The following is a 54382-nucleotide window of genomic DNA, read 5'->3' as shown; positions in this document are numbered from 1 at the left end:
TGGGCCGATGTCGTCGCCGTGCCTATGCACGCGGCCACGACGAGCGTCGCGAGAACGAGCGTAGCCAGACGCCTGATCGGGCGTGCGCGCAGGGGGGAGTGCAAGGAACGCAACATGGTCGTACTCAAGCTGCAGGGTGTGCCGGGGCCGGCGCGGCGGTTGGCACGCCGAGCGGAAGGGGAGGCGTCGAGCCTGTCGAACCAGTTGGCAATCCTGATGAATCGGTGCCGAACGAATCCGATTGCTTGGAGCCGCGATAAACGACGACGGGCCGTGAGCCGGCGCCGGCATGCAGGTGCTTCGTGCTCGGCTCCGTTGCGGCAGGAGCGGCGCGCAGGGCACGTGACACATCACCGGCCCAGACGGGCGGTGTGTGCGGCTCGGCCGCGGTCATGGGCTCCGGCATGGTGCGATCGCGCGTAGCGAAGCTGCGCAGCGCGAGCGACAGCGAGCCCAGGTGCGCAGCGACCGTCACGACTTCGGCGCCGTGCGGCGTCACTTCGAACGTCACGGTGCGCGCGCGCGTGTTCGGCGCGGCCGCGTCGTCCTTGGGCCGATGAAACGCGGAGCCGACGGCCAGTACGCGGACATGCTCGACGATCGTCTCCGATTCGACGGCGCGCTCGGGCGCTGGCGGCAGCCCGGCTTGTGAGCGAAGCTGCTGGGTCAGCAGCACGTCGACGAAGTCGCCGGGCTCGATCAGGCCCGCGTTGCCCGACACGTCGTCGATCGCGACGGAAATCGCGCGCATGCCCGGTTGCAACGCCGCGGCCAAAAAGCCCGGTGAGTTGGGCGAGATGACGTCGGACGCGCCCAGCGGCGAGCCGGCACGTACGGCGTGGCGCAACAGGTCGCCCTTCAGATCGAGATCGGCGCTGGCAAGGACCTGACGCTCGGTCAGCGCGCCGGGCGGCACCTGGCTGCGCGGCATGCTTTTCCAGACGAGGTCGCTATCGCGCAGCAGCAGGCCGTCGGGCAGATTCGCGCTAGCCGCCCGCACACGCTCCATCGCCGGCGGTATCGCAGGGCCCGGCCGCGAGGCGGCGACGAACAGCGCACGCAGCACGAATGCGCCGATCGCGGCGATGACGACGAGGGCAGCGAGTTTCAGCGTGTTTTGCATGGATGCAGCCTCGGGTTAGGCCAGCCGCGCGAACAGCTCGAGCGCGAGTGAGGCGTGAAGGGCGAGGGGGCTCGCTGGTATGAGCGGTAGCCAGACAGCTGCTGCGCCTCCTGCCGCCAGCGCGATGCCATAAGGCACGCCGCGTGCGGGCGCGAGCCAGGCGAGCCGGTCGGCAGTGGGGGCGTGGTGTCGCGCAAGCACGCCGCAGGCGATCACGGCGAGCCCGATGGCGAGCCCGGACACCGAGACGATGAAGAAGACTTGCGTCGCGAGCGTGGGCCCGGACCAGAGAAAGACGGCAGCAGCGAGTTTGGCGTCGCCGCCGCCGAGCCAGCCCAAGCGAAACAGCAGCGCAGCGAGTGCGAGCGACAGGCCGCCCGTGAGCGTATGGACGGTGAGGGAAAATGGGGCGCTGCCTGTAAGCAGCGCGTCGACGAAATACAGCGCGGCGAAGCTCGCTACACCGAAATTGGAAAGCCGGCGAGAACGCAGATCGGAGACTGCGAGCATGACGAGAACCCAGCAAGCAGCGACTCTCACCCAGTCCATCGTGTGTGCCTCATCGAACATCGAAACGCGCCGGAAGCAACGTGAGCATGACGCGGGCCGCTCTCATGCCTCGCAATCGAGCGGACCCAAGCGTGGCGGTCAATGACCGTTCGTCTGAACGCTCGTGACCTTCGTGATCATGTTCTGGAACAGGTTCGGCAGACCGTCGGTGCCGCCGAAGATCGCGCCGGCAGCGGCCACGGCAACCACGACGATGCCTGCCAGCACCGAATATTCGAGCGCGCTGACACCGCGCTCGTCACGCGACAAAGATTGAATGAAACGCAGCATGGATGACTCCTGAAGGTATTGACCGAGATCGGCCGCTTCATCACGTTCGCAACATCGGGAGGTTGGCGCTCCCGAAACTGTTTACGGCAATCGTTTGCGGCGATTTAGAGGGATAGGTAGGAATCCCTACTAATCAGAAATCGAGATGGAATTGATAAGACGAATAATTAGGTTGCCGAATTAAAGTGTGCGGAGGTAGTAAGAGGTAGGAAAATTGAAAGCCCGACTTTCATCGGATGATTAGGCGAGGGTGTGGGGACGGGCTGTGCGAATCGAGGTGACAGGCGCGCGGGCCTTGTCGGCCGGCGCGCGCCAGGGAAGGGACGGTCAGCGCAGATCGGCTGCGCTGCGCGCGAGTTCGCTGGGAAGTGTGTCGTGCGTGTGCAAGGCCGATTCGGCACCGTGGCCCGTACCGTTGAAAACGATGTTGAGCAGTACCGCCGAGGCCGATGCGAGCAGGATGCCGCTATGCAACAGCGGGGTCAGCGCTGCAGGAAACAGTGCGAAGAAGCGTGGCGATACGACGGGCACGAGGCCGAGCCCGATGCTGACGGCTACGATGAACAGGTTGTGCGGATGGGTGTTGAAGTCGACGCGCGAGAGCGCCTTGATGCCGTTTGCCGCGACCATGCCGAACATCACGATACCCGCGCCACCGAGCACGAATGGCGGGACGGACGCGACGACCTGCGCCATCTTCGGAAAGAGCCCCAGCAGGACGAGGATCACGCCGCCCGTTGCGCAGACGAAGCGGCTCTTGACGCCGGTCACGCCGATCAGTCCGACGTTCTGCGAGAACGACGTATGCGGGAACGAGTTGAAGATGCCGCCGATCAGTGTGCCGAGTCCGTCCACGCGCAGGCCACGCACGAGCGTTTCCCGATCGACAGGCCGCTCGACCATGTCGCCGATGGCCAGAAACATACCGGTCGATTCGATGAACGTGACGAACATCACGGTCACCATCGTCGCGATCGCGAGCGGATCGAAGTGGGGCAGGCCAAAGTGGAATGGCATCACGAAGCCGACCCACGGTGCGCTGCGCACGCCATCGAACGATACGTGTCCGGTCATCGCCGCGATCGCGAAGCCGGTGGCGATGCCGAGCAGCACCGAGATGTTGGCGACGAAGCCACGGCAGAATTTGTTGATGCCGAGGATCAACGCGAGCACGGCCAGTGCCAGGCCCAGATAGCTCGGGTTGCCGTAAGCGGGGTTGCCCACGCCGCCCGCGGCCCAGTTGATGCCGACTTCCATGAGCGACAGCCCGATGACCGAAATGACGGTCCCCACGACGACAGGCGGGAAGAAGCGCAGCAGACGGCCGATGGCGGGCGCGAGCACGATGCCGATCGCGCCAGAGGCGATCGTCGCCCCGAATACATCGAGGAGGCCGAGCTGCGGGTTGGTGCCGATCGCGACCATCGGGCCGACCGCCGCGAACGTGCAGCCCATGATGACGGGCAGGCGGATGCCGAAGATCCAAAGGCCGAGCGTCTGGATCAGCGTGGCGATGCCGCAGGAAAACAGGTCGGCGCTGATCAGGAAGGCGATCTGATCCTTGGGCAGCTTCAACGCGCCGCCGACGATGAGGGGCACGGCCACCGCGCCGGCGTACATGACGAGGACGTGCTGAATGCCGAGCGTAAGCAACCGGCCCGCAGGCAGTCGCTCGTCGCACGGATGAACCGTGGTCGAATGCATGTGTCTCGCTCCTGAAGATTGTTGTCGGTCAGTGGCTCCAAGTTAGGCGTGCACTTGCAGGCGAACAAGTGGGCGCGCGGCTATTTCGGCCTTTTGCGGCTCGATATGGTCAGCCGGTTGTTGCACCGCGTTATGCGGCATCGAGAGCGGGGGGCGTATCGCAGCCGCTATGATGTGTATTTCGCATCGCATATGGCGATGAGCGGCCGCGTTCGAGCGTGCGCCGCAAGCCTTTCGGCGACGATGGTCGCCTGACAGAATACGAACAACGCGAAACTGACGAAACAGGAGCGAAGCCACGATGAAGACGAAAGCCGCAATCGCATGGAAGGCCGGTGAACCGCTGACGGTCGAGGAAGTCGATCTCGAGGGGCCGCGCGCGGGCGAAGTGCTGATCGAGGTAAAGGCCACGGGCATTTGCCACACCGATTACTACACGCTGTCGGGCGCGGACCCCGAGGGCCTCTTCCCGGCGATCCTGGGCCACGAGGGCGCGGGCGTCGTCGTCGACGTCGGGCCCGGCGTGGGCACGGTGAGGAAGGGCGACCACGTGATTCCGCTTTACACGCCCGAATGCCGCGAGTGCAAGTTCTGCCTGTCGCGCAAGACGAACCTGTGTCAGAAGATTCGCGCGACGCAAGGCAAGGGCCTCATGCCCGATGCCACGTCACGCTTCTCGATCGACGGCAAGCCGTTGTTCCACTACATGGGCACGTCGACGTTCTCGAACTACATCGTCGTGCCCGAGATCGCCGTGGCGAAGATCCGCGAGGACGCCCCGTTCGACAAGGTCTGCTACATCGGCTGCGGCGTGACGACGGGCGTGGGTGCCGTCGTGTTCACGGCGAAGGTGGAGGCGGGCGCGAACGTGGTCGTGTTCGGGCTCGGCGGCATTGGGCTCAACGTGATTCAGGGCGCGAAGATGGTCGGTGCGAACAAGATCATCGGCGTCGACATCAATCCGGGCCGCGTGGCGCTCGCGAAGCAATTCGGCATGACGCACTTCGTCAATCCGAACGAGGTCGAGAACGTGGTCGACCACATCGTGCAGTTGACCGATGGCGGGGCCGATTACTCGTTCGAGTGCATCGGCAACGTGAAGACGATGCGTCAGGCGCTCGAATGCTGTCACAAGGGTTGGGGCCAGTCGATCATCATCGGCGTGGCGGCGGCCGGCGAAGAGATCAGCACGCGGCCGTTCCAGCTCGTGACCGGGCGCGAATGGAAGGGCTCGGCGTTCGGCGGCGCGCGCGGACGCACCGACGTGCCGAAGATCGTCGACTGGTACATGGACGGCAAGCTCAACATCGACGACCTCATCACGCACACGCTGCCGCTCGATCGCATCAACGAGGGGTTCGAGCTCATGAAGAAGGGCGAATCGATCCGCTCGGTCGTGCTGTACTGAACGGGAGCGCACGATGCTCGAACTCATTGAGGAGCACGCCTGCCACGGCGGCGTGCAACGGCTCTACCGGCACGCGTCGACGACGATCGGCCTGCCGATGCGCTTCTCCGTGTATCTGCCGCCGCATGCGCAGCACGCTCGCGTGCCGGCGTTGTTTTATCTGGCGGGCCTGACGTCCACCGAAGAGACGTTTCCGATCAAGGCTGGCGCTCAGCGTTTTGCGGCCACACACGGTATCGCGCTGATCTCGCCCGACACGAGCCCGCGCGGGGCCGGCATCGCCGGCGAAACCGATGCGTGGGATTTTGGCGTCGGGGCCGGCTTTTATGTCGATGCGACGCGCGAGCCTTGGTCGAAGCACTATCGCATGTACTCGTACGTGCGCGACGAGCTGCGCGAGACCGTGCTGGCCGAACTGCCGATCGACGGCGCGCGGCTCGGCATCTTCGGGCACTCGATGGGCGGACACGGCGCGCTCGTGCTCGCGCTGCGCAACCCCGGGCTCTATCGGTCGGTCTCTGCGTTCGCGCCGATTGCGGCACCGATGCGCTGCCCGTGGGGGCAAAAGGCGTTCGGCGGCTATCTGGGCGAGGACCGCGAGGCCTGGCGGCAATACGACGCGAGCGAGCTGGTCGCACGCGCCGATGCCGCGCGATTCGACGAGGGTATCCTGATCGATCAGGGCCTGGCGGATCGCTTCCGCGTCGAGCAACTGCACCCCGACGTGTTCGAAGCGGCGTGTCTCGCGGCCGGACAGCCTTTGATGCTGCGCCGCCACGAAGCGTATGACCACGGCTACTACTTCATCGAGACGTTCATCGAGGATCACCTCGCGCATCATGCGCGCGTGCTGACGTAGAACATGCCGATTCAATACCTGCGCGGATTCACGACGCCAGAGCGCACGGACGAAGCCAACCGTCGCCTCGGGCGTTCGCTCGCCTTCGTCGCCGGTGCGGCCAACGCAGGTGGATTTCTGGCGGTCGGGCAGTACACGTCGCATATGTCCGGCATCGTCTCGTCGCTGGCCGACAGCCTGGCACTTGGCGAAATCAGTCTCGCGGCGGCAGGTCTCGCGTCGTTTATGTCATTTGTCTGCGGTGCGGCTACGTCGGCAATCCTCATTAACTGGGGACGCCGCCGTGGACTGCGCAGCTTCTACGCGATGCCTTTGATGCTCGAGGCCGCGCTGCTGCTTTGCTTTGGCTTGCTGGGCTCGAACCTCGAAGCGCATCGCGTGCTGTTCGTGCCCGCGACGGTCGCGCTGCTGTGCTTCGTGATGGGCTTGCAGAACGCGATGATCACGAAGATCTCGAAGGCCGAGATTCGTACGACGCACGTGACGGGGCTCGTGACCGACATCGGCATCGAGCTCGGCAAGCTGTTCTACTGGAACGGGCCACCCGACAATCCGATGCGCGATCGCATGCCGCTCGTGCGTAGCGACCGGCAGCGGCTCGCACTGCTTGCATCACTGCTGCTGGCGTTCTTTTGCGGCGGACTGGCAGGGGCGGTCGGATTCAAGCATATGGGGTTCGTTTCCACTGTGCCGCTCGCGACGCTGCTTGTCGCATTGGCCGCCGTACCGCTCGTCGATGATGTGATGGGGGCGGGGCGGTAGACCGTGACGTCCACGGCTTTGGAGATCGGATTGTGGCGCGAATGGAGCGGCAATGCGCTGGGAGAGGCAGGGATGGCGGGGCGCCGGCGTTGCGCCCCTTGCAAGCTTCGAGTCGCCCGCTCAGCGTCGCGGCAACAAGCTGGCACCGTACACGATCGCGGCCAGCGCCGTGATCCAGAAGCTCGTGGGCCAGTCGGTATAGAACGCGAGCGTGACGCCGAGCCACGCCTGGGCGAGCGCGAAGACCGCCGCCAGCGCGACGCCGCTGCCGAGCCGTGTCGTGAGGTTCTGCGCGGCGGCGGCGGGGCCGACCATCAGCGTGAACACGAGCAGGACGCCGACGATCTGCGTGCAGGCCGCCACCGACAGCGCGGCGATGGCCAGAAACAGCATCGACACGAGACGCAGCGAGACGCCCTTCGCTTCGGCCAGCTCAGGCTGCACGGTCGCGAACAGTAGCGGCCGCATGATGGCGGCGAGCGCAAGCAGACACGCGACGCCGATGCCGGCCAGCACGATCAGTGTCGAGGTCGTCACCCCCAGCACGTTGCCGAACAGCAGCGCCGTCACCTGTGTCGCGTACGCAGTGAAGAAGTGCAGGAACAACAGCCCGCAGCCCAGCGACAGCGACAGCACGACGCCGATCGCCACGTCGCGTCCGGCCAGCCGTTCGCCGAGCGCGCCCATCGAGAGCCCGGCCGCGAGCGTGAAGCCGATCATCCCCCACAGCGGCGAGATGCCGACGAGCACCGCACCCGTCGCGCCGGTGAAGCCGACGTGTGACAGCGCGTGGCCCGCGAAGGTCTGGCCGCGCATGACGAGAAAGTAGCCGACGATGCCCGCGAGCACCGCGACGATGCCCGACGCGGCAAACGCGTTGACCATGAAGTCGTATTCAAACATCGTGGGTATGTCCGTGAGGATGGTCGCTGCCGCCGTGTGCGTGACCCTGTCCGTGTGCATGGCCGTGCGCGTCACCGCCGTCGTCTTCGTGTTCGTGATCGTGCTTTTCGACTTCGACATCGCCCGACATCACGAAGATGCGCCCATTCACGCGCATGACGTCGATCGCTGAGCCGTACAAACGCGACAGCACGGGGCGCGTGATGACTTCGTCGACGGTGCCGAGCGCGGCCGCGCCATTGCCGAGATAGAGCACGCGGTCGAGCGCGCCCAGCAGCGGATTCAGTTCGTGTGCCGAGAACAGCACCGTGATGCCGAGTTCGCGCTGCACGCGGCGCACGAGTTCGACGACACCGCGCTGATGGTGCGGATCGAGGCTGATCAGCGGCTCGTCGAGCAGCAGCAGCCGCGGCTTGCCGAGCAGGCATTGCGCGATCAGCAGCCGCTGCCGTTCGCCGCCCGAGAGCTCGGATAGCGGACGCGCCGCGAGCGCGCTGCCGCCGACGAGCTCGAGCACGCGATCGACGTCCGCACGCGTAGTCGCGTCGGCATGCGGTAAGCCCCAGCGATGGCCTTCGGCCGCCATCGCGATGAAGTCGCGCCCGCGCAGCCGACGGCCCGCGAGCGCACTGCGCGTCTGCGGCATGTAGCCGACCGCCGGATTGCCGCGCGTGACCGGCTCGCCCGCGACGCGGATCGTACCGCTTGTCGCCGGCACGAGGCCGAGCACGGCGCGCATCAGCGTGGTCTTACCTGCGCCGTTCGGGCCGAGCACGCCGATGAACTCGCCGTTTTCGATGGTGAGGCTCGTGTCGGCGAGGATCGTGCGCTCGCCGAGCTTCAACGTGACATTAGACAGCTCGAGCGCGTAGCCGCGGGCGGGATCGATTCGTTCGGTCATTGCTTCGCGTTGCCGAGCGCTGCCGCGAGCGCGTCGAGCTGGCTCAGCATCCATTGTTGAAACGTCTTGCCGGGCGGCTGCGTCTCGGTGACGCTCGCGGTGGGGACGTGCGAATCCTGCGCGAGCTTGAGCATGCGCCGCGTCAGGGCTTCGGTCGCCTGGCTGTTGTAGATGAGCACGCGGACCTGCTTTTTGCGCAAATCCTGCTCGAAGGCCGCGATGTCCGAGGCACTCGGCTCCGTATCGTTCATGACGGCCAGCTGAAACCGCTCGTTGCGCATAGCAAGACCGATGGCGTCGGCCATGTAGCCGAACACGGGCTCAGTGGCCGTAACCGGCACGCCCGCATAGCGCGCGTGCAACTGCGCGACCTTGGCGTCGATCGGCTTCAGCGAGGCGACGAACGTGGCGAGGTTCGCGTCATAGTCCGCACTATGTGCGGGATCGGCGGCCTTCAGCGCGTCGGTGAGCGCGTGGGCGACCTTGGGCATCGTTGCCGGGTCGTACCACAGGTGCGGGTTGTCGCCGGCATGCTTGCCGACGAGCGCAGCCGCGACGATCGTCTTGCGCTTGTCGTTCTTCGCAACCGCGAGCAGCTTGTCCATCCACGGATCGTAATCGGCGCCGTTGTAGACGACGATGTCCGCGTGCTGCAACGCGCGCGCCGTCTTCGGGCTCGCCTCGAACAAATGCGGGTCTTGGTCGGGACTGTTGAGAATGCTCTCGACGTTGACGTGCGTGCCGCCGAGCTGACGCGCGACATCGCCGTAGAAGTTCTCGGCCGCGACGATGCCTACCGTGGCCGCCTGCGCGAGTGCGGCGCCGGCCAGAGCAAACGCGGTAAGCCCTGCGGCCGCCAAGCGCCATGCGAGCGTGTGCCTGGCCTTTGCCGCCGGTTGCGGCAGATCGACTGCTTTCATGAGTTCTCCTTGGAATTGAATGGCGGCTTGTCGCTGAGTTCGTTGCTGAGTGAAGTGACGGGCGCCGCGGACGAGGGTAGCGTTCAGCGCGTGCGCGAGGCGCCGGTACGCTTGGTCTTGCAATCACCGCACAGGCCGCTGAGCTCGACGACCTGCTTGTGTACTTCGAAACCGTGCGCGGGCGGCGTGGCGGAGAGCCGTTCGGCGAGCTCCTCGCCCGGAATTTCGAGCGTGTCGCCACATTTTTCGCAGATCAGGAACTGGCTTTGATGTGGACGGCCGATCTCGCAGCAGGCGACGAATGCATTGCGCGACTCGATGCGATGCACGAAGCCGTGCTCGACGAGAAACTCGAGCGCGCGATAGACGGTGGTGGGCGGCACGCGGCCGCGCTGCGGCTCGAGCGCGGCCAGCAGGTCGTAAGCGCCGATGGGCCGCTCGGCGGCGGCGACGAGCTCATACACCTGCCGGCGCAGCGGCGTCAGCATGAGCCCGTGTTCGGCTGCGAACGTATCGGCGCGCGCAAGGCGCTCGGCAAGCGGATGGTGATGAGCGGCGGCAGACATGGCAGCGAACCGAAATGATGTTGTCAGAATGATATGTTATATCATCTCGGTATGCCAGTACTTGGTGCCGCCGCTGCGAGTCAGGCAGCGACCCGGCCGCTGGTGCCGGGCGCAATGTTGAAGTCGATGGCCGACGTCTCAGGTCGTGAACGCGAGAAATGCCGCAACGGCGATCATGCAAGCGCCGAACGCATACCCCTGAATGCGCATCGACCTTTCGCTCTTGATGCGGTTGAAGGCGACTTGCCCGCCGTAGATCCACGGAAAGTGGCACGCGAAGCCCAGCATCGTGAACACGATCGAAATCTGCATGACCTGCTGGTAGAGCGGCAGTGCCGGGCTCAGAAACTGCGAGAACAGCACGAAGATCATCGAATGAATTTTCGGGTTCAGCGAGACCGACACGAAGCCGTCGAGCATCTTGAGCCGACGCGTATCTTCACCTTCCTTCAGCGCCCCCGATTTGAAGAAGCCATAGGCCAGGTACAGCGTATAGAGGATGCCGGCCCATTTGAGCGCGTGGCCGAGCGACGGATAGCTGTGCAGCAGTCGGCTCAGACCGAGGCCATACACGAAACACCAGAACAGATTGGCGGCTTCGAAGCCGAGCCAGAACGGTGTCGCGCCGCGCACGCCGAACCTGCCGCCGACCGCGGCCAGAACTGTGTTGCCGGGTCCGGGGCTGATGATCATCGGCACGGAAAAGCCGACGATGAGTGCCCACATCTGCAACGGAATCATGCAACGCTCCCTTTACCGAAGTCACGATTCGCGTCATTAGACCCGTGCCGCATGCCTGAGCAAAACGAAGATTTTTCATGGGTTCGATAACGTGAGATGATCGAGCGCATGCGCCGATTGCCTCCACTTAGCGCGCTGCGAGCCTTCGAGGCCGCGGCGCGTCAATTGAGTTTCACCCAGGCTGCCGCCGAATTGTGTGTGACGCAGGCCGCCATCAGTCATCAAGTCCGTCAACTCGAGGATTGGCTCGGCTTCCGCCTGTTCGAGCGGCGTGGTCACGCGTTGTCGCTGACCGATAAGGGGCGCATCTATCTGGCGGAGCTCACCCCTGCGTTCGATTTGCTTGCGCGCGCCACGATGCGCGTGAGGGAAAAGGAGGACGGGCCGCTGCGCATCACCGCGCTGCCGTCCTTCGCATCGCGCTGGCTCGTGCCGCGGCTGCATGGCTTCCAGGCACAACATCCCGATATCGAGCTCAAGCTCACGAGCTCGGCCGAGCTGTGGAACGGGATGGACGACCGGTTCGACGTCGCGATCCGCTCGGGCATCGGCCGCTGGCCCGGCATGAAGTCGGAATTGATCGCACGCGAGATGCTGAGCCCGGTGTGTGCACCGCAGGTTGCAGCTGGCCCGCCCGCACTTCGTTGTCCCGATGATCTGCGTTACGCGCGCTTGCTGCACGATACGCCGAAGCACGGCTGGAAGACATGGAGCGAGCAGGCGGGCGTGCCTGGGCTCGACGGGAAGACGGGGCTTGCGTTCGACGATGCGGCGCTTGCGCTGCAAGCCGCCGTGCAAGGGCAGGGCGTCGCGCTGGGCCGCTTGATGCTGGCGGCCGACGACTTGCGCAGCGGCTTGCTCGTGCAGCCGTTCGATCTCGCGATCGCCAACGATTACAGCTACTGGCTCATCTACCCGTCCGCGAAGGCAGAGCGGCCCGACGTGGCCGCGTTTCGCCTGTGGCTGCTCGGGCAGGCGCGTGAAGCGAGGCGGCACCTGCCCGCAGCATAAGGCTGGTGCGCGGTACCGGCCTTACGTCAGGTGCGTCACAACACCGTGCGCACGTGCCACAACTCGGGAAACAACACGACGTCGAGCATCTTGCGCAGATAGGGCGCGCCGCTCGTACCCCCAGTCCCCTGCTTGTAGCCGATGATGCGCTCGACCGTCGTGACGTGACGAAAGCGCCATTGGCGGAACGCATCCTCGAGGTCGACGAGCTCCTCGGCCATCTCGTAGAGCTCCCAATGCTGCGACGGATTGCGGTAGACCTCGAGCCAGGCGGCTTCGACGGTCGCATCGTGCACGGTCGGCTGCGACCAGTCGCGCTCGAGCCGTTCGGGCGCGATCGCGAAGCCGCGCCGCGCGAGCAATCGAATGACTTCATCGTAGAACGACGGCGCTTCGAGCGCGGCCTGCACTTGTGCGAGGATATCGGGCCGATGCGCATGGGGCTTGAGCATCTGCTCGTTCTTGTTGCCGAGGATGAACTCGATCTGACGGTACTGATACGACTGGAATCCCGAGGACGAGCCCAGGTACGGCCGCATGGCCGTGTACTCGGACGGCGTCAGCGTGGCCAGCACGTTCCACGCTTGCACGAGCTGTTCGAGAATGCGCGAGACGCGCGCCAGCATCTTGAACGCGGGCGGCAACTGATCGCGCCGGACGGACTCGAGCGCTGCGCGCAGTTCGTACAGGGCGAGCTTCATCCATAGCTCGCTCGTCTGATGCTGGATGATGAACAGCATCTCGTTGTGATCGGGCGAGAGCGGATGCTGAGCCTCGAGGATCTGCGTGAGCGACAGGTAATCGCCGTAGCTCATCGACTTCGAGAAGTCGAGCTGCGCATCGTGCCAACCTTCGCCCGGGGTGGGCTCCCCGCTGCCGTGCCCGAACGGGCAGCCTTGCGCGCGTGCGGCATCGGTAGGGCTGGCGGAAGGCGCGTCGGTATCGGGCAGCTCGGGTACTTGCATAGGGTCGGTCATGTCGAAATCCTTAGGTCACCGAATGACGGGCCGCGAACTCGGGGGCCCGCCAGGCTTCGGTATCGAGTATGTCGCGCAGTGTCTCCACCGCGTCCCACACATCGACGAAACGCGTGTACAGCGGAGTGAAGCCGAAGCGCAGCACATGCGGTTCGCGATAATCGCCGATCACGCCGCGTGCGATGAGCGCCTGCATGATCTCGTAGCCGTGCGGATGCTCGAAGCTGGCATGCGAGCCACGCTGCGCATGCGCGCGCGGCGTGACGAGCGTCAGCGCGTGGCCTGCGCAGCGCGCCTCGACGAGCTCAATGAAGCGGTCGGTCAGCGCGAGCGACTTGCGGCGGATCGCGGCCATGTCGGTCTCGAGAAACACGTCGAGCCCCGCTTCGACGAGCGACATCGACACGATCGGCTGCGTGCCGCACAGAAAGCGGCCGATGCCTTCGTCGGGCGCATAGCGCGGGTCCATCGCGAACGGCTTGCGGTGTCCCCACCAACCCGAGAGCGGCTGGGCGAGCGTGTTCTGGTGACGCTTGGCGACCCATGCGAACGCGGGCGAGCCGGGGCCGCCGTTCAGATACTTGTACGTGCAGCCCACCGCGAAATCGGCGCCGACGCCGTTCAGATCGACGGGCACCGCGCCGGCCGAATGTGCGAGATCCCACAGCGCGAGCGCGCCCGCCTGATGGATCAGATGCGTGAGCGACGCCATGTCGTGCATGTAGCCCGTGCGGTAATTCACGTGCGTGATCATCGCGACGGCGGTTTCGTCGTCGATGGCGTCCGGCAGGTCAGCCGGATCGTCGACGAGACGCAGCGTGTAGCCGCGATCGAGCTGCTCGATGAGGCCTTGCGCGATGTACAGGTCAGTCGGGAAGTTCGCGCGCTCGGAGACGATCACGCGGCGGCGCGGATCGCGCTCGGCCATCATGCGCAGCGCGGCCGACAACAGCTTGAACAGATTGACCGAGATCGTGTCGGTGACGACGACTTCATCGCGGCCCGCGCCGATCAGCGGTGCGAGCTTGTCGCCGAGCCGGCGCGGCAGGGCGAACCAGCCTGCCGTATTCCAGCTGCGGATCAGGCCTTCGCCCCATTCCTGGCCGATGACGGCCTGGGCGCGGGCGCTGGCGGCCACGGGCGGCACGCCGAGCGAATTGCCATCCAGATAAATGACACCGGGGGCCAGCGCGAATCGGTTACGTAAGGGGGCAAGCGGGTCGTCGCGGTCGAGCGCGAGTGCTTCGTCACGGGTTTTCATGGTCGGGTCGATAGACGCGGAAAGAAAGTCGATGAACGGAACGAATCAGGTGAACGGCAAGCATGGCGTCGCAGCGGTAATCGCAGCGTCATGCGCGTCGGGCAGGCTTTACGCGCCCATGCTGGTGGGCAGCGCGCGCAACACCGCCCGTACCGGGCTGGCGTCGAGCGTCGCGAACTTCAGCGGCAGCGCGATCAGCTCGTAGTCGCCGGGTGCGACGGCATCGAGCACGAGCCCTTCGAGGATCGCCATGCCGTGTGCGCGCACACGCCCATGCGCCTGCATCGTCTTCGAGTCCTGCGGGTCGAGCGACGGCGTGTCGATGCCGATCAGCTTGACCCCATGCTCGGCGAGCAGATCGAGTGTTTGCGGCGCGACGGCGCAAAAGGCGCTGTCCCAGCGCTCGAGCGGGGCGCGCTCGTAGGTGCGCAACAGCACGCGCGGCGGCACATCATCGAGATGGGCACGCACGTGCTCGGGCATCACGAGCGGCGCTGCGCCGATGCAGTGGATCACGCGGCAGCGGCCCAGGTACGCGTCGAGCGGCACGGTGCCGATCGGCATGCCGCCCGCGTCGTAGTGCAGCGGCGCATCGGCATGCGCGCCCGTGTGCGGCGAGAGCGTGGCACGCGCCACGTTCACGGGCGAACCGGCCTCCATCCGCCAGACGCGCTCGATCGTGACGGGCGTGTCGCCGGGCCAGACCGGCGTGGCGGTGTCGATGGCGGGAGAGATGTCCCAGAGCGTCTCCATGTCGTCTCGTCTCTTCTGTGGGGCGATGGCTCGATGATAGGCAACTTGCCGTGCAAAGTGCTTGCGAAATCGTCGCCCAAAACGAGCCCGACTAGAACATAATTCGAGACAAGAGAAGAAAGGGGACCAAAAATGAATGCGATCTCACTCGACGCCACCGATTGCCGCATTCTGACTGTGCTGCAGAACGAGGGGCGCATCAGTAATCTGGATCTGGCGGAACGGATCTCGTTGTCGCCGTCGGCGTGCCTGCGCCGCTTGCGCCTGCTCGAGGAGCAGGGCGTGATCGAGCGGTATCGGGCGTGTCTGAACCGTGAAGCGCTCGGCTTCGAACTCGAGGCGTTCGTGCAGGTATCGATGCGCAACGACCAGGAGAACTGGCACGAGCGTTTTGCCGAAGCCGTACGGGAATGGCCGGAAGTGATGGGGGCGTTCGTCGTGACGGGCGAGAGCCACTACATCCTGCGTGTGCTCGCGCATAACCTGAAGCACTACTCCGACTTCGTGCTGACGAAGCTGTACAAGGCGCCGGGCGTCATCGACATCCGCTCGAACATCGTGCTGCAGACGCTCAAAGAGGATTCGGGCGTGCCCGTCACGCTGACGCCCGCCGCGGCCGGCGCGGCGCGTTAGGACAGTTACGGCCGTTTGGGTTAGCGACGTCAGCGTCGCTTGCGGCCCATCTTCGGCGCGCTGGCCGGCGTGGTATGGCCGGTTGCGAGCCGGGTCTCGAGGTAGTCGACGAACGTCCTCACCTTGGGACGCGGCCGTGCATCGGGCAGATAGACGAGATAGACGGGGCGCGGCACTGGGGCGAATTCCTCGAGCACGCGTACGAGCCGCCCGCAAGCGAGGTCTTCTGCCACGAGCACTTCCGGTTGCAGCAGCAGCCCGGCGCCACCCACCGCGGCCGCCCGCAGCGCGTGACCGTCGTTGGACAGGAAGCGGCCGTTCACGGGCCACACGAATTCCGCTTCGTCATCGCGCAGTCGCCAGGCCGTACGATGGTTCCAGACCGTATGGCCGAGGCAGCGATGTTGGGCGAGATCGGTCGGCGAGCGCGGCGTACCGTGCTCGCGCAGGTAGCCCGGTGCCGCGCAGATCGTCATGCGATAGGGCGGCAGTGGCTTGGCGACGAGGTCTGGATCGACGTTCTCGCCGATGCGAAATGCAACGTCGTAGCCGTCCGCGATCAGATCGACGAGTGCATTGTTGAGTACGAGCTCGACCTTCACGTGCGGATACTGCGCCAGATAGTCGGCCACGAGCGGTGCGACGACCGACGTGCCGAGCGTGACGGGCGCGCTCACGCGCAGCGTGCCCTGTGGCACCGTATTGAGCGCCTGCACCGATTGTTCTGCGGCGCGTACTTGCTCGAGCGCCGCCTTGCAGTTTTCGTAGAACGCGGCGCCGGCTTCGGTCAGGCCTTGCTTGCGCGTCGTGCGATGGATAAGCCGTGTATCGAGGCGCTCTTCGAGATGCCGCACGTACTTGCCGACCATCACCGACGACATCTCGAGCGCGTCGGCTGCCGCGCTGAAGTTGCCCGTGTCGACGACGGCGACGAACACTTCCATCGAGCGCAGCTTGTCCATGCCATTCCGAACCGTGAGTTAGCAAAGCTCGAATGATAGTGCCGTTTATCGCTGTATGCGTTCGTTCGAGAATGGGCACCTGTAAAACGAATGCGTGGAGCGGAACATGAAGACGAAGAAGGTACTGGTGGTCGGTGCCACGGGCACGGTGGGGACGGCGGTGGCCGAGCGGCTGACGGCCGTCGGTCATGAGGTGATCCGGGTGGGGCGGCGCGGCGGCGATTTGCAAGTCGACATCGCCGACGAGCGCAGCGTGGCCGCGCTGTTCGAGCGCGTTGGCCGTATCGATGCGCTCGTGTCGACGACGGGCGAGCTGCACTTCGGCGCGCTCGGCGAGATGACGAGCGCGCAGTTCGAGGTCGGCCTGCAGAGCAAGCTGCTCGGGCAGGTGCGTCTTGCGCTCGTGGGGCAGGCGTATTTGAACGACGGCGGCTCGATCACGCTGACGAGCGGCATCGTCGGCGAAGAGCCGATTCTTTATGGCGCCAACGCGACCGCGGTCAACGCGGCGATCGACGGCTTCGTGCGCGCGGCCGCGACGGAGCTCGCGCGCGGCGTGCGCATCAACTCGGTCAACCCGACGCTGCTGACCGAGTCCGAGGGCGTGTTCGGCCCTTACTTCCCGGGCTTCGAGTCGGTGCCGGCCGCACGCGTGGCACTCGCGTATCAGCGCAGCATCGACGGCGTGCAGACGGGGCGTGTGTATCGCGTCTGGTGATGCGCGCCCCGGCCGCGGGCTGCGCTCAGAACCGGCACGCGGCCGTGCTCGTGAGCGTCGCGAATGCGCCGTCCAACGTCGCGTTGTGATGGTCGATGATCGCGCGCGCCGGCAAGGCAGGCGTGTCCATGCACGTGTGCGCGTCGGTCACGAGATGCGCGCGATAGCCGAGATCGCCCGCGGCGCGGCAGGTCGCGTCGACGCAGTATTGCGTCTTCATGCCGACGATGACGACTTCGCCGATCCCTGCGTCGCCGAGCCATTGCGCGAGCGGCGTGTCGTGAAAGCAGTTGGGGCGGGTCTTGTCGAACGCCGCATCGACATGAAGCTGAGGCAGCAGTTGCGTGAGCGCGCTGCCCGGTGCGATCGGCGAGCCCGGCGGGCCGGTATGCCGGGCGGCATAGACGGGGGCGCGCGCTTCGCGTGCCCGGCGGATCAATTCGACGATGCGCTCGAGTACGCGCTCGCCTTCGTAGGGCCGTTCGGGGCCGTGAAACAGGCCGACTTGCATGTCGACGATCAACAGGGCGCGTTGCGCGCCGTTTGCCGCTTGCATGGCTTCTCCTTCTTGAGTGTGCCGGGCGTGACGCGGGCAAACAAAAGGCCCCGTCCGTTACCGGCGGGGCCTTGGGTCATCGATGAAATGCGTTGTATCGCGCTGCTCGCAAACACCGACGTCACGGCCCGCCGAAGGCGGTCGTGACGGTTGTCGTCGAAAGGGGGCGAGCGGTGAAATTCATGGCTGCATCATGCATGCTGCTCATGTCGGATGTCAACGAATCGGGTTCTATCACTGCCGCGCACGGTGCGAGGGGCACCTTCGCTTCGACGCTCAAAGCGACTTCAACCCATGGAATGCGCCGCCATGGAAAATCAGCGGCGCGATGTTTTCCGCTTCAGGATGCACGCCGCAACGCTCGACTTCTCCCACGAAGATGACGTGGTCGCCTTCCTCGTAGCGGCTGCGGTTGTGGCATTCGAACCAGGCCAACGCGCCGTCGAGCACGGGCATGCCCGTATCCCCGGCCGCATGCGAGACGCCTTCGAAGCGGTCGCCCTTGACCGTGGCAAAGCGTTTGCACAGATCGAGCTGCGACTGTGCCAGCACGTTCACGACGTAATGGCTGTTGGTCTGGAACACGGGCATCGACGCCGACCTCGTCGCCAGGCTCCAGAGCACGAGCGGCGGCGTCAGCGAGACGGAGTTGAACGAGCTGGCCGTGATGCCGATCAGTTGTCCTGACGGGGCGCGCGTCGTGATGACGGTCACGCCGGTCGCGAACTGCCCGAGGGCGCAGCGAAATGCTGCGGAATCGAAATTCGGAGGGCTCGCGCGTTTCATCGGCTCGGCGCTCCGGCTGGTGGCAACGCGTACGAGGCGGGCGCCGCGAACGAGAAAGGGGAATAGAAGGTCATATCGATAGTCGCGATCAGCCGAGATTCTAAATGAATACGTACGCGCTGCCCGACGATCTGCCGGCGCAGCCCCCGGCGGAGGCAAAACGCACTAAGCTTCTGGTGACGCACGGCGCCTGGGCGCCGCCGCAGTGCTAGGTACGCAATCGAAAGGAGCAGCCATGAGTCAGGCAAGCGAGACCGCTACGCTGGGTGGCGGGTGTTTCTGGTGTCTCGAAGCGGTCTACGTCGATGTCGACGGCGTGCAGTCCGTCGAGTCGGGCTACGCCGGCGGGAAGGTCGAGCACCCCACCTACGAGCAGGTCTGCGACGGTGACACGGGGCACGCCGAGGTCGTGAACATCGTCTTCGATCCTACGAAAATCAGCTATCGGGAGATCCTGCAGATTTTCTTTTCGATCCACGATCCGACGCAGCTCAATCGGCAGGGCAACGACGTGGGCACGCAGTACCGCTCGGTCGTCTTCACGCATTCGGACGCGCAGCGCGATAGCGCGTTCGAGGTGATCCGCGAGCTCGAACACGACAGCGTGTTCAGTGCGCCGATCGTGACCGAAGTCTTGCCGCTCGACGGCAATTACTGGCCGGCCGAGGCCTATCATCAGAACTATTTCGCACAGCATCCCGAGCAAGGGTATTGCGCGTTCGTCGTCGCGCCGAAGGTGGCGAAGTTTCGTGCGAAGTTCTCGAGCTGGATGCGGTCGGGGGTGTGAGGGTTTTCTTGGGCGGGTTTGACCTCTTGATGACGCGTCGTTGCGCAGGTCTTTGCGCGGCGGCGCACCGTCCGAGGGTGCCGTCAAGCGACGCAGACTAGATCGATAGCAAAGTTATCCCGGTTTATTCACTGGTCGAATAACTTTGATAAACCGCAGTAACTTCCCTATCGATGCGGCTCTTCGCGCATCCGCGCGCAGGCCGCAGCGATCTCCCCTGCCAGCGCAATACAAGTGAGCGGCGCAGACCCTTCCGCCTTGTTGTTCGCCACGATCAGCACCGGCTGTCCCGCAATCGCATAACGCGCCGCCAGCTCGGCCAGCGCGGCTCGCGTAGCCAGATCCTCGTCGACGAGGCGATTGAATGGCTCGTACTTCGCCTTGGCCTGCTCGTACTTGAACCCGCCGTGCAGACTCCAACGCACGATCAGCGGCCCCGCTGGCTGCTCACCGTCGAGCAGGGCAAGCGCCGCCGCTTGCCGCAACGGATCGGGCATACGCGCATGCAGTCCTACGCAGTACCGCACGCCATGTTCGCGCAGCATGCGGATCAGGCGCGGTGTCAGCAGGCACGCGTCGCGAATTTCGACGGCATAGCAGGGGCCTTCGGGGAGCGGAGGCAGGGCAGCAAGAAACGCCGACAACCGCTCCATGAACACCGCGGGCTCACCCAGCATGCGTTCGGGCAACGGCGGAAACTGGAACACGAGCGCACCGGCTTTTTCGCCGAGGCCGGCGAGACACGGCTGCACGAACTCGTTGGCTGCGAGCCTCGCATCGAGAAAGCAAGGATTCGCGGCAACGGGCTCGCCACGCTCGGCCCGTACGGTCGCATCGGTGACCGAGGCCGGCGCTTTGACGATGAAGCGAAAGCCGTCGGGCACCTGCTGCGCATAACGCAGATAATCGGCGACCGAGAGCGGTGCGTAAAACGACCGGTCGATGCTGACGGTGCCGAGCAGCGGATGCGCACCGTAAGCCGCGAGTCCGTCGCGCGCGAGCTTCGAATCGCTGTAGGCCTCGCCATAGACGATGCCCTCCCAGCCCGGAAACGACCACGACGACGTGCCCAGGTGTACCGTCGGCGGCAGCGTGCCGGCCAGCTCGCGCAATTCATCGGTGGGTTGAGCCGGGAGCACTTCGCGCGCGCGGCGGGCGCGCTTTGCCGGCTTGGCACTGCGGGTGTCGGCCGTATCGATGGGAGTGCCCGGCGCCGCTTCGGGCGCCGGCATGCCGAAAAGATCGTACTGCGGGTCTTCTTCTCTTTCTTCCATCGAAGAGCGGCGCTCGGGCGGTCAGGTCAAAGCGGCCGATCGTACATGTAGCGGCGCGACCACGGCAACGTTTTTGCACTGCGCCCTGCCTTGCGGCAGACGACTTGATAGAGCGACACGTCGTCGTGCTCGAACGCGTACGCGCAGCCGGCCAGATAGACGCGCCAGATGCGGAACTTCTCGTCCTCGACGAGCTTCTTTGCCTCCTCGGCCTTCGCCTCGAAATTCTCGGCCCAGATGTCGAGCGTATGCGCATAGTGCCGGCGCAGGCTTTCGACGTCGGAGGCCTCGAGCCCGCCGCGCTGCAGCGATTCGAGCACGAGACCGATGTGGGGCAGTTCGCCGTCGGGGAACACGTAACGATCGATGAACTCACCGCCGCCGAGTGCGGTTTCGCCGCTGTCGTAATCGGTCGACGTGATGCCGTGGTTCATCGCGATGCCGTCGTCGGTCAGCAGCTCGCGGATCTTGCCGAAGTAATCCGGCAGATTCTTGCGGCCCACATGCTCGAACATGCCCACGCTCGTGATGCGGTCGAACTGGCCTTGCACGTCGCGGTAGTCCTGCAGGCGAATCTCGATGCGATCGGCGAGCCCGGCGGCCTTCACGCGCTCGGTCGCGAGATCGAACTGGTTCTGTGACAGCGTCACGCCCACGCACTGCGCGCCAAATTTCTGCGCGGCGCGCAGCACGAGCGCGCCCCAGCCGCACCCGATGTCGAGCAGGCGCTGTCCCGGCTGCAGTTGGATCTTCGTGAGGATGTGGTCGATCTTCTTGAGCTGGGCCGTCGCGAGATCTTCGTTGCCGTTCTCGAAGTACGCGCACGAATAGACCATGTTCTCGTCGAGCCACAGCTTGTAGAACTCGTTCGAGACGTCGTAGTGATACTGGATGGCCTTTTTGTCCGACGTTTTCGTGTGACTGAAATAGCGACGCACGCGGGCGAGCTTGCTGGCGTTCGTGACGGTGCTCTTCGCCAGCGAGTAGCCGATATCGATAATGTCGGACAGCTTGCCTTCGATATCGATCTTGCCCTTCACGTAGGCCTCGCCGAGATTGTCGAGGCTCGGATCGAGCAAGAGCGGCAGTGCCGATGCGTGATTGACCTTCAGCGTGACCTGCGGCGCCGCGAATTGACCGAAGTCGAGCTGCTGCCCGTCCCAGAGGACGAGGCGCGCGGGCAGGTTCGTTTTCTTCCGCACTTCTTCTACCCACTGCGCCAGCTTTTTCTCCCAGAACATGCGATTCTCCGTGTCCGTTGAAAATGAAAGCAGAGCAAAGCTTGCCGTGGCGGCCCGCGCGGGGCGATGCCGGACGGCAGGGACTGCGAAAACGGTCAAACGTCGGGCCGTGCGGCCTCTTGTGGCGATGGCTGCCCGTGTGCGGGCAGCCGGGCCGGTCGCGTCACGGCGATAACCGTCCGATTCGCCAGCGGCCGTCGGCTTCGCGCGTGTACACGATGCGATCGTGCAGGCGCGACGGACGGCCCTGCCAGAATTCGATGGCTTCGGGCACGAGCCGGTAGCCGCCCCAATGCGGCGGGCGCGGCGGGTGCTCGCCGAAGCGCTCGGCAAACTCCTTCTCGCGGGCATCGAGCACCGCGCGGTTCGCAATGACGCGGCTTTGCTCGGAGGCCCATGCGCCGATGCGCGAGCCGACCGGGCGCGAGGCAAAGTACGCGTCGCTTTCCTCGGGGCTCGTCTTCACGACGGTGCCTTCGATGCGCACCTGGCGCTCGAGCTCGATCCAGTAAAAGAGCAGGCTCGCATGCGGATTGGCTGCGAGATCCTGGCCCTTGCGGCTTTCGTAGTTAGTAAAGAAGACAAAGCCGCGTTCGTCGACCCCTTTGATGAGCACGATGCGTGCAGAGGGACAGCCGCGCGCATCGACGGTCGCGAGCGTCATCGTGTTCGGCTCGGGCAGCTGCGCGTCGAGCGCCTGCTTGAACCAGATATCGAACTGGCGGATCGGATCGGCCTCGACGCTCGTTTCGTCGAGCGAGCCGCGTGCGTAGTCTTTGCGAAGTTCGGCAAGTTTCGTCATGTTTCTTATGCGACCGCTTCAATCAGGGCCAGTATAGCCAAGGCAGGAAAAACGTGCGTCGGGCTGCGCAGGCGTCTTTCCGAATGAAAGGCGCTGGGCGCCATTCAGGCACAATACGGGCTTCGAACGCCAGCCAATCCGCACGCATCATGTCCGTCCATCGCGCCCAAGCGACGAGCCCCGATATTACCTCCGCCGACTTGCCCGGCAATGACCTGGCGCAAGCCGATCGCGCGCGACGCTTTGGCGGCGTGGCGCGACTTTACGGCACGCGCGCACTTGCAGCATTCGAGCGCGCGCACGTGGCCGTGATCGGCATCGGCGGGGTCGGCTCGTGGGTGGCCGAGGCGCTCGCGCGCAGCGCGGTCGGCACGCTGACGCTGATCGATCTCGACAACGTCGCCGAAAGCAATACGAACCGTCAGGTGCACGCGCTCGACGGCAACTACGGCAAGCCAAAGGTCGAGGCGATGGCCGAACGCATCGCGCTGATCGATCCTGCCTGTGACGTGCGTCTCGTCGAGGATTTCGTGGAGCCCGACAATTTCGATGCGCTGCTCGGTGGCGGCTTCGATTACATCGTCGACGCGATCGACAGTGTGCGCACGAAGACGGCGCTGATCGCATGGTGCGTCGAGCGGGGGCTGCCGCTGATCACGGTAGGCGGGGCGGGCGGCCAGCTCGATCCGACGCGTATCCGCATCGACGATCTGGCGCTGACGATTCAAGACCCGCTACTGTCGAAGGTGCGCGCGCAGCTGCGCAAGCAGTACGGTTTTCCGCGCGGGCCGAAAGCGAAATTCAAGGTCGGCGCGGTGTATTCCGACGAGCCGCTCATCTATCCCGAGACGGCTGTCTGCGACGTGGACGAGGGCGCGCAGCACGTGGCGACCTCGCCGGGCCACGCGGGGCCGATCGGACTGAACTGCGCGGGTTTCGGCTCGAGCGTTTGCGTGACCGCCAGCTTCGGGTTCGCCGCGGCCGCGCACGTGCTGCGCGCGCTCGCGCGGGCAGCCGGCTGAGGTCGAAGCTGCCGCGCGCGCCGCGTGAAGAAAGGAATCGGCTGATTAATCGGCTGACTACTCGCGGCTGACTAATCGGATGACTAATCGGCCGACGATCAGTGCAGCACCGCGCTGAGCTTGCGGCGCCAGGTCGACACGATGTCCGGCCGGTGTGCGGCGAGATCGAACACCGACAGCATCGTCTTGCGTCCGACGTCGTCGCCGAACGAGCGGTCGTGTTGCACGATCTTCAGCAGGTGCTCGAGCGCGCCTTCGTAATTGCGCCGCGCGATCAAGGCATTGGCCAGATCGAGGCGGGCTTCGAGATCGACCGGATTCTCCGCCACACGCGCTTCGAGCGCGTCGGTTGGGGGCAGGTCGGTCGCGATGTCGAGCGCATCGAGCCGTGCCTTCAGCGCGTTGTAGCGCGCGTCGATTCCCTGCGTGACCTTCGGCGACAGCAGTTGCACTTCACTACGGGCGTCCTCGACGCGTTCCTGGTCGAGCAGCAGCTCGATCAGATCGAGACGCGCCTCGTCCAACCCGGGATCGAGCGCGAGCGCCGCTTGCAGATGATCGAGCGCTGCGGCCAGATCGCCGCTCTCGAGCGCCACGAGCGCCTCGCGGTGCTCGAGCTGCGCCGGATTGGGTACGAGCCGGTCGAGGAAGGCACGCAGCTGGCCTTCGGGCAATACGCCGGTAAATTGATCGACGGGACGCCCCTCGACGAAGGCCACCACGTGCGGAATGCTGCGCACCTGAAAGTGTGCGGCGAGCGGCTGGTTTTCGTCGACATTGACTTTGACGAGCCGCCATTTGCCTGCGTACTCGGTCTCGAGCCGCTCGAGCAGCGGGCCGAGCGACTTGCAAGGGCCGCACCACGGCGCCCAGAAGTCGACGAGGACCGGGGCGAGCATCGACGCGTCGATCACGTCCTTTTCGAAAGTGGCCAGGGTGGTGTTCATCGCTTCCTCTCATCCTCGTAACAAGTCGATCTGCACACACAGATGGGGCCTGCCCCGCCTCGTTTCAACCCAGGCGTATCCGCGTCGACGCTAGTGTTTGGCGGAGGCGCGTTCGGGAAGCGGAATCCATTGCGTTTCGCCGGCAATGGTGCCCATCGTCTGCTCCGTCCAGGCGCGCTTGGCCTGCTCGATGCGCTCGCGCGAACTGGCGACGAAATTCCATTCGATGTAGCGCTCGCCCGGGAGTTTCGCGCCGCCCAGCAGCATCGCCGTCGCGCCGCCCGCGCTGGCGAGCGAGGCCGTTTCGCCGGGGACGAGCACCGCCATCTGGCCGATTGCGAGCGGCTCGCCGTCGATGCTCAGATCGCCCTCGACCAGATACACGCCGCGCTCCTCGTGCTCCGGCTCGAGCGCGAACGCACCGCCCGGTGCGAAGCGCACGGCTGCATACAGCGTCGGCGAGAACGTGCGGACCGGTGAGCGCACGCCGAACGCGGTGCCGGCAATGACATCGAGGACGACACCATTGCGTTCGACACGTGGCAGCGTAGCGGCGGCATGATGCTCGAACGACGGCGCATCGTCCTCGTGCTCGAGTGGCAACGCGACCCAGGTCTGGATGCCGTGCATCACCGAGCCGGCCGCGCGCATGTCTTCGGGCGTACGCTCCGAGTGCACGATGCCGCGTCCGGCCGTCATCCAGTTCACGTCGCCGGGGGTGATTCTCTGTACCGACCCGATGCTGTCGCGGTGCTGGATCGCGCCGTCGAACAGGTAGGTGACGGTAGCCAAGCCGATGTGCGGGTGCGGCCGCACGTCGAGGCCGCCACCCGGCGGCAGCGCGGCCGGGCCCATGTGGTCGAAGAAAATGAACGGGCCGACGAGACGGGTGGCCATCGCGGGCAGCACGCGGCGCACGACGATACCGCCGACGTCACGCTGCGACGGCTTGAGAATGGCTTTGATCACGGATGTCATGACGCGCTCCTGGTCGGGCTCGGGCGGACTGCCCGCCGCGGCCCATTCTACCCGGGGCGCCGGCGACAGACCGGGGACGCGATCAGGTCATACGGTTCTTGGCGAGCGGCGGATTGGCGGCGAAGTAACGCTTGATGCCCTTGAGGATCGCGCCCGCCATCTGGCTGCGGTAACTGTCGTCGTTGAGCCGCGTCTCTTCTTCGGGATTGCTGATGAACGCCGTCTCGACGAGGATCGACGGGATGTCAGGCGCCTTCAGCACCGCAAAGCCCGCCTGTTCGACCGAGCCCTTGTGCAGCTTGTTGATTTCGCCGACTTCCTTGAGCACGAAGTCGCCGTAGCGCAGGGAGTCGCGGATCTGGGCCGTCGTCGACATGTCGAACAGCGCGCGATTGACCGTCGCGTCCTGCGTCGAGACGTTGATGCCGCCGATGACGTCGGAGGCGTTTTCCTTCGTCGCCATCCAGCGCGCGGCGGCGCTCGATGCGCCATGCTCGGACAGCGCGAAGACCGACGAGCCGCGCGCGGCCGACGTGGTGAACGCGTCGGCGTGAATCGACACGAACAGATCGGCGCCGACCCGCCGCGCCTTCTGCACGCGCACGTTCAGCGGCACGAAGAAGTCGGCGTCGCGCGTCATCATCGCGCGCATGTTCGGCTGGGCGTCGATCAGCGCGCGCAGCTTCTTCGCGATGTCGAGCGCGATGTGCTTCTCGTACGTGCCGGCGCTGCCGATTGCTCCCGGGTCCTCACCGCCATGGCCCGGGTCGATCGCGACCGTCAGCAGACGCACGGTGTTGCCCGATTTCGGGGCGGTGAAGCGGTAGGTGTCATCGTCGGCGAGATTGTCGTCGCGATCGTTGCGCGCAACGCCGTCGTTATTGCCGTTGCCGTTACGGCGCGCGATGACGGGCGGGGCGGGCGGTGGTGCAGCAGGGCTGGGCCGCTTGCGCGGCACGCTCGTGCCGGGCGTGCTAGTGCCCGGCGCGCCAGAGGGCGTGTTCTGCGCATAGCGCTCGAAGAACGCGTCGCTGTTGTCGGCTGGCGGGCTCGGCGGCACGGGCGGGGCGACCGGACCGGCAAGCGGCGCTGGCGTGTCGCTGCCGGCCTGGTTTTCGCTTTCGTTGAGGCGCTTTTCCTTGTGCTCGGTCTGCGCGAGCAGTTCCATCAGCGGATCGGGCGCGACGGTCGGATACAGGTCGAGCACGAGCCGGTAGCGATAGGTGCCCACGGGCGGCAGCGAAAACACCTGTGGCTTGACCGAGCCCTTCAGGTCGAACACGAGTCGCACGACATGCTGCTGATATTGCCCGACGCGCACCGTGCGGATCTGCGGGTCATTGGGTGCGATCTTCGAAACCAGATCACGCAGCGCCTGATCGAGATCGAGGCCGTTCAGATCGACGACGAGCCGGTCGGGCCCTTGCAGCAGCTGCTGCGTGTTCTGCAGCGGCTGGTCGGATTCGATCGTCACGCGGGTGTAGTCGCGCGCGGGCCACACGCGCACGCCCAGCACCGAGCTGGCCCACGCCAGCCGCGGCGCGACGAGCGGGGCCGCGAGCCCGAGGATGAGTGTCGACGCGCCGGCGCGCAGCACCTGGCGGCGGCGCCAGTTGTGCGTGGCCGTCGCTGCCGATTCGATCGATTTGAACGGCTTGATCAACATCTTTCGAGACATGCTTTTCCTGATTCGCTATACGCACGCGCGTCGAGCACGCGGCTCTCGCCGTCGGCTTCGAGCGCCAACACGAGATCGGGCACACCGAGCAGGACGCCGGCCTTTTGCGGCCATTCGACGAGGCACACGGCGCCGGTGTCGAAGTACTCGCGAAAGCCTGCGTCGGCCCATTCGGCCGGATCGGCAAAACGGTAGAGATCGAAGTGATAGACCTCGAGCTCGCCGCCCTCGCGCGCGAGCGCGTACGGTTCGACGAGCGTGTAGGTCGGGCTGCGCACGCGGCCCTGGTGACCGAGACCTGCGAGCGTGGCGCGCACGAGCGTGGTCTTGCCGGCGCCGAGGTCGCCGAACAACTGCACGTGCAGGCCGTGGAAAGCCGGCAGCGTCCGTATGCTGTCGATGGCATGGGCCAGGCGCGCGCCGAATGCGTCGGTGTCGGCAAGCGTGGCGAGCGAGATGCGGCGCTCGAGCAACGTGCTGGCGCAGGGATAAAGCGACGGATCGGGCGCTGCGGGCATTCTCGTAAAATAGCGTGATGAAACGATGTTCGGAACACGCCGCATCCCGCACCGACGCTCACGCGTCCGACGAGGCCCTAGCGTGTCGCGAAGCCGAAGCCGCCACGTGCAGCCTCGATACCGCGGCGCTGGCTGCGCTCGCGCAACGCATCAAGACGTGGGGCCGGGAACTCGGGTTCGGTCAAGTCGGTATCAGCGACACGAATCTCGCCGACGCCGAAGCGGCGCTTGCCGCCTGGCTCGAGGCGGGTTGCCACGGCGAGATGGATTATATGGCGAAACATGGCGCCAAACGTGCGCGTCCGGCCGAGCTTGTGGCCGGCACGCGACGCGTGATCACGGCGCGCATGGCCTACCTGCCGGCTGCGACGCTGGCGCCCGAGACCGGCGAAAGCGGCGCCGCGCACGGCGATTGGCGTGCGCGCGAGCATGCGCGTCTGGCCGATCCGTCGGCGGCCGTCATCTCCATCTATGCGCGCGGCCGCGACTATCACAAGGTCATGCGCCAGCGGCTCCAGCAGCTCGCCGAGCGCATCGAAGGCGAGATCGGCGCTTACGGCTATCGCGTATTCACCGACTCGGCGCCCGTGCTCGAAGTCGAGCTCGCGCAAAAAGGGGGCATCGGCTGGCGCGGCAAGCACACGCTGCTGCTCGAGCGCGACGCGGGCTCGCTGTTCTTTCTGGGCGAGATCTACGTCGACCTGCCGCTGCCGACCGATGTCGAGATGGCGCCAGACCAGACGCCGCGCACGGCCGGCGCCCATTGCGGGCATTGCACGCGCTGCATCGATGCCTGCCCGACTGGCGCGATCGTCGGGCCGTATCGCGTCGATGCGCGGCGCTGCATTTCGTATCTGACGATCGAGTTGAAGGGCAGCATTCCCGAGGAACTGCGGCCGCTGATCGGCAATCGCGTGTATGGTTGCGACGACTGCCAGCTCGTCTGTCCGTGGAACAAGTTCGCGCAAGCGGCGCCCGTCGCCGACTTCGATGTCCGTCACGGGCTCGACCGCGCCACGCTCGTCGAGCTGTTCGACTGGAGCGCCGACGAGTTCGACACGCGTATGCAAGGCAGTGCGATCCGCCGCATCGGCTACGAGCGATGGCTGCGCAATCTGGCCGTTGCGATGGGCAACGCACTGCGTGCGGCCGACGCGCTCGCGCTCGATGCGACCGAGCGCGAGCGGATCGTCAGCGCGCTGCGCCGGCGCGCCGACGATCCGTCGCCGGTCGTGCGCGAGCACGTGCAATGGGCGCTGGCGGCCGCACAACCGGCCGCCTAGCGCGGCGCACGACCACGGACAAGGGAAGAGCGCGATGACGAGATTCAATGCCGTAATCGAAGCGCCGTTCGGCAAGGTCGGCATTCGTGTGGATGCCGCAGCCGGCGTTGTGCAGGCCATCGAATATTTGCCGGCGACGGTGCCTGGCGTGGCGCCCGATTCGGCGCTGGCCGAGGAGGTGGTGCGCCAGATCGAGCAGTATCTGGCGTGCCCGAGCGTCTCGTTCGACGTGCCGCTCGCCGACGTCGGCACGCCGTTCCAGCGGCGCGTCTGGCAGGCGCTGTGCGAGATCGCGCCCGGCCAGGTGCTCACGTATGGCCAGCTCGCCGACCAGCTCGGCGGTGTCGCGCGTGCGGTCGGCCAGGCTTGCGGCGACAATCCTTGGCCCATCGTCGTGCCGTGTCATCGCGTCGTGGCCGCCAATGGCCTCGGCGGATTCGCGCACCACTCGGGCGACGGCTTCTTCCTGCGCGTCAAGCGCTGGCTGCTCGCGCACGAAGGGCCGCAAGGCAACCTGGGACTATGAGCGATACGACGATGCCCGCCATCGCGCCCGATGCGGCGCCGGCCAATGAGGAGGCCGCTGCCCGTGCGGCTGCGAGCGCGCTCGCGATCGACACGTTTTGCGACGCGCTGTGGCTCGAGCACGGGCTCTCGCGCAATACGCTCGATGCGTATCGGCGCGACTTGAAGCTGTTCGCGCAATGGCTCGCCCAGGTGCACGGTCTCGCGCTCGAAGCCGCCCATGAAACGCACGTGAACGGCTATCTGGCCGCGCGCAGCGACGGCAAGGCGACTTCGGCGAACCGCCGGCTCTCGGTGTTTCGCCGCTTCTACGCATGGGCGATCCGCGAGCATCGCGCTACGGCCGATCCCACGCTGAAAATCCGTTCGGCCAAGCAGCCGCCGCGCTTTCCAGGCACGCTCAGCGAAGCGCAGGTCGAGGCGTTGCTCGCGGCCCCGGACATCGCGACGCCGCTGGGCCTGCGCGATCGCACGATGCTCGAGCTCATGTACGCGAGCGGGCTGCGCGTGAGCGAGCTCGTGGCGCTGAAGTCGGTCGAGGTGGGGCTCAACGAGGGTGTCGTGCGCGTGATGGGCAAGGGCTCGAAGGAGCGGCTCGTGCCGTTCGGCGAGGAAGCGCACGGCTGGATCGAGCGCTACTTGCGCGAGGCGCGCGGCGCGCTGCTGGGTGCGCGTGCAGCCGATGCGTTGTTCGTGACGGCGCGCGGCGAGGGCATGACGCGCCAGCAGTTCTGGAACATCATCAAGCGCCATGCGCGCGCGGCCGACATCAAGGCGCCGCTGTCGCCGCACACGCTGCGCCACGCGTTCGCGACGCATCTGCTCAATCACGGCGCCGACCTGCGCGTCGTGCAGATGCTGCTCGGTCACGCCGACATCTCGACCACCCAGATCTACACGCACGTCGCGCGCGAGCGTCTGAAGATATTGCATGCAGCCCATCACCCGCGCGGCTGACGGTGCTCCGCTTCGGCGGGCCGGCGCCGCGATCGCATTTGCAAATTGCCCTTAAAATGCGCCGATGAGCAAAACAAAACATGTGTCGGAGACGCCGGCCACGCAACTCCTGCGTCGCCATCAGGTGAGCTTCGGCGAGCATCCGTACGATTACGTCGAGCATGGCGGCACGTCCGAGTCGGCCCGTCAGCTCGGCGTCGACGAGCATCATGTCGTGAAGACGCTCGTCATGGAGGACGAGCACGCCAAGCCGCTGATCGTACTGATGCACGGCGACCGCACGGTGTCGACGAAGAACCTCGCGCGGCAGATTGGGGCCAAGCGCGTCGAACCGTGCAAGCCCGAGGTCGCGAACCGGCATTCCGGTTATCTGGTCGGCGGCACGTCGCCATTCGGGACGAAGAAGGCGATGCCGGTCTACGTCGAGGCGAGCATTCTCGAGCTCGATGCGATCTATCTGAACGGCGGGCGGCGCGGCTATCTGATCAGCATCGCGCCGTCGGTGCTGGCGCAACTGCTCGCCGCGCAGCCCGTGCAGTGCGCGAGCGTCGATTGAACGGGCCGCACCCTTCGGTAGAATGAGCGCCGCGCGGCGTGTGCCGCAGCCTTCGCTGCCGCCTCGCCACGCATTCCCCACGCCACGTTGAAAGAGTCCTCTCTATGGAAATCCTGCTCGCCACCGTACTGGCCTATCTGCTCGGATCGGTGTCGTTCGCCGTCGTCGTCAGTGCCGTGATGGGGCTCGCCGATCCGCGCTCATACGGTTCCAAGAACCCCGGCGCAACCAACGTCCTGCGCAGCGGCAACAAGAAAGCGGCCATCCTCACGTTGCTCGGCGACGCGTTCAAGGGCTGGCTCGCTGTCTGGCTCGTTGCGCATTTCGGGCCGCACTATGGGCTCGGCGACGGTGCGATCGCCCTGGCGGCGATCGCCGTGTTCCTCGGCCACCTGTATCCGATCTTCTTCAAGTTCCAGGGCGGCAAGGGGGTGGCGACGGCAGCGGGCGTGCTGCTGGCCGTGCATCCGGTGCTGGGCCTGGCGACGGCGCTGACGTGGCTCATCATCGCGTTCTTCTTCCGCTATTCATCGCTGGCCGCGCTCGTCTCCGCCGTATTTGCGCCGCTGTTCGATGTGTTCCTGTTCGGCCCCAACACGATCGCATGGGCGGTGTTCGCCATGAGCGCGCTGTTGATCTGGCGCCATCGGGCGAATATCTCGAAGCTGATCGCGGGGAAGGAAAGCCGTATCGGCGAGAAGAAGGGCGCGGCGCAGCAAGACGGCAGCGGCGCGCAGGCCCGCAAGCATTGAGATCGAGGTGAGGCGCCGACGTGCGTCGGCTCGGGCGCCTCGCAGCCTCGACCGGCGAGGCTGCGCCTCAATCGCCTCAGTCGCGGAAGTTATTGAAGTCGAGCGGCGTATCGGTGACGTCCTTGCGCAGCATCGCGATCACACTTTGCAGATCGTCGCGCTTGGCGCCCGAGATGCGCACGGCATCGCCCTGGATGCTCGCCTGCACCTTGATTTTGCTGTCCTTCACGAGCCTGACGATCTTCTTCGCGAGATCGCCCGACACGCCCTTCTTCACGGTGACGACCTGCTTGACCTTGTCGCCGCCGATCTTCTCGATCTTGCCGTAGTCGAGAAAGCGCACGTCGACGTTGCGCTTGGCCATCTTCGACACCAGCACGTCCTTCACTTGGCCGAGCTTGAATTCGTCGTCGGCGAACATCGTCAGTTCGCCTTCTTTCTGCTCGACTCGCGCGTCGGATCCCTTGAAGTCGAAGCGCGTCGAGATTTCCTTGTTGGATTGCTCGATCGCATTTTTCACTTCGACCATATTGGCTTCGCAGACGACATCAAACGACGGCATATTGATTTCTCCCAGGTAAGGCGGCGGTGCCCGAGCGCGGTCGCGCCCGCGGCACTCGCTATAATCGCGGACTGAACGCCATTCTACCGACCCCTCTCCCATTTGCCCAAGCTGCGCCGCACCGGCGCTGTGCACCGAAAGCGCTTTTGCCGATGTCCTTGCCCGATTCCGTTCCGTTGCTCTCCGATTACTCGCTGCGTGCGCACAACACGTTCGGCTTCGACGTCCGCGCGCGCCTGGCGTGCAGCATCGAGGCGCCCGAGCACTTCGAGCAAGCGGTCCACGACGCGCGCTGTGCCGGCATGCCCAAGCTCCTGCTGGGCGGCGGCAGCAACGTCGTGCTTCAGCGCGATTTCGACGGGCTCGTCATGCTCGTGGCATTGCGCGGCAAACGCATCGTGCGCGAAGACGACGAGGCCTGGTATGTCGAAGCCGCGGCCGGCGAGAACTGGCACGAGTTCGTGGCGTGGACGCTCACGGCAGGCGTGCCGGGGCTCGAGAATCTCGCGCTGATTCCGGGCACGGTCGGCGCCGCACCGATCCAGAACATCGGTGCGTACGGGCTAGAGATGGGCGAGCGGTTCGCGTCGCTGCGCGCTGTCGAGCTCGAGACCGGTGAGTCCGTCGAATTCGATGCGGCGGCGTGCCGGTTCGGCTACCGCGACAGCTTCTTCAAGCGCGAAGGGCGCGAGCGTTTCGCGATCACGTCGGTGACGTTCCGTCTGCCCAAGGCGTGGGTGCCGCGCGCCGACTATGCGGACGTCGCGCGTGAGCTCGACGCGCGCAAGGCCGCCGCCACGCCGCAAGCGATCTTCGATGCCGTCGTCGCGGTGCGTCGTGCGAAGCTGCCCGATCCGCTCGTGCTCGGCAATGCGGGCAGCTTCTTCAAGAATCCTGTCGTCGACGCCGACACGTTCGAGGCGTTGCGCGCACGCGAGCCGCAGATCGTCTCGTACCGTCAGCCCGATGGGCGCGTGAAGCTGGCTGCCGGCTGGCTCATCGATCAATGCGGCTGGAAAGGGCGCGTGATGGGCGGCGCGGCCGTGCATGAACGGCAAGCCCTCGTGCTCGTCAATCGCGGCGGTGCCACCGGCGCCGAGGTGCTCGCGCTCGCGCGCGCGATCCAAGACGACGTGCGCGCGCGCTTCGGCGTCGAGCTCGAGCCGGAGCCGCTCGTCGTGTGAACGAGCGCGCGGAATGAAAAAGGCCCCACCGGTTGGCGGGGCCTTGGCTGTGCTGCGTGTCTTTTCGCGGCGATCGGCGCGATTGCTACGATCAGTGATTGAGCTTGCCGAGCAGCAGGAACTCCATCAGCGCCTTTTGCACGTGCAGGCGATTCTCGGCTTCGTCCCAGACGACGCTTTGCGGCCCGTCGATCACCTCGGCGCTGACTTCCTCGCCACGGTGCGCGGGTAGGCAGTGCATGAACAGCGCATCGGACTGAGCGCGGCCCATCATGTCCGCATCGACGCACCAGTCGGCGAATGCCGCCTTGCGCGCCTCGTTTTCGGCTTCGAAGCCCATGCTGGTCCACACATCGGTGGTGACGAGGTCCGCGCCTTCGCAGGCCTCGTTCGGATCGTCGAATTCCTGGAAGAACGGCACGCTTTCCGGTGCGACGAGTGCCGGATCGAGCTTGTAGCCGGCCGGCGTCGAGATGCGCAGCTTGAAGTTGAGGATTTGCGCCGCCTCGATCCACGTGTAGAGCATGTTGTTCGCATCGCCGACCCAGGCGACCGTCTTGCCCTCGATCGGACCGCGATGCTCGTAGAACGTGAACACGTCGGCCAGCACCTGGCACGGGTGATATTCGTTCGTGAGCCCGTTGATGACCGGCACGCGCGAATTTTCGGCGAAGCGGCGGATGATGTCCTGGCCGAACGTACGGATCATGATGATGTCGACCATGCGCGAAATGACCTGCGCGGCGTCTTCGATCGGCTCGCCGCGCCCGAGTTGGGTATCGCGCGTGCTCATGAACACCGCATGGCCGCCGAGCTGGAAGATGCCGGCTTCGAACGACAGGCGCGTGCGCGTCGAGTTCTTCTCGAAGATCATCGCGAGCGTGCGGTCGTGCAGCGGGTGATAGGTCTCGTAGCTCTTGAACTTGCGTTTGAGGATGCGCGCGCGTTCGAGCACGTACTCGTAGTCGTCCCGCGAGAAATCGTTGAACTGGAGATAGTGGCGGATTTTTTTTGCGGACATGAAACAAATACGGCGGACTCACCCGGCGAAAAATTGCCGGACGGCGCCGCCGTCAGATGTGGTAACTACAGGCAGCATAAAGGATTTTCTTCTGTTTGACGAGCTTGCAGGCGGCACCGGCGGACGGCCGGCCCCTGTTTGTGTGCAGTGCGGAAAAGGGTGCGCTGCGGTATAATCCAACGCGTTTTTTCTCCAGCCCGGCGGGCAGACTTCGGGCAAGTCACATGGGTTTGGTACATGGCCGAAGCACCCTTCACCGAATATTTCATTCAAGGCATCACCAAGGACGGAAGGAAATTTCGGCCGAGCGACTGGTCTGAACGTCTCGCGGGCGTCATGTCCTGCTTCGGGCCGGGGGCCAAAGGGCCTAACGCCCGTCTCCAGTATTCCTCCTACGTGCGTCCGACGCTGCTTGGCGATCTGAAGTGCGTGATTCTCGATTCCCGGCTGCGTGCGATCGAACCGATGGCGTTCGACTTCGTCATGAACTTCGCGAAGGACAACAACCTCGTTGTCACCGAGGCGTGTGCGCTGCCCGAGGCGGCGGAACTCGCTGCCGTGAAGTCCGGTAAATAAAAGGTGGTGGGTGGCGCGCTCGCGGTGTCATCGAGCGCCGGACGCCGTGAGCCGTGGATTCGCTTGATTGAATGCTACGCCTACAGCGCCTGAGTCCGAATGCAAAAAAGCCCGCAATTGCGGGCTTTTTTATGTGCATCGCAACCCCGAAGGGAGGGCGGTGCAACCTGCCGCGCTGGAAGGCGGCAGGCGTCGCGCGAAGACGGCTTACGCGGCGGCGACTTGCAGGCCCTTGATGGCTGCAGCCAGGCGGCTCTTGTGGCGAGCAGCCTTGTTCTTGTGAACGATCTTCTTGTCGGCGATGATGTCCATCGCCTTGGCCGACAGGCGGAAGACTTCGGCAGCCTTGGCTTGATCGCCGGCTTCGATCGCCTTGCGGACGGCCTTGACTGCGGTGCGGTACTTCGAGCGCAGCGCCGAGTTGTGCGAGTTTGCCTTCGCGGCTTGGCGGGCGCGCTTGCGTGCTTGTGCGGAGTTTGCCATGAGAGTTCCTTGTCCTGTACTGTTCGCGGTGCTCGGCAGAAGAGCCATTCGAGCGCCGCTTTTCGATCTAAACCTCTGGAAGCGATTGCCCAGAGGCGCAAAAAACATCGGCGAAGTGTGTTCGCGACGTGCCGCGAACACAGCCCCCATAAGACCCTACGAGGCACTGCGCGCCGCAGCCCAACCCGAAGCCGGCCGAGGAAAATCGGGTGTGAGCTTCGAAACGCGAAAGTATAGCAACAAAATCAGGCACATGGCAAATTCGGCGAGCGGCTGGGGCGGTCGGCAACGGCTTCGGCCGACGGCAGCCGGCCGTTAGGACCGTCAATTGCGGGAACCAACGAGCGAACCGGTCGCGGTGAAGGAGGGTGTCCGTATAATAGGCGCCCCATGAATCTCTTCCGAGCCCTCCTGACGGTCAGCGGCTTCACGCTGTTGTCGCGCGTGACCGGCCTGGTCCGCGAAACGCTGATCGCGCGCGCCTTCGGCGCTAGCCAATTCACCGACGCTTTTTACGTCGCCTTCCGTATTCCGAACCTGCTGCGGCGCTTGTCCGCCGAAGGGGCGTTTTCGCAAGCCTTCGTGCCGATTCTCGCCGAATTCAAGAATCAGCAAGGGCATGACGCTACCAAAGCGCTCGTCGACGCGATGTCCACCGTCCTTGCATGGGCCCTGGCGCTGTTGTCGGCCGTTGGTGTGGCCCTGGCGTCCTGGGTCGTGTTGGGCGTCGCCTCCGGGTTGAAGGCCGAAGGGCCGGCGTTCGGCATGGCTGTGACGATGACGCGCATCATGTTCCCGTACATCGTCTTCATTTCGCTGACGACGCTGGCCTCAGGCGTGCTCAACACCTACCGCAGCTTTTCGCTGCCGGCGTTTGCGCCGGTTCTGCTGAACGTGTCGTTCATTGCTGCAGCCGTGTTCGTGGCGCCGCACTTGAAGATGCCCGTCTATGCGCTCGCCTGGGCCGTCATCGTCGGCGGCGTCGCGCAGTTTGCCGTGCAACTGCCGGGGCTCAAGAAGATCGACATGGCGCCGCGCATCGGCATCAATCCAAAGGCGGCGCTCGCGCATCCCGGCGTCAAGCGCGTGCTCTGGAAGATGCTGCCGGCGACGTTTGCCGTGTCGGTTGCGCAGCTGAGCCTGATCATCAACACGAACATCGCGTCGCGGCTCGGCCCGGGTGCCGTTTCGTGGATCAACTATGCCGACCGGCTCATGGAGTTCCCGACCGCGCTGCTGGGCGTCGCGCTCGGCACCATCTTGCTGCCGAGTCTGTCCAAGGCGCACGTCGATGCCGACACGCACGAATATTCGGCGCTGCTCGACTGGGGCCTGCGCGTGACGTTCCTGCTCGCCGCACCCAGTGCGCTCGGGCTGTTCTTCTTTGCCGAGCCGCTCACGGCCACGCTGTTTCACTACGGGCATTTCGACGACCGTTCCGTCGTCATGGTGGGCCGGGCGCTCGCCGCCTACGGGGTGGGCCTCGTCGGTCTTATCCTCATCAAAATCCTGGCCCCCGGCTTCTACGCCAAGCAGGACATCAAGACGCCCGTCAAAATCGGGGTCGGTGTGCTCATCGCCACGCAGCTCTCCAATGCGCTGTTCGTGCCGCTGTTCGCTCACGCGGGGCTCACGCTCAGCGTCGGGCTCGGCGCCTGCGTCAACGCATTGCTGCTCTTCATCGGCTTGCGACGGCGCGGCATCTATACTCCGCTGGGTGGGTGGCGGCTGTTCTTCATGCAGCTCGCCGGTGCCTCGCTCGTGCTGGCTGGCGCCATGCATTGGTGTGCGCTCAATTTCGACTGGATCGGTCTGCATGCGCGGCCCTTGGCGCGCATCGCGCTGCTCGGCGCCTGCCTGGTGCTCTTTGCCGCACTATATTTCGGTATGCTTGGGCTGATGGGCTTCAAATACGCTTACTTCAGAAGGCGTGCCAAGTGACGGCCATGACCTCCGTTCTCGACTATTTCGCCACCCTCGTTGCGGAAGACGAGAGCCTGCCGCTGACTGAGACGGCGCTCTCGATCGCGCAGGACGCGTACCCTGACGTCGATTTGCAGGGCACCCTTGCCGAGCTCGACGAACTGGCGCTGCGGCTCAAGCGCCGGCTGCCGGAGAACGCCAGTCTCACCGACAGGATCGGCACGCTGAACCGGTTCTTCTTTCGCGAGCTCGGTTTCGCCGGGAACCTCAACGACTACTACGACCCCGACAACAGCCATCTGAATATCGTGCTCAAACGTCGGCGCGGCATTCCGATTTCGCTGGCCGTGCTGTATCTCGAGCTCGGTGAGCAGATCGGCGTCCCGGTGCGCGGCGTGTCGTTCCCGGGGCACTTCCTGCTGCGCGTGACGTTGCCCGAGGGCGACGTGATGCTCGATCCCACCACCGGCCAGTCGTTGTCGGAAGCCGAAATGGTCGACATGCTCGAGCCGTATCTGTCGCATGCGAACGAGTCGATCGACAGCGCGCTGCGCATGCTGTTGCAGCCCGCGACACACCGCGAAATCATCGCGCGCATGCTGCGCAATCTGAAGGCGATCTATCTTCAGACCGAACGCTGGCAACGGCTGCTGGCCGTGCAGCAGCGGCTCGTGATCCTGCTGCCCGAGAATATCGAGGAAGTCCGCGATCGCGGTTTCGCGTATGCGCGACTCGACTATCTGCGTCCCGCGCTCGAAGATCTCGAACGCTATCTCGGCGATCGCCCCGACGCCACGGATGCGACAGCCGTCGAATCACAGCTGCACGAGCTTCGTCAGCGCACCGATCACGGCAACGACTGAGCACGATTGAGCAGGTGTCGCGGCGCGTTTGCCGCGCTTCGCTTCAAAAACAAACGCCCGCGAAGCTTGGCTTGCGGGCGTTCTCATTGGCGATGACACGGGCGTACAGACGTACTGCGCGCCCGTGGAGCGCATTACTTCGGCTGCATGCGGATCGCGCCGTCGAGACGGATCACTTCGCCGTTCAGCATCGTGTTCTCGAAGATCTGCTTCACGAGCATCGCGTACTCGACGGGTTTGCCGAGCCGCGGCGGGAACGGCACCATCTGGCCCAGCGCGTCCTGAACTTCCTTCGGCATGCCGAGCAGCATCGGCGTCTCGAAGATGCCGGGGGCGATCGTCATCACGCGGATCGCGTTGCGCGACAGATCGCGCGCGATCGGCAGCGTCATGCCGGCTACGCCGCTCTTCGATGCGGCATAGGCGGCTTGACCGATTTGTCCGTCGAATGCAGCGACCGATGCGGTATTGATGATCACGCCGCGTTCGCCGTTCGCGTTGGGCTCGTTCTTGGCCATTGCCGCTGCGGCAAGGCGCAGCACGTTGAAGGTGCCGATCAGGTTGATTTCGACCGTGCGGCGGAACGCGTCGAGCGGATGCGGGCCGTCCTTGCCGACCGTCTTCACGGCGGGCGCGACGCCTGCGCAGTTCACGAGGCCGACGAGGGTGCCGAGCTGCGTGGCAGCGGCCACTGCTTGCACGGCGTCCTCTTCGCGGCTCACGTCGCATTTGACGAACACGCCGCCGAGCTCGCTCGCGAGCGCCTTACCCGCGTCTTCGTTCAGATCGGCGATCGCCACCTTGCCGCCTTGCTCGGCGATCATGCGTGCCGTGGCCGCACCGAGGCCCGATGCGCCGCCGGTGATCAAAAATGCGTTGCCGCGAATCTCCATGCTTTCTGCTCCTGTTTGTTTCCTCAGGGTTGCGGGTGTGCCGCCCTTGGTTCGTTGCGTCTCGCTTCGTGTGCGGACAGCCGATGATTGTAATCGCTTGCGGGCGTAAAAAAACCCGCCGACAGGGGCGGGTTTGCCTGCATGCGAGCTGGCATGCGCGCGGCGTTCGGTTGCACCGCGCTGCCAGCCGCTGGCCGGCTTACTTGAGCGCGTCGAACACGCGCTGACGAATTTCGTCGACGCCGCCGAGGCCCGAGATGCGACGGTATTGCGGTGCCTGCAAGCCGTTCTCGACGCCGCGCGCGGCCCATTGCTGGTAGTAGTCGACGAGCGGCTTCGTTTGCGCCACATAGACGTCGAGACGCTTCTTCACCGTCTCTTCCTTGTCGTCTTCGCGTTGCACGAGCGGCTCGCCCGTCAGATCGTCCTGGCCTTCGACCTTCGGCGGATTGAACTTGACGTGGTAGCTGCGGCCCGAGGCCGGGTGCGTGCGGCGCCCGCTCATGCGCACGATGATCTCGTCGAACGGCACGTCGATCTCGAGCACGTAATCGATTGCGACGCCGGCTTCCTTCATCGACTCGGCTTGCGGCAGCGTGCGCGGGAAACCGTCGAACAGATAGCCGTTCGCGCAGTCCGCCTCGAGCAGGCGCTCCTTCACGAGACCGATGATCAGCGTATCGGGCACGAGTTCGCCCGCGTCCATGTAGCGCTTCGCTTCGACGCCGAGCGGCGTGCCCGCCTTGACTGCCGCGCGCAGCATGTCGCCGGTGGAAATCTGCGGAATCCCGAATTTTTCCTTGATGTAATTCGCCTGAGTACCCTTGCCGGCGCCAGGTGCACCCAACAGGATCAAACGCATGGTGGTATCTCCGAATCGTATGTGAATGCTGCAGCGCGATACGTTCAACGCAAAATGGATCGGTACGGTGGCCGTTTCGTCGCGCAAAAGAACGACGACCCGCCGTGCGGACGCATCGTTCGGAACGACGCGCCGACCGAGGCGGGCGGTAAAAGACGAACGGGAACCGAATACCGAATGTTGCGAAAAACTCGCGCAATCGGCCCTGATTATGCCATGGCTCGTTACGGCTCCGAGCGGAAAAGCGTGCGCACGCGCTCGAGATCGGATGGCGTATCGACACCGGGCGCCGGCGCGGCATGCGTGACGAGCACCGCGATGCGCTCGCCGTGCCACATCGCGCGCAATTGCTCGAGCATTTCGGCTTGCTCGATCGGCGCTTGCGCGAGCGTCGGATAGGTGCGCAGAAAACGCGCGCGGTAGGCGTACAGGCCGATGTGGCGATACACGGTGTCGGCGGGCGGAGCCGGCATGGCGGCCACGTCGAATGCGTCCGCCCCGCAATGCGGCTGATAAGCGTCGCGCAGCCACGGGATCGGCGCGCGCGAGAAGTACAGCGCCACGCCGCGTGCGTCGAGTGCGACCTTCACGACGTTGGGGCTGAAGACCTCGGCTGCATCGGCGATCGGGTGCGCCGCCGTGGCGATCGCACAGTCGGGATTGGCGGCCAGATGCGCGGCCACGGCGCGCACGAGCGCGGGATCGATCAGGGGCTCGTCGCCTTGCACGTTGACGACGATCGTATCGTCGGGCCATGCGAAATGCGTGGCGACTTCGGCGAGGCGATCGGTGCCCGACGGGTGATCGGCGCGCGTCATCAGCGCGTCGATGCCATGCGCGCGCGCGGCATCGATGACACGTTGCGCGTCCGACGCCACGACGACCTGGCTGGCACCCGATTCGCGCGCGCGCTCGGCAACGCGCACGACCATCGGTTTGCCGGCAATGTCGGCGAGCGGCTTTTCAGGCAGGCGCGTCGAAGCAAGGCGTGCCGGGACGACGGCGACGAACGCGGGGGCGTTGGTGCGAGCGGATTCGGTCATCGGATGGAGGGGCGAAGGCGGTTCGATACAGCTCGCGCCCATGCAGGGGCGAGCCGAGGTGCAAGGGGGTGACGGCGGCGGCCGATGCCCGGAGGCGATGGTCTCTGGCCGCGCGAGCCGGTGCGGTATTACGCGATGCCGCTCGGGTCGAGCGGCTCGACAACCGTGCCTTCGACCGTCTGCCGCGCTTCGTCGACGAGCATCACGGGGATGCCGTCGCGAATCGGATACGCGAGCTTGTCGGCGTTGCAGACGAGTTCCTGCTTGGCACGGTCGTAAGCGAGCGGACCCTTGCAAATCGGGCATACGAGGATTTCAAGCAGGCGAGCGTCCACGGAGTTTCTCCACAACCAGAGCGATGAGGCGGCCAGGCAACGCGGCTTCCACTGGGACGACCCAGATGCGCGCGTCGCGCCAAGCGTTTAATTTTACCGCATCCTTTTCAGTGATCAGGATGGCGTCGGCTTGCGCGTCGGCGAACGGATTGTCGCGAAACGCGTAGTGATCGGGCAGCGCGTGCGTGGCCGGCGCAAGACCCGCCGCGCGCAGCGTCGCGAAAAAGCGCTCGGGCGCGCCGATGCCGGCCGCGGCCAGCACGCGTTCCCCTGCAAATTGCGTCAGCGGCCGGCGCAGGTCCGGCTGCTCGAGGTGCCAGGCGTCCCCGGGCGTCAGCGTGAGCGCGAACGTGTCGGGCCACGGCGGCAGCGCGCGCTCGAACGGGTTGTTCACGAGCGTCGCGTCGCGCCGGCGCGAGAGCGGCTCGCGCAGCGGGCCGGCCGGCAGCAGCAGACCATTGCCGCCGAGGCGCTGATCGAACACGACGAGCTCGACGTCGCGCGCGAGCCGATAGTGCTGCAGGCCGTCGTCGCTGACGATCACGTCGACTTCGGGGTGCGCGGCGCGCAGCGCCTGGGCCGCCGCGACGCGATCCGGGCAGACCCACACGGGCGCGCGCGTGCGGCGTGCGATCAACAGCGGCTCGTCGCCGGCGTCTTCGGGCGAGGAGGCCGGGGCGACGCCGCGCGGCGTGCGCACCTTCGCGCCATAGCCGCGCGAGACGACGCCGGGCGTGAAGCCCGCCGCGCGCAAGGCTTCGACGAGCGCGATCACGGTCGGTGTCTTGCCGGTGCCCCCGACGGTCACGTTGCCGACCACGACGACGGGAATGCCGACCTGCACGCGCTGGCGCCAGCCCAGCGCAAAGCTGGCGCGCCGCAGCGCGGCGAGCGCGCCGAACGCGCACGCGAGCGGGCTCATCGCCCAGGCAAAGGTGCCGCGGCGCTGCCACTCGTGCGCGACGAAGGTTTCGAGTCGCGCTTTGATCCGATCTGCAAAACTTTTCATGGCGCGCGCACCGTCGTGTGAAAGAAGCAGTTCGAAAGCCCGCCACTCTAGCGGCGCTACGTAGGCCGGGCAAGTCGGGGTGCGCTTGAAACAGCGCCGCTGCGCGGTCCGAGCGCCTGTGGATAACTCTGTGAAGAAGTTCCTCCCGAAACGACGCAAAGGCCCATCAATCAAGCGTCTTGTCGGCAACGAGTCAACTCTTACGAAATAATAAATCGTTAAAAATCAATGGGTTGCATTTTTGACTTTTGACCCTGCCCAGCGTGGCATGCATGCGAGGCCGGCACGCCGCCATGTGGGAAAACTTGCGCGGCATGCACAAATGGACCCGTCGGACTGGACGCGCGGCGCCGGGCGGTCTATCGTCTGTCCGGCCAGAAAAATCGGGTCCCGTATGCATTCGCGTTCCTCCTTTCCTCCGTCCGGTTCGGGCGCTTCGACGCCCGGTCAGCCATTCGACGGTGACGTCGCCGTCCCTGTCTCGGTGCTCAATCGTGCGATCAGCACGGCGCTCGAGCGCTCGTTTCCGCTCGTCTGGGTGGCCGGCGAAGTGTCGAATTTCACGCGTGCGGCGAGCGGTCATTGGTACTTCTCGATCAAGGATGCGCAGGCGCAGATGCGCTGCGTGATGTTCCGCGGCCGTGCTCAATATGCGGAATTCACGCCGCGCGAGGGTGACAAGATCGAAGTGCGCGCGCTCGTCACCATGTACGAGCCGCGTGGCGAATTGCAATTGAACGTCGAGGCCGTGCGGCGCACAGGGCTCGGACGCCTGTATGAAGCGTTCCTGCGTCTGAAGGCGCAACTCGAGGCAGAGGGGCTGTTCGACGCCGACAACAAGCGGCCGCTGCCGACGCATCCGCGCGCGATCGGCATCGTCACGTCCTTGCAGGCTGCCGCGCTGCGCGACGTGTTGACCACGCTGGCACGACGCGCGCCGCACATTCCCGTCATCGTCTATCCGGCGCCTGTGCAAGGCGCTGGCGCCAGCGAAAGGCTGGCGGCGATGATCGAGGCGGCCAACGCGCGACGCGAGGTCGACGTGCTGATCGTCTGCCGTGGCGGCGGCTCGATCGAAGACCTCTGGGCCTTCAACGAAGAGGGGCTGGCGCGCGCGATTGCCGCGAGCGAGCTGCCGATCGTGAGCGGGGTCGGCCACGAAACCGATGTAACGATCGCCGATTTTGCCGCCGACGTGCGGGCGCCGACGCCGACCGGCGCGGCCGAGCTCGTGAGTCCGCAGCGCACGATGCTGCTGCGCGAGCTCGATCATCGCGTTGCCACCCTCGCGCGCGGCTTCGGACGCTTGATGGAACGCCGCGCACAGCAACTCGACTGGCTCGCGCGCCGGCTCGTGAGTCCGGCCGAGCGGCTGCGGCGTCAGCGCGCGCTGCTGGAGCAACTCCAGGCCCGACTCGCCGCGGCGGGTTCGCGCCCCGTGCGCGATGCGCGCGCGCGCTTTGCGCTCGTGCAGGCGCACTGGCAGCGCTGGCGTCCCGATTTTGGCGTGCATCGCCAGACGCTGGACGGCTTCGCGCGACGGCTCGAGCACGGGCTCGCGCGTCAGCACGAACGACACGCGGCGAAGGTGGCGATGCTCGGGGCGCGGCTGGAGGTGCTGAGCCCGCAGCGCACGCTCGAGCGTGGCTATGCGGCACTGCTCGACGCCCAAACGGGGCGTGCCATTCGCTCGCCGAGCGCGCTCAAGCGCGACCGCCGTCTGACCGTCCACCTCGCCGAAGGGGCGGCCGATATCTCGCTGGCCGACGTCCAGCCGCGCCTGACCGACGGGTTCTGAACGCGCGCGAGAAGCAAGCGGGACGCACGCACGCGGCGGGCAGGACGCAGCCGGGAAGCAAACGCGTCTTTGGCACGACGAATACGGCCGATGAGAGCATTTTTCACGCCGATCAAACGCGGTCGGTGGTCAATGCTGCCCATAAAGAGCCGCTGGTTTGCGGGGTTATTCCAACTCGCCTACAATCCAGTGCTCCAAAGCGTCACGGCCATAGTCCCCATACTTTCGATAGAAGGAACAGCATCATGGAACATACGCTCCCGCCGCTGCCGTTCGCCAAGAACGCGCTTGCTCCGCACATGTCCGAAGAGACGCTCGAGTATCACTACGGCAAGCACCATCAGGCTTACGTCACGAACCTGAACAACCTCATCAAGGGCACGGAGTTCGAAAACCTGTCCCTCGAGGAAATCGTGAAGAAGTCCTCGGGCGGCATCTTCAACAACTCGGCACAAATCTGGAATCACACGTTCTTCTGGAACAGCCTGTCGCCGGCAGGCGGCGGTGCGCCGGCCGGTGCGCTCGGTGACGCGATCAACCAGAAGTGGGGTTCCTTCGACGCGTTCAAGGATGCGTTCTCGAAGGCCGCGGTCGGCAACTTCGGCTCGGGCTGGACCTGGCTCGTGAAGAAGGCGGATGGTTCGCTCGACATCGTGTCGACGAGCAACGCTGCGACGCCGCTCACGACCGACGCCAAGGCGCTGCTGACGATCGACGTGTGGGAGCATGCCTACTACATCGATTACCGCAACGCACGTCCGAAGTTCGTCGAAGCGTTCTGGAACCTCGCCAACTGGGATTTCGCAGCGAAGAACTTCGCTTGACGCATCCCGGCTGAGTCGACGTCGTGCGTGACCGCTTCATGCGGCGCACGGCGCGACGAAGGCAGTGCAAGACAAAAAGCCCTCGATTTCGAGGGCTTTTTGCTTTTGAAGCTTTGGGAATTCAAAGCGTCGTACGTCGCGCGATGTCGCTCAAGGCCGCGCGGTCGGTCAGCACGTCGTCGATGAGGCCGTATTCCTTGGCTGCTAGAGCCGACATGAAATTGTCGCGATCGGTATCCTTTGCGATTTGCTCGACCGATTGTCCCGTGCGTTCGGCCAGCACCTGGTTGAGCCGCTCGCGCAGGAACAGCACTTCCTTGGCCTGGATCTCGATGTCGGCTGCGGTGCCCTGACTGCCGCCCGACGGCTGGTGAATCATGATGCGCGCGTTGGGCAGCGCAAAACGCTTGCCCTTGGCGCCGGCTGCCAGCAAAAACGTGCCCATGCTGGCGGCGAAGCCCGTGCATAACGTCGAGACGTCGGGCTTGATGAATTGCATCGTGTCGAAGATCGCGAGACCGTCATAAACCGAGCCACCCGGCGAGTTGATGTAAAAGGAAATATCCTTGTCGGGGTTCTCCGATTCGAGGAACAGCATCTGCGCGACGATGAGGCTGGCCGTCTGTTCGTTCACGGGGCCGACGAGAAAGACGATGCGCTCGCGCAGCAGTCTGGAGTAGATGTCGTAGGCGCGCTCGCCGCGGCCCGAGGTTTCGATGACGGTCGGTACGAGCTGGCTGTAAGGGTAGGGATGCATGGCGTTCCTCGCATGAATGGTCGACGGTGGCCGCGCATGCGTGACGCACGGCGCTCGAAGCACATGACGCACGGATCGAACCTATTGTGACAAGACTGAGCGAGAAATGCAGCGGACGGCCCGTAAAAAAATATTGCGCGGCTGTCACGTCGCGATGAACTCGAACGTCAACGCGGTAGACGCTGTGCGACGCGCGCAGCCACGACGAGGACGACGCCTGGAGCGTGACGAATGACGCAACGACCCATCGACAAGACACCCGGTTTCCGAGCCGCTTCGGCGCGGCTCGTGTCCATTGCCTATCGGATGCTCGGCAGCCGTGCCGAAGCGGAGGACGTGGTGCAGGAAGCGTGGCTCAAATGGCACACGGCCGACGTCGATGCGCTCGACGAGCCGCTCGCGTGGCTGACGACGGTCACGACACGGCTCGCGATCGATCGCTTGCGCCGCTTGAGGTCGGAACGCGACGCCCGCACGCGCGAGTGGCTGGCCGAGCCCTGGCTCGAGAATAGGGCGCCGTCCGCCGAGGACGAAGCGTCTCGCACCTCGTCGTTCCTGCATGGCCTCGCGCTGCTGTTCGAGAAGCTTTCGCCCGACCAGCGCGCGGTGTTCGTGCTGCACGAGGCATTCGACTGCGACTATGAGCAGATCTCGGACGTCGTCGGCAAGACGCCGTCGCATTGCCGCCAACTCATGCATCGGGCGCGCGCTCGCCTGCAGCGCAAGGCCGACTTGCCGTTCGACCCGACGCATCTGGCGACGCGCATGCAAACGATCGAATGCTTGCGTACGGCGATCGAAACGTGTGATGAAACCGGGGCGATGCGCTTGTTTGCGCAATCGACGGTGCTGGTGACCGATGCGCTCGATGCGCCGCCCGTCACCACGGCGAGCCTCGCCGCACAGGCGCTCATCGGCTCGGCCGCGGCGCTCGCGGGGCGCGGTATGGTCCGTGCGGAAACACTCGTAGGAGCGGGCGGCCTATGCATCGCGCTCATGCGGGGGCTCGAGATCGTCGGGCTCGTCGGTGTGTCGTTCGCCGGCGTATGTATCGGCCGCATCCATTTGCTGACCGATGCGGCGCGCCTGCGCGAGGTCAACGAGGCGTTCGGCGCAAGCGCGGTCGCGCGCTTGCTTGCGCGTGTACGTGCGTCATGCATCGACGATGCGCGCGGTGCCGAAAACGCGTTGCTCAAGGCCGCGCCGGCTTGAGTCGCCCAGGTTCAGCGAACGTGCGCGGTCGCATCCCAGTTGATGTCGGCGCACAGCACCTGCAAGCCTTGCGCCGTTTGCGCGGCGATCGAAGCGGTCACGCACAGATGGGCTTCGTTGATCGACAGATACGGGGCGGTCAGATGCACGTGGCCCGGCGCACGCACCGCTTCGATGAAGTACGGGCGGCGTTCCCAGCTGGCCCCCTCCGAATGCAGCAGCGGGCTGAAACGCTTCGCGCGGCGCGACACGCGGCCCGGCGGCAGGATGTTGTCGCCGATCTGACGGCCCTGCGCATCGAGCAGGAAGCACCGCGCGGTATCGGGCAACGCGAGCAGCGCCTCGGTGCCCGTGTCGACCGGCTCACCGCCCACCACGCGCAGGGAGGCTTCTTCGAGTGCCGTGACGTACGGTGCGAGACGCGCCGCTTGCGCGCGCTCGCGTGCCGCTACGCGCTCGCGCAATTTGGCCGACAGCGCATCCATCAATTGCGCCGCCACGCGCGGCTCGACGGGCTCGACGCTGGGGCCTGCGAAGAACGTCCCTTGCACGAAGTCGACGTTGCATTCGAGCGCGATCAACGCGTCGCGCTCGGTCGTGAGCCCGCCCATCAGTACGAGCTGCCCCGACTCGTGCAGCAGCGAGACCAGCCCCGGCAGCACGCGTTCGATATGGGAGTGCTCGCTTGCCTGTGCGAGGATGCAGCGATCGAGCGAGACGATGTCGGGATGGAGATGCCAGACGCGATCGATGTTCGAGTGTTTGGCGCCGAATCCGCCGAGCGCGATCAGAAAGCCCGATTTGCGCAGACAGTCGACGATTTCGGCGAAGCGGCTCGTCTCCCCGCCGGCCTGCTCGGGCACTTCGAGCACGACGCGTTGCGGCGGCAAGCCCAATGCCTTCAGGCCCGCGAGCAGGGCGTCGCCGTAGCTCGTGTCCATCAGCGCGGCCGGATGCAGGCTCAGGAAGAGCCACTCGTCGTGGCTGTCGAATGCGCTGAAGTTGCCCAGGTGCAGCGACTCGGCAAGCCGGCCGAGTTCGAGCAGATCACCGCGCCGAGCCGCCTGCGTGAACACTTCGTGCGACGGCACCTGCCTGCCTTCCTCGTCGTGCACGCGTAGCGACGCGTGATAGCCGATCGCCCGGCGATGTGACACCGAGAACACCGGCTGGAATACGCTGAACACCGTGTAGCCGCCGTAGACGACGGTACGCCGGGTGTCGGCGTCGCCCGCAACGGGGCGCGGCGGCTGGAAGCCGGGGGGATCGAGTTCGATCATGCTTATGACTGACGTATGGGGAAAACGCGGCGCGCAAGGCGAGGCGAGTCGCTCACTTTATCGCACGAACCAGCAAGTTCCATGCGCAATATCAAAAAAAGCCTTCTGAGCCTTGACCGGCAACGACTTGCGACGGACGGGCCGGACCGTTCTCATGCCGTTTCGCGCGAGCTTGCACAATTTCGGTGCGTTGCGGCTCGGTGTTGGGTAGGCGAGCGGGGCATGCGCAGGACGCGGCTTCAAGTTTAGGCCGATCTGTATTTTTTGCTTCGATTGGTTGCGCGCTCAATCAATCGAGGCGGGTTCGCGCGCGGTCGCTTCGAGGTCATCGGGCGCGAGTTGTGCGGCTCGCTCGAAGAACGCTTTCGCGCGCGGATCACTTGCAAATGCCGCGTTGATGCGAATCCACGGACTGGTTTGCGCATGCGGGCGGAAGTAGCTGCCCGGCGCCACGGTCACGTCGCACGAGGTTGCGCATTGCACGAGCCGCTGCGAGTCCGCGACGTGCGGGACACGCGCCCACAGGAATTTACCGCCCGAAGGCCTTGCGAACAGTTGCCAGCCGTACGATTCGAGCGTCTGCGCGGTCGCCCCGAGCGCCTCGCTCATACGCCGGCGCAACCGGTCGAGAAACTTGTGATAGGCGCCGCGCTCGAGCATGGTGAGCACGACGGATTCGCCGAACATCGATCCGCTGATGCTCGTGAGCATCTTGATGTCGGCGAGGTGTTTGACGATCGCGTGGCTCGCGGCCACGAAGCCGATGCGTAGCGACGAGGACAGCGTCTTCGAGAGCCCGCCGATGTAGATGACCTGCTCCAGTTGATCGAGCGCGGCGAGGCGGTCGGTCGGGCTTGCCTGGAAATCGGCGTAGATGTCGTCCTCGACGATCATGAAGCCGTACTCGCGCGCCAGCTGCAGCAGACGGAAGGCGACAGCCGGTGTGACCACGGTGCCGGTCGGATTGTGAAAGACGGTGTTGATGAAGATCGCGCGTGGACGGTGTCGCTTGAGTTCGGCTTGCAGCACGTCGAGGTCGGGGCCTTCGTGCGTGCGCGGAATGCCGACGACGTTCACGCCGTGAAGCTTGAGGAGTCCGAATAAATTGTAGTAGCCCGGGTCTTCGACGAACATCGTGTCGCCGGCCTTGAGCAGATAGCGCACGATCAGATCGACGGCTTGGCTTGCGCCGAACGTGGTGAGGATTTGCGACGTATCGGCGCGGATGCCCAGCGGCGCGATGCGTGCTTGCAAGTGCTCGCGCAGCGCGGCGCAGCCGAGTGGCGTGGCGTAATCGATCGTGCTCGCGCGATCGGTCCGCACGACATGTCGAATCGCTTGCGCAATGCCTTCCATGTCGCGCCACGCCTCAGGGATGAAGCCGCTCGCGAGCTTCAGCGTATCGCCGGGGTGGTTGAACTGCTGCAGGATGTAGCTCGATTCGTCCTCGGCGCGGCGTGGATCGGACGTGCCGTAATTGTTCGGCAGCGCGTGCGCATGGCCGCTCACGTAAAAGCCCGAGCCGTGCCGCGATTCGACGTAGCCCAGCGAGACGAGGCGATCGTAGGCCTCGATGACGGGAAAGCGGCTAATGCCGTATTCGGCCGCGAGTGCGCGAATGGACGGCAGTTTCGCGCCCGCATGCGCCTCGCGCGAGCGAATCCAGTGCTCCATGCCGGCGACGATCTGGTCCGTCAGCGGCACGCCGGTGCCGCGATCGAGTTCGAGCTTCATCCGCGCTCCAGACTGTTCGTTTTTTTAGCTGCACAGTTTAGATAAAACTGTTCGGAACTGTGCATGTGATTGTACGTGGTGTGTCGCAATAATGCTCTGACAGTACGCACTTTGGGAAGGAGCCTCGCGATGCGCGAAATCCGCATATTCGAAATGGAGCAAGACGAGCCCGCGACGGTCTGGTCGATTGCAAGGCCGCTCGTCGTGACGGTGACGGCAGGGCAGTTGTGGCTGACGCTCGAGGGCGATGCCGAAGACTATTGGCTCGACACGGGGCAATCGTTCCGGTTGCCGGCCGGCGCACGGGCATGGGTTGGCGCAGGGCGTGGCGACGTCCGTATGACGGCCGCGAGCATCGGCTCGCGCGCGCAGCCCGGCGTGGCTCGCCGCGTGCTCGGGTTGATGCCGCGCCGGGCACTAGCGTAAGCAGCGCCTGGAACAGATCGAGACAGGTTGATTATTTGAATCAAGATTGATCGATATGGCCGGCGATTCTAGACTCGTTTGCAGCTCGACTACGGTCTTTCGCCGAACATGACACCGCTTAGCGCTCTCGACCATCTGTGGTCCCTGGCTGGCTGCGATCGCGCAGCCGTGGACGATATCCACTTCGAAGGCGAAGACCCGGGCCTGCCGTCGGTCTATCGTGTCGGCACGCTCGCAAGCGCGACGATCGGTGCGCAGGCGCTGGCCGCTGCGCAGTGTCATCGTTTGCGCACGGGCCGGGGGCAGCGCATCAGGGTCACGATGCGCCGCGCGCTTGCAGCATTTCGCAGCGAACGATACTTGCGCATCGACGAAGGGCCGGCGCCCGAATTACGCGATCCCTTGACGGGTTTTTACGAGACGCGCGATGGTGAATGGATCCAGTTGCATACGAACTTCGCGCATCACCGCGCAGGTGTCGTCAAGCTGCTCGGCTGTGCGAACGAATACGAGGCCGTGGTAAAAGCCATTCGCGGGAGGGATGGCGCTGAGCTCGATCAGGCACTCGCCGATGCAGGATTGTGCGCGGCCTTGATTCGCAGTCCAAACGAATGGGCCGCGCATGAACAAGCGGCAGCCGTTGCCGCGTTGCCACTGTTCGAAATCGAGCGCATCGGTGATGCGCCGCCGTTGCCGATCGGACGGGAAGCAGCGACGCAAGGTGCTGCGCAACCGCTCACGGGCACGCGCGTGCTCGACTTGAGCCGTATCATCGCGGGGCCTGTCGCAGGGCGCACGCTCGCGCAGCATGGCGCCGACGTACTACTCATCAACGGTCCGCATCTGCCGAACGTCGCACCGCTCGTCATCGACAACGGGCGCGGCAAGCGCTCGGCCGTGCTCGACCTGCGCGACACGAGCGGCCGCGATGCGCTGCTGGGGCTTGCCAAGGAGGCCGATGTCTTCCTGCAGTCGTATCGCCCCGATGCATTGGCGGCGCGCGGGTTCTCCCCGCAAGCGCTGGCGCGGGTCAAGCCCGGCATCGTCTATGTCTCGGTCAGTGCATATGGCCGCGAAGGGCCGTGGGCGATGCGCCGCGGCTTCGACAGTCTGGTGCAGTCGGCGAGCGGCATTGCGTGGACCGAGCGCGAGGCGGCAAGTGCGAGCGCACCCAAACATCTGCCGTGCCAGGCACTCGATCATGCGACGGGCTATCTGGCCGCGTTTGGCGCGATGGTCGCGCTGGCGCGTCGTGCCGTCGAGGGCGGCAGTTGGCATGTGCGGCTGTCGCTGGCGCAAACGGGGCATTGGTTGCAGTCGTTCGGCACCATCGACGATGGCTGGCGCGCCGCCGACGTGAAACGCGAGGAGGTACCCGACTGCATACAGCACGTCGCATCGCCGTTCGGCAGCGTGGCCGCCGTCGCACCGGCCGAGACGATGTCGGCGACGCCGCCGCGTTTCAGTTGCCCGCCGGTGCCGGTGGGCACGCATGAGCCGCGCTGGCTCGGCTGACACACACGACGTTCAGCGCCCACGAGAACGCATGCGCAACGTCATTGGACGAGCCGCATGCGTTCATCCGCCGATGTGCATGGTGCACGGTACGTCTACTTGCGCAACTCGGCGACGAAGTCGTAGTAGTCGTTACGGCAGTACGTGTCGGTCAGTTCGATGGCGCGCTGGTCGGCCGTGTAGCCGATACGCGTAATCAGCAGCAGCGCGTCGTGCGGCGCGATGCCCATCTGCCCGGCGAGCTCGTCGCTGGCGTTGACGGCGCGAAAGTGCTGCAGCGCCCGCACGATCGCGTGGCCTCGCTGTTCGAGGTAGCTGTACAGCGAATCGCCGATCGCATGCGGATCGGGTACGACGGAGGCGGGCAACGTCGAATTCTCGACGGCCATCACGATGCCGTTGGCCAGACGCAGACGTTTCAGGCGTGCAACGGCAGCCGCGGGCGACAACCCCAACTGGATCACTTCTTCGCGGTTGGCGGGCTGAATTTCGCGCGAAAGCCATTGAGAGCTGGGCGTGAAGCCGCGCTGCCGGAGCATTTCGCTGAAGCTCGACAAGCGCGAAAGCGGATCGTCGTAGCGCGGCGTGATGAAGCTGCCTGCTCCTTGCGTGCGGCGAATGAGCCCTTGCTCGACGAGCAGCGCGATGGCCTTGCGGGCCGTGATGCGCGAGACGCCGAGCGCTTCGGAGAGCACGCGTTCGGACGGCAGGGCTTCGCCCGCGGTCCAGCGGCTTTCGTGGATCGCATGGCTGAGCTTGCGGGCGAGTTGGAGATAAAGCGGCGTGTCGTTGTCCGGGTCCGGGCGCAGGTCGCGCCAACGGTCTTCCGAGGGTGCGTTCATGGAATAGGCACAGGCATAGGGCAAGCGGCCATTCTAAGTCATCAATGCCCGGCTGTACGTGATGGCGACCTTTTCGGATCGAATCAGCTGGTCGGCGTGCGGGCCGCTAAACTCGAACGCATCGCGACAACGAAGGAGAGCGGCATGACGCACGACGACTCTGTCACGCTGCCGGGCGGCGAACGAATCGCGAAGCTCGGGCAGGGCACGTGGGAGATGGGTGAACATCCGAAGCGGCGCGCGGCGGAAATTGCAGCGCTGCGCGCCGGCATCGAGCTCGGCATGACCCTTATCGATACAGCCGAGATGTACGGTGAAGGCGCCACCGAGACGCTGCTCGGCGAGGCGCTGGCCGGGTTGCGCGAACAGGTGTTTCTGGTCAGCAAGGTCTATCCGCACAATGCGAGCGCGCGTGGCGTGGTGGCCGCGTGCGAGGCGAGTTTGCGACGCTTGCGGACGGATCGGCTCGATCTCTATCTGTTGCACTGGCGTGGCCAGTTCGGGCTCGAGGAGACGATCGAAGGATTCGAGGCATTGCATCGTGCCGGCAAGATTCGTTACTGGGGCGTCAGCAATTTCGACGTCGACGATATGCGCGAGCTCGTCGATGCGGGAGGTGCGGCCTGTGCAACGAATCAAATCCTTTATAACGTCGCGCGGCGCGGGGCCGAGTTCGATCTGTTGCCGTGGATGAGGGAGCGGGGGATGCCGGCGATGGCATATAGCCCGATCGATCATCTGCGCTTGCCGAAACGTTCGGTACTCGACGAGATCGCGCATGCGCGCGGGATATCGGCGATTCAGGTCGCGCTTGCATGGGTGCTTGCTCAGCCCGGTGTGTGCGCCATTCCGAAGGCCGGTAGCGTCGAACACGTGGAAGAGAATCGCCGCGCGCTCGATCTACGACTCGGAGAGGACGAGCGGGCGGCGATCGACGCGTTCTTCAAGCCGCCTCGATCGAAGCGGCCGCTCGAGATGTTGTGATCGACTCGTGAGGGCGGGGAAGCGCGCCGTCCAACATGTTGCAGGTTTGAGCGACGGCGCGATAGCGCCGTCGTTTCGCCTGGGTCAATGCCCGTGGCCGTTGCCACCGCCGTGGCCATTTCCGCCATTGCCACCGTGGCCATTGCCGCCGTGGCCGTTGCCATTGCCCTGGCCACCACTATTGCCACCGCCTTGACCGCTGCCGTCGCCGTGGCCGGCGTTGCCATTGCCGTTGCCATTGCCGTGTCCGTTGCCGTCGCCATCGCCGCCGCTGCTGCCGCCACCGTGACCGCTGCCGCCGCTGCCGCCGCTGCCGCCGCTGCCGCCGCTGCCGCCGCTGCCGCCGCTGCCGCCGCTGCCGCCGCTGCCACCGCTGCCACCGCTGCCGCCGCTGCCGCCGCTGCCACCGCTGCCACCGTGACCGCTGCCACCGTGACCGCTGCCGCCGCTGCCGCCGCTGCCGCCACTGCCGCCACTGCCGCCGCTGCCGCTGCCGCCGCTGCCGCTGCCGCTGCCGCTGCCGCTGCCGCTGCCGCTGCCGCTGCCGCTGCC

General features: G+C 65.4%; 58 protein-coding genes and 1 pseudogene (1 of these 59 cut by a window edge). 23 read left to right on the top strand and 36 right to left on the bottom strand.

Annotation, left to right across the window (positions count from 1 at the left end; genetic code table 11):
• From D7S89_RS09520 to D7S89_RS09500, 5 genes and pseudogenes are all read right to left on the bottom strand, one after another.
• Positions 1-116, bottom strand: the beginning of a protein-coding gene (locus tag D7S89_RS09520) for a type II and III secretion system protein family protein (protein WP_121277438.1). It extends 1294 nt beyond the left edge of the window; only the first 116 of its 1410 coding nucleotides appear in the window; the start codon lies at positions 114-116; its stop codon lies beyond the left edge, outside the window.
• A gap of 8 nt (positions 117-124) precedes the next feature.
• Positions 125-1123, bottom strand: a complete 999-nt coding sequence (cpaB, locus tag D7S89_RS09515) for a Flp pilus assembly protein CpaB (protein WP_121277437.1) — start codon at positions 1121-1123, stop codon at positions 125-127.
• Between the two features lie 15 nt (positions 1124-1138).
• Positions 1139-1672 (bottom strand): prepilin peptidase, encoded by a 534-nt coding sequence (locus D7S89_RS09510; RefSeq protein ID WP_121277436.1) that lies wholly within the window; start codon positions 1670-1672, stop codon positions 1139-1141.
• A gap of 99 nt (positions 1673-1771) precedes the next feature.
• The gene (locus D7S89_RS09505) at positions 1772-1963 is read right to left on the bottom strand and encodes a Flp family type IVb pilin (RefSeq protein WP_121277435.1); all 192 of its coding nucleotides are present in this window, start codon (positions 1961-1963) and stop codon (positions 1772-1774) included.
• A gap of 411 nt (positions 1964-2374) precedes the next feature.
• Positions 2375-3667 (bottom strand): annotated as a pseudogene (locus D7S89_RS09500) (nucleobase:cation symporter-2 family protein); the annotation flags it as partial.
• 301 nt (positions 3668-3968) lie between these two features.
• Between D7S89_RS09500 and D7S89_RS09490 the strand changes: the two are divergent.
• From D7S89_RS09490 to D7S89_RS09480, 3 genes are read left to right on the top strand one after another with little or no spacing between them, the layout of a single operon-like run.
• Positions 3969-5075, top strand: a complete 1107-nt coding sequence (locus tag D7S89_RS09490; protein WP_121277432.1) for an S-(hydroxymethyl)glutathione dehydrogenase/class III alcohol dehydrogenase — start codon at positions 3969-3971, stop codon at positions 5073-5075.
• Positions 5076-5088: 13 nt separating this feature from the next.
• The gene (gene fghA / locus D7S89_RS09485) at positions 5089-5934 is read left to right on the top strand and encodes an S-formylglutathione hydrolase (RefSeq protein WP_121277431.1); all 846 of its coding nucleotides are present in this window, start codon (positions 5089-5091) and stop codon (positions 5932-5934) included.
• Between the two features lie 3 nt (positions 5935-5937).
• Positions 5938-6696 (top strand): YoaK family protein, encoded by a 759-nt coding sequence (locus tag D7S89_RS09480; RefSeq protein WP_121277430.1) that lies wholly within the window; start codon positions 5938-5940, stop codon positions 6694-6696.
• Between the two features lie 120 nt (positions 6697-6816).
• On the opposite strand, the gene D7S89_RS09475 is transcribed toward D7S89_RS09480, so the two are convergent.
• The 5 genes from D7S89_RS09475 to D7S89_RS09455 form a co-directional block, all read right to left on the bottom strand.
• On the bottom strand, positions 6817-7599 hold the full coding sequence (locus D7S89_RS09475) for a metal ABC transporter permease (RefSeq protein WP_121277429.1): 783 nt from the start codon (positions 7597-7599) through the stop codon (positions 6817-6819).
• Entirely contained in the window at positions 7592-8500 is a 909-nt protein-coding gene (locus D7S89_RS09470; protein WP_245982792.1) for an ABC transporter ATP-binding protein, read from the bottom strand. The genes D7S89_RS09475 and D7S89_RS09470 overlap by 8 nt, the downstream gene beginning before the upstream one ends.
• Positions 8497-9420 carry a metal ABC transporter solute-binding protein gene (locus D7S89_RS09465; RefSeq protein ID WP_121277428.1) on the bottom strand — a complete coding sequence of 308 codons (924 nt, stop codon included), beginning with the start codon at positions 9418-9420 and terminating at the stop codon, positions 8497-8499. The genes D7S89_RS09470 and D7S89_RS09465 overlap by 4 nt, the downstream gene beginning before the upstream one ends.
• 83 nt (positions 9421-9503) lie before the next feature.
• Complete coding sequence (locus D7S89_RS09460) at positions 9504-9986, bottom strand: Fur family transcriptional regulator (RefSeq protein ID WP_121277427.1); 483 nt, start codon at positions 9984-9986, stop codon at positions 9504-9506.
• Between the two features lie 138 nt (positions 9987-10124).
• Positions 10125-10727: a LysE family translocator gene (locus D7S89_RS09455; protein WP_121277426.1), complete on the bottom strand. Its 603-nt coding sequence runs from the start codon at positions 10725-10727 to the stop codon at positions 10125-10127.
• A gap of 96 nt (positions 10728-10823) precedes the next feature.
• On the opposite strand from D7S89_RS09455, the gene gcvA reads away from it, so the two are divergent.
• Complete coding sequence (gcvA, locus tag D7S89_RS09450; protein WP_342766891.1) at positions 10824-11738, top strand: transcriptional regulator GcvA; 915 nt, start codon at positions 10824-10826, stop codon at positions 11736-11738.
• 35 nt (positions 11739-11773) lie between these two features.
• Here gcvA and kynA read toward each other — a convergent pair whose 3' ends face one another.
• The 3 genes from kynA to kynB all read right to left on the bottom strand — a co-directional run bounded on the left by kynA (position 11774) and on the right by kynB (position 14729).
• Positions 11774-12715, bottom strand: a complete 942-nt coding sequence (kynA, locus tag D7S89_RS09445) for a tryptophan 2,3-dioxygenase (protein WP_121277425.1) — start codon at positions 12713-12715, stop codon at positions 11774-11776.
• 10 nt (positions 12716-12725) lie between these two features.
• Positions 12726-13976 carry a kynureninase gene (gene kynU, locus D7S89_RS09440; protein ID WP_121277424.1) on the bottom strand — a complete coding sequence of 417 codons (1251 nt, stop codon included), beginning with the start codon at positions 13974-13976 and terminating at the stop codon, positions 12726-12728.
• A gap of 108 nt (positions 13977-14084) precedes the next feature.
• Positions 14085-14729, bottom strand: a complete 645-nt coding sequence (gene kynB, locus D7S89_RS09435; RefSeq protein ID WP_121277423.1) for an arylformamidase — start codon at positions 14727-14729, stop codon at positions 14085-14087.
• Between the two features lie 132 nt (positions 14730-14861).
• Here kynB and D7S89_RS09430 point away from each other — a divergent pair, with 132 nt between their 5' ends.
• On the top strand, positions 14862-15362 hold the full coding sequence (locus D7S89_RS09430) for an Lrp/AsnC family transcriptional regulator (RefSeq protein WP_121277422.1): 501 nt from the start codon (positions 14862-14864) through the stop codon (positions 15360-15362).
• A gap of 29 nt (positions 15363-15391) precedes the next feature.
• On the opposite strand, the gene D7S89_RS09425 is transcribed toward D7S89_RS09430, so the two are convergent.
• Positions 15392-16324: a LysR family transcriptional regulator gene (locus D7S89_RS09425; protein WP_121277421.1), complete on the bottom strand. Its 933-nt coding sequence runs from the start codon at positions 16322-16324 to the stop codon at positions 15392-15394.
• Positions 16325-16430: 106 nt separating this feature from the next.
• Here D7S89_RS09425 and D7S89_RS09420 point away from each other — a divergent pair, with 106 nt between their 5' ends.
• Positions 16431-17042, top strand: a complete 612-nt coding sequence (locus D7S89_RS09420) for a short chain dehydrogenase (protein WP_121277420.1) — start codon at positions 16431-16433, stop codon at positions 17040-17042.
• A 25-nt stretch (positions 17043-17067) separates the two neighbouring features.
• Here the strand turns inward: D7S89_RS09420 and D7S89_RS09415 are convergent, their stop codons facing one another.
• On the bottom strand, positions 17068-17598 hold the full coding sequence (locus tag D7S89_RS09415; protein WP_121277419.1) for a cysteine hydrolase family protein: 531 nt from the start codon (positions 17596-17598) through the stop codon (positions 17068-17070).
• Between the two features lie 276 nt (positions 17599-17874).
• The gene (locus D7S89_RS09410) at positions 17875-18384 is read right to left on the bottom strand and encodes a flavin reductase family protein (RefSeq protein WP_121277418.1); all 510 of its coding nucleotides are present in this window, start codon (positions 18382-18384) and stop codon (positions 17875-17877) included.
• Positions 18385-18619: 235 nt separating this feature from the next.
• On the opposite strand from D7S89_RS09410, the gene msrA reads away from it, so the two are divergent.
• Complete coding sequence (gene msrA, locus D7S89_RS09405) at positions 18620-19171, top strand: peptide-methionine (S)-S-oxide reductase MsrA (protein ID WP_121277417.1); 552 nt, start codon at positions 18620-18622, stop codon at positions 19169-19171.
• A gap of 167 nt (positions 19172-19338) precedes the next feature.
• Here the strand turns inward: msrA and D7S89_RS09400 are convergent, their stop codons facing one another.
• From D7S89_RS09400 to pdxH, 3 genes are all read right to left on the bottom strand, one after another.
• A complete protein-coding gene (locus tag D7S89_RS09400) occupies positions 19339-20445 on the bottom strand; it encodes a DUF72 domain-containing protein (RefSeq protein WP_121277416.1) in 1107 nt (368 codons plus the stop codon).
• 26 nt (positions 20446-20471) lie between these two features.
• Positions 20472-21686, bottom strand: a complete 1215-nt coding sequence (locus D7S89_RS09395; RefSeq protein WP_121277415.1) for an SAM-dependent methyltransferase — start codon at positions 21684-21686, stop codon at positions 20472-20474.
• Positions 21687-21849: 163 nt separating this feature from the next.
• The gene (pdxH, locus tag D7S89_RS09390) at positions 21850-22488 is read right to left on the bottom strand and encodes a pyridoxamine 5'-phosphate oxidase (RefSeq protein ID WP_121277414.1); all 639 of its coding nucleotides are present in this window, start codon (positions 22486-22488) and stop codon (positions 21850-21852) included.
• A 149-nt stretch (positions 22489-22637) separates the two neighbouring features.
• On the opposite strand from pdxH, the gene tcdA reads away from it, so the two are divergent.
• On the top strand, positions 22638-23510 hold the full coding sequence (gene tcdA / locus D7S89_RS09385; RefSeq protein WP_121277413.1) for a tRNA cyclic N6-threonylcarbamoyladenosine(37) synthase TcdA: 873 nt from the start codon (positions 22638-22640) through the stop codon (positions 23508-23510).
• 98 nt (positions 23511-23608) lie between these two features.
• Here the strand turns inward: tcdA and trxA are convergent, their stop codons facing one another.
• The 4 genes from trxA to tsaE form a co-directional block, all read right to left on the bottom strand.
• Positions 23609-24457, bottom strand: coding sequence for a thioredoxin (gene trxA, locus D7S89_RS09380; RefSeq protein ID WP_121277412.1), 849 nt, complete (start codon positions 24455-24457; stop codon positions 23609-23611).
• A 90-nt stretch (positions 24458-24547) separates the two neighbouring features.
• The gene (locus tag D7S89_RS09375) at positions 24548-25435 is read right to left on the bottom strand and encodes a pirin family protein (protein WP_121277411.1); all 888 of its coding nucleotides are present in this window, start codon (positions 25433-25435) and stop codon (positions 24548-24550) included.
• A gap of 82 nt (positions 25436-25517) precedes the next feature.
• Positions 25518-27113, bottom strand: coding sequence for an N-acetylmuramoyl-L-alanine amidase (locus tag D7S89_RS09370; RefSeq protein WP_121277410.1), 1596 nt, complete (start codon positions 27111-27113; stop codon positions 25518-25520).
• Positions 27095-27631 carry a tRNA (adenosine(37)-N6)-threonylcarbamoyltransferase complex ATPase subunit type 1 TsaE gene (tsaE, locus tag D7S89_RS09365; protein ID WP_121277409.1) on the bottom strand — a complete coding sequence of 179 codons (537 nt, stop codon included), beginning with the start codon at positions 27629-27631 and terminating at the stop codon, positions 27095-27097. Before tsaE ends, D7S89_RS09370 begins: the two co-directional genes overlap by 19 nt.
• A gap of 17 nt (positions 27632-27648) precedes the next feature.
• On the opposite strand from tsaE, the gene queG reads away from it, so the two are divergent.
• The 5 genes from queG to plsY all read left to right on the top strand — a co-directional run bounded on the left by queG (position 27649) and on the right by plsY (position 31704).
• Positions 27649-28914, top strand: coding sequence for a tRNA epoxyqueuosine(34) reductase QueG (gene queG / locus D7S89_RS09360; protein WP_121277408.1), 1266 nt, complete (start codon positions 27649-27651; stop codon positions 28912-28914).
• A gap of 34 nt (positions 28915-28948) precedes the next feature.
• Complete coding sequence (locus D7S89_RS09355) at positions 28949-29440, top strand: methylated-DNA--[protein]-cysteine S-methyltransferase (RefSeq protein ID WP_121277407.1); 492 nt, start codon at positions 28949-28951, stop codon at positions 29438-29440.
• A gap of 11 nt (positions 29441-29451) precedes the next feature.
• Positions 29452-30396, top strand: a complete 945-nt coding sequence (gene xerD / locus D7S89_RS09350) for a site-specific tyrosine recombinase XerD (RefSeq protein WP_121277883.1) — start codon at positions 29452-29454, stop codon at positions 30394-30396.
• Positions 30397-30460: 64 nt separating this feature from the next.
• Positions 30461-30952 (top strand): Cys-tRNA(Pro) deacylase, encoded by a 492-nt coding sequence (gene ybaK / locus D7S89_RS09345; protein WP_121277406.1) that lies wholly within the window; start codon positions 30461-30463, stop codon positions 30950-30952.
• Positions 30953-31056: 104 nt separating this feature from the next.
• Positions 31057-31704, top strand: coding sequence for a glycerol-3-phosphate 1-O-acyltransferase PlsY (gene plsY, locus D7S89_RS09340; RefSeq protein ID WP_121277405.1), 648 nt, complete (start codon positions 31057-31059; stop codon positions 31702-31704).
• 76 nt (positions 31705-31780) lie between these two features.
• Here plsY and D7S89_RS09335 read toward each other — a convergent pair whose 3' ends face one another.
• Positions 31781-32266 (bottom strand): YajQ family cyclic di-GMP-binding protein, encoded by a 486-nt coding sequence (locus D7S89_RS09335; protein ID WP_121277404.1) that lies wholly within the window; start codon positions 32264-32266, stop codon positions 31781-31783.
• 152 nt (positions 32267-32418) lie between these two features.
• Here D7S89_RS09335 and murB point away from each other — a divergent pair, with 152 nt between their 5' ends.
• Entirely contained in the window at positions 32419-33450 is a 1032-nt protein-coding gene (gene murB, locus D7S89_RS09330; protein ID WP_121277403.1) for a UDP-N-acetylmuramate dehydrogenase, read from the top strand.
• Between the two features lie 91 nt (positions 33451-33541).
• Here murB and argF read toward each other — a convergent pair whose 3' ends face one another.
• The gene (gene argF, locus D7S89_RS09325; RefSeq protein ID WP_121277402.1) at positions 33542-34471 is read right to left on the bottom strand and encodes an ornithine carbamoyltransferase; all 930 of its coding nucleotides are present in this window, start codon (positions 34469-34471) and stop codon (positions 33542-33544) included.
• 237 nt (positions 34472-34708) lie between these two features.
• Here argF and D7S89_RS09320 point away from each other — a divergent pair, with 237 nt between their 5' ends.
• Complete coding sequence (locus D7S89_RS09320; protein WP_121277401.1) at positions 34709-35047, top strand: DUF3579 domain-containing protein; 339 nt, start codon at positions 34709-34711, stop codon at positions 35045-35047.
• A 207-nt stretch (positions 35048-35254) separates the two neighbouring features.
• Here the strand turns inward: D7S89_RS09320 and rpsT are convergent, their stop codons facing one another.
• Complete coding sequence (gene rpsT / locus D7S89_RS09315; RefSeq protein WP_121277882.1) at positions 35255-35530, bottom strand: 30S ribosomal protein S20; 276 nt, start codon at positions 35528-35530, stop codon at positions 35255-35257.
• Positions 35531-35920: 390 nt separating this feature from the next.
• Here rpsT and murJ point away from each other — a divergent pair, with 390 nt between their 5' ends.
• Both murJ and D7S89_RS09305 read left to right on the top strand, forming a co-directional pair.
• Positions 35921-37471: a murein biosynthesis integral membrane protein MurJ gene (murJ, locus tag D7S89_RS09310; protein WP_121277400.1), complete on the top strand. Its 1551-nt coding sequence runs from the start codon at positions 35921-35923 to the stop codon at positions 37469-37471.
• Positions 37472-37476: 5 nt separating this feature from the next.
• Entirely contained in the window at positions 37477-38316 is an 840-nt protein-coding gene (locus tag D7S89_RS09305) for a SirB1 family protein (RefSeq protein WP_121277881.1), read from the top strand.
• Positions 38317-38450: 134 nt separating this feature from the next.
• Here the strand turns inward: D7S89_RS09305 and D7S89_RS09300 are convergent, their stop codons facing one another.
• From D7S89_RS09300 to lpxK, 5 genes are all read right to left on the bottom strand, one after another.
• A complete protein-coding gene (locus D7S89_RS09300) occupies positions 38451-39209 on the bottom strand; it encodes a 3-hydroxyacyl-CoA dehydrogenase (RefSeq protein WP_121277399.1) in 759 nt (252 codons plus the stop codon).
• 199 nt (positions 39210-39408) lie between these two features.
• Complete coding sequence (gene adk, locus D7S89_RS09295; protein WP_121277398.1) at positions 39409-40071, bottom strand: adenylate kinase; 663 nt, start codon at positions 40069-40071, stop codon at positions 39409-39411.
• A 224-nt stretch (positions 40072-40295) separates the two neighbouring features.
• Entirely contained in the window at positions 40296-41114 is an 819-nt protein-coding gene (gene kdsB / locus D7S89_RS09290) for a 3-deoxy-manno-octulosonate cytidylyltransferase (RefSeq protein WP_121277397.1), read from the bottom strand.
• A gap of 128 nt (positions 41115-41242) precedes the next feature.
• The gene (locus D7S89_RS09285; RefSeq protein ID WP_121277396.1) at positions 41243-41449 is read right to left on the bottom strand and encodes a Trm112 family protein; all 207 of its coding nucleotides are present in this window, start codon (positions 41447-41449) and stop codon (positions 41243-41245) included.
• On the bottom strand, positions 41430-42458 hold the full coding sequence (gene lpxK, locus D7S89_RS09280; protein WP_121277395.1) for a tetraacyldisaccharide 4'-kinase: 1029 nt from the start codon (positions 42456-42458) through the stop codon (positions 41430-41432). Before lpxK ends, D7S89_RS09285 begins: the two co-directional genes overlap by 20 nt.
• A 394-nt stretch (positions 42459-42852) precedes the next feature.
• Here lpxK and xseA point away from each other — a divergent pair, with 394 nt between their 5' ends.
• Both xseA and sodB read left to right on the top strand, forming a co-directional pair.
• Positions 42853-44256, top strand: a complete 1404-nt coding sequence (gene xseA, locus D7S89_RS09275; RefSeq protein WP_121277394.1) for an exodeoxyribonuclease VII large subunit — start codon at positions 42853-42855, stop codon at positions 44254-44256.
• 245 nt (positions 44257-44501) lie between these two features.
• Complete coding sequence (gene sodB, locus D7S89_RS09270) at positions 44502-45080, top strand: superoxide dismutase [Fe] (RefSeq protein WP_121277393.1); 579 nt, start codon at positions 44502-44504, stop codon at positions 45078-45080.
• 121 nt (positions 45081-45201) lie between these two features.
• On the opposite strand, the gene clpP is transcribed toward sodB, so the two are convergent.
• The gene (gene clpP, locus D7S89_RS09265) at positions 45202-45837 is read right to left on the bottom strand and encodes an ATP-dependent Clp endopeptidase proteolytic subunit ClpP (RefSeq protein WP_121277392.1); all 636 of its coding nucleotides are present in this window, start codon (positions 45835-45837) and stop codon (positions 45202-45204) included.
• 231 nt (positions 45838-46068) lie between these two features.
• Here clpP and D7S89_RS09260 point away from each other — a divergent pair, with 231 nt between their 5' ends.
• Positions 46069-47049, top strand: coding sequence for a sigma-70 family RNA polymerase sigma factor (locus tag D7S89_RS09260; RefSeq protein WP_121277391.1), 981 nt, complete (start codon positions 46069-46071; stop codon positions 47047-47049).
• An 11-nt stretch (positions 47050-47060) separates the two neighbouring features.
• Here D7S89_RS09260 and D7S89_RS09255 read toward each other — a convergent pair whose 3' ends face one another.
• Together D7S89_RS09255 and D7S89_RS09250 are read right to left on the bottom strand one after the other, a co-directional pair.
• Complete coding sequence (locus tag D7S89_RS09255; protein ID WP_183085141.1) at positions 47061-48329, bottom strand: EAL domain-containing protein; 1269 nt, start codon at positions 48327-48329, stop codon at positions 47061-47063.
• 285 nt (positions 48330-48614) lie between these two features.
• Positions 48615-50063: an aminotransferase-like domain-containing protein gene (locus tag D7S89_RS09250; RefSeq protein WP_121277389.1), complete on the bottom strand. Its 1449-nt coding sequence runs from the start codon at positions 50061-50063 to the stop codon at positions 48615-48617.
• Positions 50064-50192: 129 nt separating this feature from the next.
• On the opposite strand from D7S89_RS09250, the gene D7S89_RS09245 reads away from it, so the two are divergent.
• Positions 50193-50489, top strand: coding sequence for a DUF2917 domain-containing protein (locus D7S89_RS09245; RefSeq protein ID WP_121277388.1), 297 nt, complete (start codon positions 50193-50195; stop codon positions 50487-50489).
• A gap of 108 nt (positions 50490-50597) precedes the next feature.
• Positions 50598-52004 (top strand): CoA transferase, encoded by a 1407-nt coding sequence (locus tag D7S89_RS09240; protein ID WP_121277880.1) that lies wholly within the window; start codon positions 50598-50600, stop codon positions 52002-52004.
• A gap of 95 nt (positions 52005-52099) precedes the next feature.
• Here the strand turns inward: D7S89_RS09240 and D7S89_RS09235 are convergent, their stop codons facing one another.
• Positions 52100-52846, bottom strand: a complete 747-nt coding sequence (locus D7S89_RS09235) for a GntR family transcriptional regulator (protein ID WP_121277879.1) — start codon at positions 52844-52846, stop codon at positions 52100-52102.
• Between the two features lie 144 nt (positions 52847-52990).
• Here D7S89_RS09235 and D7S89_RS09230 point away from each other — a divergent pair, with 144 nt between their 5' ends.
• Positions 52991-53830 carry an aldo/keto reductase gene (locus tag D7S89_RS09230; RefSeq protein ID WP_121277387.1) on the top strand — a complete coding sequence of 280 codons (840 nt, stop codon included), beginning with the start codon at positions 52991-52993 and terminating at the stop codon, positions 53828-53830.
• An 84-nt stretch (positions 53831-53914) separates the two neighbouring features.
• On the opposite strand, the gene D7S89_RS28135 is transcribed toward D7S89_RS09230, so the two are convergent.
• Positions 53915-54382: hypothetical protein (locus D7S89_RS28135; protein WP_183085140.1), on the bottom strand; the 468-nt coding region annotated here is incomplete at its 5' end.

Source organism: Trinickia fusca (genome assembly GCF_003628145.1).
Taxonomy (GTDB): Bacteria; Pseudomonadota; Gammaproteobacteria; order Burkholderiales; family Burkholderiaceae; genus Trinickia; species Trinickia fusca.
This window is presented reverse-complemented; position numbering and strand designations above follow the sequence as displayed.

Excerpts from the sequence above, each read along its gene's own strand:
- cpaB (WP_121277437.1), bottom strand. The coding sequence starts at position 1,123 with ATGCAAAACACGCTGAAACTCGCTGCCCTCGTCGTCATCGCCGCGATC.
- D7S89_RS09510 (WP_121277436.1), bottom strand. The coding sequence starts at position 1,672 with ATGGACTGGGTGAGAGTCGCTGCTTGCTGGGTTCTCGTCATGCTCGCA.
- D7S89_RS09505 (WP_121277435.1), bottom strand. The coding sequence starts at position 1,963 with ATGCTGCGTTTCATTCAATCTTTGTCGCGTGACGAGCGCGGTGTCAGC.
- D7S89_RS09490 (WP_121277432.1), top strand. The coding sequence starts at position 3,969 with ATGAAGACGAAAGCCGCAATCGCATGGAAGGCCGGTGAACCGCTGACG.
- fghA (WP_121277431.1), top strand. The coding sequence starts at position 5,089 with ATGCTCGAACTCATTGAGGAGCACGCCTGCCACGGCGGCGTGCAACGG.
- D7S89_RS09480 (WP_121277430.1), top strand. The coding sequence starts at position 5,938 with ATGCCGATTCAATACCTGCGCGGATTCACGACGCCAGAGCGCACGGAC.
- D7S89_RS09475 (WP_121277429.1), bottom strand. The coding sequence starts at position 7,599 with ATGTTTGAATACGACTTCATGGTCAACGCGTTTGCCGCGTCGGGCATC.
- D7S89_RS09470 (WP_245982792.1), bottom strand. The coding sequence starts at position 8,500 with ATGACCGAACGAATCGATCCCGCCCGCGGCTACGCGCTCGAGCTGTCT.
- D7S89_RS09465 (WP_121277428.1), bottom strand. The coding sequence starts at position 9,420 with ATGAAAGCAGTCGATCTGCCGCAACCGGCGGCAAAGGCCAGGCACACG.
- D7S89_RS09460 (WP_121277427.1), bottom strand. The coding sequence starts at position 9,986 with ATGTCTGCCGCCGCTCATCACCATCCGCTTGCCGAGCGCCTTGCGCGC.
- D7S89_RS09455 (WP_121277426.1), bottom strand. The coding sequence starts at position 10,727 with ATGATTCCGTTGCAGATGTGGGCACTCATCGTCGGCTTTTCCGTGCCG.
- gcvA (WP_342766891.1), top strand. The coding sequence starts at position 10,824 with ATGATCGAGCGCATGCGCCGATTGCCTCCACTTAGCGCGCTGCGAGCC.
- kynA (WP_121277425.1), bottom strand. The coding sequence starts at position 12,715 with ATGACCGACCCTATGCAAGTACCCGAGCTGCCCGATACCGACGCGCCT.
- kynU (WP_121277424.1), bottom strand. The coding sequence starts at position 13,976 with ATGAAAACCCGTGACGAAGCACTCGCGCTCGACCGCGACGACCCGCTT.
- kynB (WP_121277423.1), bottom strand. The coding sequence starts at position 14,729 with ATGGAGACGCTCTGGGACATCTCTCCCGCCATCGACACCGCCACGCCG.
- D7S89_RS09430 (WP_121277422.1), top strand. The coding sequence starts at position 14,862 with ATGAATGCGATCTCACTCGACGCCACCGATTGCCGCATTCTGACTGTG.
- D7S89_RS09425 (WP_121277421.1), bottom strand. The coding sequence starts at position 16,324 with ATGGACAAGCTGCGCTCGATGGAAGTGTTCGTCGCCGTCGTCGACACG.
- D7S89_RS09420 (WP_121277420.1), top strand. The coding sequence starts at position 16,431 with ATGAAGACGAAGAAGGTACTGGTGGTCGGTGCCACGGGCACGGTGGGG.
- D7S89_RS09415 (WP_121277419.1), bottom strand. The coding sequence starts at position 17,598 with ATGCAAGCGGCAAACGGCGCGCAACGCGCCCTGTTGATCGTCGACATG.
- D7S89_RS09410 (WP_121277418.1), bottom strand. The coding sequence starts at position 18,384 with ATGAAACGCGCGAGCCCTCCGAATTTCGATTCCGCAGCATTTCGCTGC.
- msrA (WP_121277417.1), top strand. The coding sequence starts at position 18,620 with ATGAGTCAGGCAAGCGAGACCGCTACGCTGGGTGGCGGGTGTTTCTGG.
- D7S89_RS09400 (WP_121277416.1), bottom strand. The coding sequence starts at position 20,445 with ATGGAAGAAAGAGAAGAAGACCCGCAGTACGATCTTTTCGGCATGCCG.
- D7S89_RS09395 (WP_121277415.1), bottom strand. The coding sequence starts at position 21,686 with ATGTTCTGGGAGAAAAAGCTGGCGCAGTGGGTAGAAGAAGTGCGGAAG.
- pdxH (WP_121277414.1), bottom strand. The coding sequence starts at position 22,488 with ATGACGAAACTTGCCGAACTTCGCAAAGACTACGCACGCGGCTCGCTC.
- tcdA (WP_121277413.1), top strand. The coding sequence starts at position 22,638 with ATGTCCGTCCATCGCGCCCAAGCGACGAGCCCCGATATTACCTCCGCC.
- trxA (WP_121277412.1), bottom strand. The coding sequence starts at position 24,457 with ATGAACACCACCCTGGCCACTTTCGAAAAGGACGTGATCGACGCGTCG.
- D7S89_RS09375 (WP_121277411.1), bottom strand. The coding sequence starts at position 25,435 with ATGACATCCGTGATCAAAGCCATTCTCAAGCCGTCGCAGCGTGACGTC.
- D7S89_RS09370 (WP_121277410.1), bottom strand. The coding sequence starts at position 27,113 with ATGTCTCGAAAGATGTTGATCAAGCCGTTCAAATCGATCGAATCGGCA.
- tsaE (WP_121277409.1), bottom strand. The coding sequence starts at position 27,631 with ATGCCCGCAGCGCCCGATCCGTCGCTTTATCCCTGCGCCAGCACGTTG.
- queG (WP_121277408.1), top strand. The coding sequence starts at position 27,649 with ATGAAACGATGTTCGGAACACGCCGCATCCCGCACCGACGCTCACGCG.
- D7S89_RS09355 (WP_121277407.1), top strand. The coding sequence starts at position 28,949 with ATGACGAGATTCAATGCCGTAATCGAAGCGCCGTTCGGCAAGGTCGGC.
- xerD (WP_121277883.1), top strand. The coding sequence starts at position 29,452 with ATGCCCGCCATCGCGCCCGATGCGGCGCCGGCCAATGAGGAGGCCGCT.
- ybaK (WP_121277406.1), top strand. The coding sequence starts at position 30,461 with ATGAGCAAAACAAAACATGTGTCGGAGACGCCGGCCACGCAACTCCTG.
- plsY (WP_121277405.1), top strand. The coding sequence starts at position 31,057 with ATGGAAATCCTGCTCGCCACCGTACTGGCCTATCTGCTCGGATCGGTG.
- D7S89_RS09335 (WP_121277404.1), bottom strand. The coding sequence starts at position 32,266 with ATGCCGTCGTTTGATGTCGTCTGCGAAGCCAATATGGTCGAAGTGAAA.
- murB (WP_121277403.1), top strand. The coding sequence starts at position 32,419 with ATGTCCTTGCCCGATTCCGTTCCGTTGCTCTCCGATTACTCGCTGCGT.
- argF (WP_121277402.1), bottom strand. The coding sequence starts at position 34,471 with ATGTCCGCAAAAAAAATCCGCCACTATCTCCAGTTCAACGATTTCTCG.
- D7S89_RS09320 (WP_121277401.1), top strand. The coding sequence starts at position 34,709 with ATGGCCGAAGCACCCTTCACCGAATATTTCATTCAAGGCATCACCAAG.
- rpsT (WP_121277882.1), bottom strand. The coding sequence starts at position 35,530 with ATGGCAAACTCCGCACAAGCACGCAAGCGCGCCCGCCAAGCCGCGAAG.
- murJ (WP_121277400.1), top strand. The coding sequence starts at position 35,921 with ATGAATCTCTTCCGAGCCCTCCTGACGGTCAGCGGCTTCACGCTGTTG.
- D7S89_RS09305 (WP_121277881.1), top strand. The coding sequence starts at position 37,477 with ATGACCTCCGTTCTCGACTATTTCGCCACCCTCGTTGCGGAAGACGAG.
- D7S89_RS09300 (WP_121277399.1), bottom strand. The coding sequence starts at position 39,209 with ATGGAGATTCGCGGCAACGCATTTTTGATCACCGGCGGCGCATCGGGC.
- adk (WP_121277398.1), bottom strand. The coding sequence starts at position 40,071 with ATGCGTTTGATCCTGTTGGGTGCACCTGGCGCCGGCAAGGGTACTCAG.
- kdsB (WP_121277397.1), bottom strand. The coding sequence starts at position 41,114 with ATGACCGAATCCGCTCGCACCAACGCCCCCGCGTTCGTCGCCGTCGTC.
- lpxK (WP_121277395.1), bottom strand. The coding sequence starts at position 42,458 with ATGAAAAGTTTTGCAGATCGGATCAAAGCGCGACTCGAAACCTTCGTC.
- xseA (WP_121277394.1), top strand. The coding sequence starts at position 42,853 with ATGCATTCGCGTTCCTCCTTTCCTCCGTCCGGTTCGGGCGCTTCGACG.
- sodB (WP_121277393.1), top strand. The coding sequence starts at position 44,502 with ATGGAACATACGCTCCCGCCGCTGCCGTTCGCCAAGAACGCGCTTGCT.
- clpP (WP_121277392.1), bottom strand. The coding sequence starts at position 45,837 with ATGCATCCCTACCCTTACAGCCAGCTCGTACCGACCGTCATCGAAACC.
- D7S89_RS09260 (WP_121277391.1), top strand. The coding sequence starts at position 46,069 with ATGACGCAACGACCCATCGACAAGACACCCGGTTTCCGAGCCGCTTCG.
- D7S89_RS09255 (WP_183085141.1), bottom strand. The coding sequence starts at position 48,329 with ATGATCGAACTCGATCCCCCCGGCTTCCAGCCGCCGCGCCCCGTTGCG.
- D7S89_RS09250 (WP_121277389.1), bottom strand. The coding sequence starts at position 50,063 with ATGAAGCTCGAACTCGATCGCGGCACCGGCGTGCCGCTGACGGACCAG.
- D7S89_RS09245 (WP_121277388.1), top strand. The coding sequence starts at position 50,193 with ATGCGCGAAATCCGCATATTCGAAATGGAGCAAGACGAGCCCGCGACG.
- D7S89_RS09240 (WP_121277880.1), top strand. The coding sequence starts at position 50,598 with ATGACACCGCTTAGCGCTCTCGACCATCTGTGGTCCCTGGCTGGCTGC.
- D7S89_RS09235 (WP_121277879.1), bottom strand. The coding sequence starts at position 52,846 with ATGAACGCACCCTCGGAAGACCGTTGGCGCGACCTGCGCCCGGACCCG.
- D7S89_RS09230 (WP_121277387.1), top strand. The coding sequence starts at position 52,991 with ATGACGCACGACGACTCTGTCACGCTGCCGGGCGGCGAACGAATCGCG.